Source organism: Bacteroides sp. A1C1, from assembly GCF_004328515.1.
GTDB lineage: Bacteria > Bacteroidota > Bacteroidia > Bacteroidales > Bacteroidaceae > Bacteroides > Bacteroides uniformis.
This window is the reverse complement of record NZ_CP036491.1, coordinates 1,672,472-1,730,142: the sequence shown is the minus strand read 5'-3', so window position 1 is coordinate 1,730,142 and position 57,671 is coordinate 1,672,472. Positions and strand designations below refer to the sequence as shown.

Annotated in this window: 30 protein-coding genes and 1 tRNA gene (2 of these 31 running past the window's edge); 7 read left to right on the top strand and 24 right to left on the bottom strand. The window is 48.5% G+C overall.

Going from position 1 to position 57,671, the window contains the following annotated elements; translation table 11 throughout:
• From bglX to EYA81_RS07015, 22 genes are all read right to left on the bottom strand, one after another.
• Positions 1-1,445, bottom strand: the 5' portion of a protein-coding gene (gene bglX / locus EYA81_RS07125) for a beta-glucosidase BglX (RefSeq protein WP_131225569.1). It extends 847 nt beyond the left edge of the window; the window shows 1,445 of its 2,292 coding nt (coding positions 1-1,445); its start codon is at positions 1,443-1,445; its stop codon lies beyond the left edge, outside the window.
• 134 nt (positions 1,446-1,579) lie between these two features.
• Positions 1,580-2,971: a glucoamylase family protein gene (locus tag EYA81_RS07120; RefSeq protein ID WP_057256304.1), complete on the bottom strand. Its 1,392-nt coding sequence runs from the start codon at positions 2,969-2,971 to the stop codon at positions 1,580-1,582.
• A gap of 17 nt (positions 2,972-2,988) precedes the next feature.
• Positions 2,989-5,088, bottom strand: coding sequence for a family 43 glycosylhydrolase (locus tag EYA81_RS07115; RefSeq protein WP_131225568.1), 2,100 nt, complete (start codon positions 5,086-5,088; stop codon positions 2,989-2,991).
• A gap of 12 nt (positions 5,089-5,100) precedes the next feature.
• Positions 5,101-6,651, bottom strand: a complete 1,551-nt coding sequence (locus EYA81_RS07110) for a RagB/SusD family nutrient uptake outer membrane protein (RefSeq protein ID WP_005830324.1) — start codon at positions 6,649-6,651, stop codon at positions 5,101-5,103.
• Between the two features lie 18 nt (positions 6,652-6,669).
• Positions 6,670-9,693, bottom strand: a complete 3,024-nt coding sequence (locus EYA81_RS07105) for a TonB-dependent receptor (protein WP_131225567.1) — start codon at positions 9,691-9,693, stop codon at positions 6,670-6,672.
• 179 nt (positions 9,694-9,872) lie between these two features.
• Entirely contained in the window at positions 9,873-12,737 is a 2,865-nt protein-coding gene (locus EYA81_RS07100) for a hypothetical protein (RefSeq protein WP_005830320.1), read from the bottom strand.
• Positions 12,738-12,905: 168 nt separating this feature from the next.
• A tRNA-Leu gene (locus EYA81_RS07095) sits at positions 12,906-12,987 on the bottom strand.
• 76 nt (positions 12,988-13,063) lie between these two features.
• Positions 13,064-14,080: a S41 family peptidase gene (locus tag EYA81_RS07090; protein ID WP_117990841.1), complete on the bottom strand. Its 1,017-nt coding sequence runs from the start codon at positions 14,078-14,080 to the stop codon at positions 13,064-13,066.
• Positions 14,081-14,124: 44 nt separating this feature from the next.
• Positions 14,125-14,979 carry a DUF3316 domain-containing protein gene (locus EYA81_RS07085; protein WP_131225566.1) on the bottom strand — a complete coding sequence of 285 codons (855 nt, stop codon included), beginning with the start codon at positions 14,977-14,979 and terminating at the stop codon, positions 14,125-14,127.
• A gap of 65 nt (positions 14,980-15,044) precedes the next feature.
• Positions 15,045-17,726: a DNA gyrase/topoisomerase IV subunit A gene (locus EYA81_RS07080; RefSeq protein WP_131225565.1), complete on the bottom strand. Its 2,682-nt coding sequence runs from the start codon at positions 17,724-17,726 to the stop codon at positions 15,045-15,047.
• 399 nt (positions 17,727-18,125) lie between these two features.
• On the bottom strand, positions 18,126-20,966 hold the full coding sequence (locus tag EYA81_RS07070; protein WP_227186678.1) for a family 43 glycosylhydrolase: 2,841 nt from the start codon (positions 20,964-20,966) through the stop codon (positions 18,126-18,128).
• 49 nt (positions 20,967-21,015) lie between these two features.
• A complete protein-coding gene (locus EYA81_RS07065; protein ID WP_008662737.1) occupies positions 21,016-23,406 on the bottom strand; it encodes a TIM-barrel domain-containing protein in 2,391 nt (796 codons plus the stop codon).
• A gap of 14 nt (positions 23,407-23,420) precedes the next feature.
• Positions 23,421-25,037, bottom strand: coding sequence for an alpha-L-fucosidase (locus tag EYA81_RS07060; protein WP_035447050.1), 1,617 nt, complete (start codon positions 25,035-25,037; stop codon positions 23,421-23,423).
• Between the two features lie 57 nt (positions 25,038-25,094).
• A complete protein-coding gene (locus EYA81_RS07055) occupies positions 25,095-28,202 on the bottom strand; it encodes a glycoside hydrolase family 2 TIM barrel-domain containing protein (protein ID WP_131225564.1) in 3,108 nt (1,035 codons plus the stop codon).
• 22 nt (positions 28,203-28,224) lie between these two features.
• Positions 28,225-30,285, bottom strand: a complete 2,061-nt coding sequence (locus tag EYA81_RS07050) for a beta-galactosidase (protein WP_008662743.1) — start codon at positions 30,283-30,285, stop codon at positions 28,225-28,227.
• A gap of 26 nt (positions 30,286-30,311) precedes the next feature.
• Positions 30,312-34,037 (bottom strand): glycoside hydrolase family 2 TIM barrel-domain containing protein, encoded by a 3,726-nt coding sequence (locus EYA81_RS07045; RefSeq protein WP_227186681.1) that lies wholly within the window; start codon positions 34,035-34,037, stop codon positions 30,312-30,314.
• On the bottom strand, positions 34,034-36,106 hold the full coding sequence (locus tag EYA81_RS07040) for a glycoside hydrolase family 97 protein (RefSeq protein ID WP_131225562.1): 2,073 nt from the start codon (positions 36,104-36,106) through the stop codon (positions 34,034-34,036). Before EYA81_RS07040 ends, EYA81_RS07045 begins: the two co-directional genes overlap by 4 nt.
• Before the next feature lie 32 nt (positions 36,107-36,138).
• Positions 36,139-37,572 (bottom strand): cellulase family glycosylhydrolase, encoded by a 1,434-nt coding sequence (locus tag EYA81_RS07035; protein WP_131225561.1) that lies wholly within the window; start codon positions 37,570-37,572, stop codon positions 36,139-36,141.
• Positions 37,573-37,710: 138 nt separating this feature from the next.
• A complete protein-coding gene (locus EYA81_RS07030; protein ID WP_131225560.1) occupies positions 37,711-39,168 on the bottom strand; it encodes a glycan-binding surface protein in 1,458 nt (485 codons plus the stop codon).
• A 40-nt stretch (positions 39,169-39,208) separates the two neighbouring features.
• Positions 39,209-40,831 carry a RagB/SusD family nutrient uptake outer membrane protein gene (locus tag EYA81_RS07025; RefSeq protein ID WP_131225559.1) on the bottom strand — a complete coding sequence of 541 codons (1,623 nt, stop codon included), beginning with the start codon at positions 40,829-40,831 and terminating at the stop codon, positions 39,209-39,211.
• 43 nt (positions 40,832-40,874) lie between these two features.
• A complete protein-coding gene (locus EYA81_RS07020; protein ID WP_131225558.1) occupies positions 40,875-44,051 on the bottom strand; it encodes a TonB-dependent receptor in 3,177 nt (1,058 codons plus the stop codon).
• A 118-nt stretch (positions 44,052-44,169) separates the two neighbouring features.
• Positions 44,170-48,078, bottom strand: coding sequence for a hybrid sensor histidine kinase/response regulator transcription factor (locus EYA81_RS07015; protein WP_227201689.1), 3,909 nt, complete (start codon positions 48,076-48,078; stop codon positions 44,170-44,172).
• 346 nt (positions 48,079-48,424) lie between these two features.
• Here EYA81_RS07015 and EYA81_RS19535 point away from each other — a divergent pair, with 346 nt between their 5' ends.
• Genes EYA81_RS19535 through EYA81_RS19520 form a run of 4 tightly spaced genes read left to right on the top strand, consistent with a single transcriptional unit; the run spans position 48,425 to position 50,424 of the window.
• A complete protein-coding gene (locus EYA81_RS19535) occupies positions 48,425-49,015 on the top strand; it encodes a sugar-binding domain-containing protein (protein WP_227186685.1) in 591 nt (196 codons plus the stop codon).
• Positions 48,955-49,776 (top strand): glycoside hydrolase family 2 TIM barrel-domain containing protein, encoded by an 822-nt coding sequence (locus EYA81_RS19530; RefSeq protein ID WP_237938952.1) that lies wholly within the window; start codon positions 48,955-48,957, stop codon positions 49,774-49,776. The genes EYA81_RS19535 and EYA81_RS19530 overlap by 61 nt, the downstream gene beginning before the upstream one ends.
• Complete coding sequence (locus EYA81_RS19525) at positions 49,728-50,159, top strand: hypothetical protein (RefSeq protein ID WP_227201688.1); 432 nt, start codon at positions 49,728-49,730, stop codon at positions 50,157-50,159. Before EYA81_RS19530 ends, EYA81_RS19525 begins: the two co-directional genes overlap by 49 nt.
• Complete coding sequence (locus tag EYA81_RS19520) at positions 50,140-50,424, top strand: DUF4982 domain-containing protein (RefSeq protein ID WP_227201687.1); 285 nt, start codon at positions 50,140-50,142, stop codon at positions 50,422-50,424. Before EYA81_RS19525 ends, EYA81_RS19520 begins: the two co-directional genes overlap by 20 nt.
• A gap of 82 nt (positions 50,425-50,506) precedes the next feature.
• On the opposite strand, the gene EYA81_RS07005 is transcribed toward EYA81_RS19520, so the two are convergent.
• Positions 50,507-51,607: a glycoside hydrolase family 43 protein gene (locus EYA81_RS07005; protein ID WP_131225556.1), complete on the bottom strand. Its 1,101-nt coding sequence runs from the start codon at positions 51,605-51,607 to the stop codon at positions 50,507-50,509.
• A gap of 138 nt (positions 51,608-51,745) precedes the next feature.
• Here EYA81_RS07005 and EYA81_RS07000 point away from each other — a divergent pair, with 138 nt between their 5' ends.
• From EYA81_RS07000 to EYA81_RS06990, 3 genes are all read left to right on the top strand, one after another.
• Positions 51,746-53,272 (top strand): hypothetical protein, encoded by a 1,527-nt coding sequence (locus EYA81_RS07000; RefSeq protein WP_131225555.1) that lies wholly within the window; start codon positions 51,746-51,748, stop codon positions 53,270-53,272.
• Between the two features lie 244 nt (positions 53,273-53,516).
• Complete coding sequence (locus EYA81_RS06995) at positions 53,517-55,058, top strand: glycine--tRNA ligase (RefSeq protein WP_117600237.1); 1,542 nt, start codon at positions 53,517-53,519, stop codon at positions 55,056-55,058.
• 67 nt (positions 55,059-55,125) lie between these two features.
• Positions 55,126-55,758 carry an FKBP-type peptidyl-prolyl cis-trans isomerase gene (locus tag EYA81_RS06990; protein WP_117600238.1) on the top strand — a complete coding sequence of 211 codons (633 nt, stop codon included), beginning with the start codon at positions 55,126-55,128 and terminating at the stop codon, positions 55,756-55,758.
• A 70-nt stretch (positions 55,759-55,828) separates the two neighbouring features.
• On the opposite strand, the gene EYA81_RS06985 is transcribed toward EYA81_RS06990, so the two are convergent.
• Positions 55,829-57,671 carry the 3' portion of a serine hydrolase gene (locus EYA81_RS06985; protein ID WP_131225554.1) on the bottom strand. Its footprint extends 14 nt past the window's final position, so 1,843 of the gene's 1,857 nt are visible here — the last part of the coding sequence; its start codon lies beyond the right edge, outside the window; its stop codon occupies positions 55,829-55,831.

The window sequence follows — 57,671 nt, the reverse complement described above, 5'->3', positions numbered from 1 at the left end:
CGGGGCAGTTCACGGCCGAACATCGTGGCGCGTGTCTGGTAGTCGGCATCGTACATCAGGTTGCTACCTTGTGCATAGAGAATGTTGGCCTTGGAGCCGACAGAATTCTTGAAACCTTCCAGCAGGGTGCTGTATTTGTCTGCTGTGGCTGCCACACTCCAAGTGCCCGGCATGTTGGCACGGGTGTTGGCAAGCGGGCCAATCAAGGCGATGTTGCCTTTGCGTTGCAAGGGCAGTAGGTTGTCCTGGTTCTTCAGCAGCACGAATGTCTCTGTGGCAATCTGGCGGGCGATGGAACGGTGTTCGGGAGTGAACACTTCTTTTTCGGCACGCTTCACGTCGCAGTATTTATACGGATTGGCAAACAGTCCCAGCTTGTATTTGGCTTCTAGGATGCGTCGGCAGGCTTTGTCAATGTCGGCCTCAGTCACTTTGCCTTCTTTCAGGGATTTTTCCAGTGTGCCGATAAATCCGTCGGCTACCATGTCCATGTCTGTTCCGGCGGTCAAGGCACGTGCGGATACTTCCTGCAGGTCGCCGATTCCGTGGTCTATCATTTCGGAGATGGCTGTATAGTCTGTCACCACGAAGCCGTCGAAGCCCCATTGGTTGCGCAGTACGTCGGTCAGCAGCCAGTGGTTGGCAGTGGCGGGTACGCCGTCAATTTCATTGAAGGAGGTCATTGCGCTACCCACACCGGCTTCTACGGCAGCCTTGTAGGGAGGGAAGTATTCGTTGAACATACGGTTGCGGCTCATATCCACCGTGTTGTAGTCGCGGCCGGCTTCTCCGGCGCCATACAGTGCGAAGTGCTTTACGCAAGCCATTATCTCGTTGTTGGCACTCATATCCTTGCCCTGATAACCGCGAATCATGGCTTGTGCAATGGCTGAACCCAGGAAGGGGTCTTCACCGTTGCCTTCTGATACACGTCCCCAACGGGCATCGCGGCAGATGTCCACCATCGGGCTGAACGTCCAGCAGATACCGTCTGCACTCGACTCAATGGCGGCGATACGGGCCGATTTCTCTATAGCCTCCATGTCCCAACTGCACGAGAGTGCCAAGGGGATGGGGAATACCGTTTCGTAACCGTGAATCACGTCCATACCGAACAGCAAGGGGATGCCCAGGCGGCTGTTCTCTACGGCAAGTTTCTGCACTTCGCGGATGTTCTTCACGCCTTTCAGGTTGAACAGACCTCCGACTTCACCGTTGCGGATTTTACCGGCAACGTCGCTGCTCTTGGCTTGTCCGGTGACGATGTTTCCCGTTACCGGCAGGTTGAGCTGACCGATTTTCTCGTGCAGCGTCATTTTGCCCATCAGCTCCGTAATGAATTTATCCATCTCCTGCGGATTGCCTTGGGATGTGTTTTCTTTGGGCGTTGCCGTCACGGTGAGGGCAGAGAAAGCCAAGGCTGCTAATAATGTGTATTTCTTCATATGATATAATTTTGATTATCCCCTCCGGCCCCCTGAAGGGGGAGGGGAATAGTGATATAGAAATTCAACTTAAGCTTAGCTGCTCCATCATGTCGCATACTAACTTCAATCGTAAATCGTCAAATCGTAAATCCCTAAGCCTTAAATCCCAGCTTCTGCAATCCTTCTTGAACCTCGGGACAGCTCATGAAGAGTTTCCACAACAAGCCGGAACGATAGTTCTCAATCATCGGGGCAATGGTGCATTGGTCGATGGCAAGATAGCGAGGCACCGTCCAGTCACTTCCCTCGGAGAAGGCATCGTAGAATCCGTACTTGCCCCAAATCCAGTCGCCTTTGGAATAGAAATACTTCAGTGCACGCATGGATTCCTCCGGTGTGTAGGGAAAACTGGACAAGGCTGCTGTCGGTGTGATGACACCATGGTCGTTGTCGCCCGGGCAGTGGGCTGCATAGCCTTTGGTAGAGTAGCTGGCGGTCAGTCCCCAGCAGTCCTCGCCGTAACCTTTGTATTGTTTGGGATTCTCCACGCAGTAGCGGTAGTTGGAGAGGGCATGGTTGCGCACCACGTTCCAGTAGTTGGCATAGCGGTCGCTCAGGTTGCGCGGGTCCAGACCGATGTGCGAGTATTGTGCCCAGAACAAGGGACCGCCCAGTTTCTCGGCTCCGTTGTGTTTCAATTCCAAAGGCAGGCCGTAGGGGGCAGAGTCGGACTTGATGCCGCCGCCGCGTGCCCAGCCGTTGTGGTAGGCTGAAGCCGGAACGGGATAAGTGGGGGAGGAGGCTGCGAGCACATACACAATCAATGCTTCGTTGTAGCCTTCCAGCGGGAAGTTCATTTCCCAGTTGTATTCGGGAGACCAGTGCCAGTAGATGACATCCTTGCCATTCTGATACCAGCTGAACTCCATCTCTTTCCACAATTGGTCAATCTTCTCTACCAGCGCCTTTTCCTGCTCGTTGCCGTCGCGGAAGTATTGGCGTACGCAAAGCAAGCTTTGCATCAGGAAGCAGCTTTCCACCAAGTCTCCGCCGTTATCTTTTTGTCCGAAAGGTTTCACCTTACCGGTAGGGCCGTACAACCAATGGGGCCATACGCCGTGGAAGCGGTCGGCGCGTTTCAGGTAATCGGCAATATTGGTCAGGCGCTTCACGCCTTCTTCCCTGGGGATGAAGCCGCGTTCGATGCCTACCAGCAGTCCGGCTATACCAAATCCGCTGCCGCCGGTGGTGACAACATTCTGGTCCTTTTCGGGATAATCCCCATCCAGGTGGATGCGTTCGCGTGCCAGTCCGGAGGTCGGTTCCGCACCGTCCCACATGTAGTTCAAATGTACCTTCTGGATGTAATCAAGCATTTCGTCATCCGAAGCGAATGATTCGGGACGTACTTCCTCTGTGTCGGGCTTTTCCTCTTTTCCGTTCTCTTTCCCGTTTTCCTTCAAGTCGGAAGAGCAGGATGCACAGCCCGCCAATGTGGAAATCAGGAACAAAGCCAGCACATGTATCATTATTGGTTTTTTCATATCTTTATTTCTTGTGTTTAATTTTTTGTCGTCTTGCACAATGGCGAGCGGCCGTTTTCGTTCAGCGCCTCGATAGTGAAGTAATAGTCCGTGTCCGCATCCAGTCCGCGGAAGTCATATTCCGTCTGTCCCAGTACCGTGATGGCATTGTACATCTTGCCTTCGGCGGTGCCGTAGTAGATGTTGTAGCCATAGGCGCTTGCTTCGGGTTGCCAGGAGATAAGGGCATTCCGGCGGTCTTTCCTGTCACGTTTCACAGTCAGTCCTTTCACGGCTTGCGGGACATCGCCGTCACCGTTCCCGAAGACGCGGAAGCCGGACAAGGCGACATTTCCCGTAGGCATGTGCACATTCTCGTATTTCAGATAACGGGCACGCAACGGCTCGTTGAGCTCGATGTAGTCGTGCGGACAATCCTTGTCACTGTCGCTCTTGTCTATGACCAATGTCCATTCTTTTCCGTCTTCGGAAGCAAAAATACGGTATTGGTGATAAATATCCATGGCACGGTTGTATTGAACCGCTTTATGGTCGTAGAAGTTCAACTGCACGGCACGTACATTCTTTGTGCTGCCCAGGTCTATCCCCGCCCATTCGCCGGGGTTGCCGGAACGGGCTGCCCAGTAGGTGCGCATACTTTCGTCCGTCAGGTTGGAAGCTGCATGGATGCTATCCGTAGATGATACCTCCACCGGTTTGCCGTAGGACAGAAGCATCCATCCCGTGAAACGCTCTGCAGGGTTCTTTACGTCCATCGGTTCTGCCCAGTTGGGATAATCGCCGAAGGCAGTGGACGAATACATGACACCATCCTTGTCGAAAGCCACCGGATAAAGACCGATGCGGCGTTCGAACTTGTACTTCAGGGAGAGCATGCAGGTGGCCACGTGCCAGTAATTGCCTTTCACGTCGCAGAACGTGCCTCCATGACCGGCACCTTGCACATAACCGCCCGGCTTGTAGCACATCGGGTTATGCTTCTGGTAGACAAACGGGCCCAGCGGGGAATCCGAAACATATACGCCATCGGCATAGACTTTGAATTCAGTGCCCGGAGCACCATATTGGAAATAATATTTGCCATTGTGTTTGGTCATGTAAGCGCCCTCTGTGAATGGGCGGAGTGTCACTTCATCGTCATTGTTCATGCCGAAACGTTCCCAGCCGTGTTCTTCGGGGCGGAGCATCATCACGTCGTGAATCTTGCTGATGGGATAGAAATCATTCCGGTCCAGTTCCACCGCCTTTAGCGGATATTCATTGCTGGAGCCATAATACATATACAGTCTGCCGTCATCGTCCAGAAACATGCAGGGGTCCCATGTGGGAAGCACATTCTTTTCGATGGCACGTTTGAAACGTCCCGTTTTGGGGTGTGTGCTGTACCACACGGCAAGGCCTTCGTAGGTGGAGCCGGTATAGAACAGCGTGTCACCGCTTACATAGGCTGCCGGTGCGCACTGGTCGTCGTCCGTAGGCTTGCGTTGGAAGCCGGCAGGAACGAAATCCCAATCCACCAGGTTCTTGGAATAGTGAAAACCGCCCTGGTTGGTGGAGAACAGAAAGTATTCTCCCTTGTATTCCACCGCCATCGGGTCGGCAGAGGAACGGAACGAACCGTTGGGACGCACATTGTTGTTGAAAGGCTCGAAATTGTAACTGATGTTCATCGGATTGCAGAAGGTGCGCGACAGAGGCGCCTGTGGGTCATACCACCGGGTCGCCTGGGCGGGACGGCGGATTGCGGTTGCCTTGTGTACCTCTTCTTCCATCACTACCTCAATATCGGTTTCATCCAGTGCCAGGATTCTGTTCACTATCTTTTTCCCGGGATAGTAGACATACAGGTGCACGTCGTTCTTCGCTCCTTTGATGGCAAAGCTGCCGTCGTGGGCAGTGGTATTGTGCATGGGACTTGCGAAGAACATGACTGTGGCGCCTGTGAGTGGCTGGCGGTTGGTGTCCAGTACGTGTCCTTTTACGATACGGTCTTGGGTTACAGTGATATAATAGTCACTGACTTGCCCCTTCACCACTTTGATGGAATCGTCAGGGGTTGCCTTTGCCGTCAGAGCGGCAAAGGCTATTCCACAACTGATTAGGAATCTTTTTACCATATTGGAGCGGATTTATTCGGCAATTCCGTCAATGGGTTCCAGCTTCAGGTCGGGAAGGTCGTCCAACTGGTTGGCTGGTATGGGCCAATAAGTCTTTTCTGCTGTCCATCCTTTGGGACCGAGTACGGTGGCGGCATCGCCGGTACGCACCAAGTCCACATAACGGGCACACCATTCGCCGCAAAGCTCCATCCGGCGTTCGTCCATCACGTCTTTCAGGGTAACACCGGTTTTGGTGCTCATGCCTGCACGCCGGCGCACTTCGTTGTAGCCTGCGTCTCCATCCTTGCCCAGTCTGACTTTGGCTTCGGAGTTCATCAGCAGCACTTCGGCATAGCGGATGATACGCACATTGTTGTTGGCTCCGTAGGTCGTACGTGGAAGAGTCATCTGATTGTAGGGAAGGTAACCTTTGCCGTTCCAACAGTCGGTCTTGGTGGCCGATGTGGGACCTACCTGCCAACCCTCGCGCGTCTTGCTCAGGGCTTTCAGGAAAGAAGTTTCGGCACGCACACCTTCGCCACGGGCTTCGGCCCATGCCACGAACTCGGGTTCATAGCCTATGAAATTCCAGCCGCCTATGGACTTGGTGCCTTCGGCTTGCTTGTAGCTGATGGTACCGTCTGCGTTCACTACTTCATCATACCTCTCTGCCATGTTCGGACCCTGGAAATTGAACCATTGGTCTACGCCCAGGTAATCGCCAGAACCATTGCCGTAGTCTGTTACCTGGCATTCGAACAAAGATTCGTCACACAACTTTCCGGGAATTTTGAACAGCTGGTAGAAGTCGTCGTAGAGACGGAATCCACCGTTCTTGATGATGTCATCGGTCAGTGTCTCCACTTGTGCATAGTCTCCTTTCAGCAGATAGATGCGGGCGGCCAATGCTTGGGCGGTGAAGGCTGTCACGGCTCCCTTGTGTTCCATCTGGTTGGGACGCATGCGGGGCAGTTTGTCGATGGCGTAGTTCAAATCTTCCAGCATATAATTATATACGGCCTCTACGGTAGAACGGCGAAAATCGGTCTGCAGGTTGTCACGGTAGATGACGGTGGGACCGAAATTGGTCACCAGACAATAGTAAGCCCATGCACGGATGGTACGTACTTCGCCGCAATAGGATTCGTAGGTTTTGTAATCTTCGCTTCCTGCAGCAAGATATTCGGCATAACCGTCGAGGCTTTGCAGGGCGGCATTGGTGATGCGGATGATGTCGTAGAAGTTCATCCATACCTGGTTCAGTGCCCAGAATGAGTTGTTGTAGTTGAACTTGCGTCCGAAGGCCACGGCATCGCCCTGGTCATCGGTACGGCCCGACCACACGTCACCGTCGCGGGTGAACATCAATAGTGCGTTGCACCAGTGCATGCCCTGTGTGCGTACTTTGGAGTAGGCACCCACTACGGGTTGGTACATATTGTTCTTGTTGGTAAAGTCCACGCCTTGTTCGGGAACTTTGTTCTCCGGATCGATTTCTATGAAATCGGTGCAAGCGGTAGCTCCTCCCAGTACCATCATGGCCGGAAGTATATATGCGAATGTTTTCTTTAAGAATTTCATTGTTTTACGTTTTAGGGTTTAGAAATCTATTTGCACTCCGAAAGTATAGGTTGAAGTCAGAGGGTATACTTCGGTATCCCAACCTTCGGCATCCGACACTTCAGGTGTGAAGCTGTTGGCCTTGAAGGTAGTGAAGGGGCGGTCGGCCGTCAATGAGAGGCGGAGTCCCGGCATCACGTAGCTGCCTATCTTCAAGTTCTTGAACGAGTAGCCCAGCGTGATGTTCTGGATGCGGAAGTAATCGGAGCTTTCTACGAAATAGGAAGCGTTGTTACTGTCTGATTTGTTCCAGGTTTTGAGAAGAGCCTTGGCCGACGGATGTTCGTTGGTAGAGCCTGCACCCGTCCAGCGGTTCTCATACTGTGCACGGTCAAAGTTATAGTAGTCGGCTGCATAGCGCAGGGCACGCTTACGGTTCCACAGTTCGCCGCCTGTTTGTCCGTAGGTAGTGAGGCTGAAGTCGAAGTTCTTATAAGAGAATCCGGCATTGAAGCCATAAGTAAAGCTGGGCACGTATGAGCCCAACACCTGCTTGTCGTTTCCGTCTATCACATGGTCGCCGTTCACGTCCTCGTAGATGAAGTCGCCGGGTTCCAGTCCGTTGGCCACGGCGATGGGGTCGGCAGCACATTGTTCAGGAGTCTGGTAGATGCCGATGACCTTGTAGCCATAGAATGAGTTCATCGTCTCGCCCACCATATTCACGGTCTTTCCGCCTTTGATGATTTTCATGTTTCCTTTTAGGCTTTTCACTTCGTTATGCAGATAAGAGAGATTGACGCCGATGTTGTAATTGAAGTCCTGGCCAATCTTGTCGTTCCAGTTCAAGGAGAGGTCGATACCGGTATTCAGAATCTGTCCGTTGTTGCCGGCCAGCAGCTCGCCACTCATCGGGAGCTTGGGTGAAATCACGGCGTTGTCAGTCAGACGGTAGTACCAGTCGATGTCGGCGTTCAAGCGGTTCTTCAGTGTACTGAAGTTGACGCCCACGTTGGTTTCGTTCACTACTTCCCAACCCAGCCAGCTGAAGTTGGTGGTGTTGATGAATCCGTCGATGGCGGTATTGGGACCGAATACGGACTGTACGTTCTGTATGCTTGCGAAGCCTGCACTGGCAGCAATCTTGTCGTTACCCAGCTTACCCCAGCTGGCACGCAGCTTCATGTAGTCGAAGATATTCTGGTTCTTCATAAACGGTTCTTGGGAGATGACCCATGCGGCACCGATGGAGGGGAAGTAGCCCCATTTGTCGTTGTACTTGGACGAGCCGTCGGCACGGAAGGTGAACATCAACATGTACTTGTCGTTGTAGTTGTAATTCAGTCGGGTGAAATAGGAGAGACCGCGGTATTTCCAGCCGTCGTCTTTCACCGTAGCGCCTTCCTTGTTGCCCAGTGCGATGTATTTCCACACGTCCTCACCTTCGGGCACGTTGGTGGCGGTACCTTCGAGCAGGCGGTATTGCTCTTGACGCATGGATGCACCCAGCATACCGGTAAAGGAGTGTTTGCCCCACTTGTCAGTATAAGTGGCCACGTTGTCCCATATATATTTGTAGTAGTTAGTGTTCTTTTTAGTGAGTTCGGTAACCTCTTTCTTCTGGTTGGTGCCTACATAGTAGGTAGGAGTGAACTCAGAACCGCGAATCATTGAGTAGTCGTAGCTGTAGCTACTGCGTATATTCAGCTTGTCGGGGATGAGGTTGAGCTGTGCATAGAAGTTGGTCAGCACTTGGTAGGTCTCGTTCCGGTTGTCGTAATAGTTGGCAGTGGCTACCGGATTGTTGAAGTTGTTGGTCAGGCCCACCTGCTCGGGCGATGTGTACTTCTTAGGGAACACGGCATCGTCGCGGCGGTCATCATACACCGGGATGATAGACGGTGTGTTGTATGCCTGTTGCCATGCGGCATTCTTGGGAAGCTGCTGCTGCGAGTTGCTGAATACGCCGTTGAAGCCTACTTTCAGCCATTTGCGGGCTTCGTAGTCAAGGGCGGCACGGAAGTTCAAGCGGCGGTAGTAGTTTTCCACGTCCATGATACCGTCTTGTGCCAGATAGCTCATGCCGGCAGAGTAGGTCGCTTTTTCCGTACCACCGGAGATATTCAAGCTGTGATTGGTCATCATGGCTGTGCGCAACAGTTCGTCATACCAGTTGGTATCGGCATTGAATTGCAGGTTTTCCATATTGCCTCCGAATTCGGCTACTGACTTTTCGAAAATCGACCGGTAAGCTTCCGGGTTGGCTTCCAACATCATGGTGGCATACTCGTGAGAGTTACACATCTCCAGCAGGTTGGTGGCTTTCTGAATACCTACATAACCGTTATAGGTAATCTTGGCATCCTGGTTGCGGCTTCCTTTCTTGGTGGTGATGATTACAACACCGTTGGCGGCGCGTACACCGTAGATGGCAGATGCGGATGCGTCTTTCAAGATGGTCATGTCCTGAATGTCGGAATTGTTCAGGAAGTTGATGTTGTCGTAGAACATTCCGTCCACTACATAGAGAGGAGAAGTGTCACCGAAGGAACCCATACCACGGATGGTCACTTTAGGACCTTCGCCCGGCGTTCCCGAATTGATGATGTTAACACCCGGTACCTTTCCCTGCAATGCTGCCATCGGGGAGGAGGTAGGAACATTGATAAGTTCTTTCTCTTTGACAACGTCAATCGGGGCCGTCAGGTCTTTCGCCTTGGCCGAACCGTAACCGATAACAACAACTTCTTCCAGTAGTTGTGCATCTTCACGTAGCTTTACATTAATGACGGATTGTCCGGCAGCGCTTATTTCCTGCGGCAACATGCCCAAATAGTTGAATACGAGAGTTGCGTCTTCGGGGACGCCGTTCAGTACATAGTTACCGTCGAGGTCGGTAGCTGCTCCAATAGTAGAGCCTTTTACTACAACCGTGGCTCCAATAATCGGTTCGTTGTTCTGATCAACAACAGTTCCTTTAACTGTCTTTGTTCCTTGTGCCAAAACTGTCAGTGGCAATGAGAACAAAATCATGAATAGAAGAAATAAAGTTTGCCTTCTCATAAACTAAATTTAAGAGTTAATAATTCTGCCGGCAAAGGAAGTAATTACGGTAAGTAAGGCAAAAAAAAAACACTACCACGATAATACGTTTAGGGTAAAAATGGGTACCGTTTTACTACGTTTTCGTGTTACTTGTTTCTAATAATCAGTTTGTTATGATTGAATGATTTGTAGCCGCTTTATTTCAAGTCGATGAGAAAATCCACTAATCCCGTTCCGTCGGGGATATCCAGTTTCTTGCGCAAACGGTAGCGTGCTGCCTCTACTCCCCGGATAGTGAGGTTGGTCATTTGCGCAATGTCTTTCGTAGAAAGATTCAGGCGCAGCAGCGCACAAAAACGGAGGTCGGTAGCGGTAAGACTGGGATAACGTTCGCGCAAATTACGGAAGAATTTCTCATGAATCAGGTCGAAATTGTTCTGGAATACATCCCAAAATTCCTGTGTCTCGATGTTTTCGTTGATGAGCTTCAGCAGAGATTCGAGGTTCTTGCGTCCATATTGCCCTTTCACCAGGGACTCTTGTACGACAGTACGAAGTTTCTCCAGGACCTCGTTCTTGGCAAATACACCCAGTGCCATGCTGGCAAGGTCTTTACTCTTTGCCGACAACTCGGCTTCCAGCAATTGCTGTTGCTGCAGAGTTATCAGATGCTCCTGCTCGCGCATCTTGATGTTCTGCTGCACCTGCTCTGCCTCATACTCCTTCCGTTTCTTTTCCATGGCACGGTTGGCGCGCCACTTGGAGAAAAAGTAGACAAGCGCTGTGAGAACTATGAGATAGAGCGCAAAGGCATAATAGGAGAGGTAGAAAGGGCGGGCTATGGCAAAATGATATTCCACCTCACCGATTTTCTGTCCCAAATCATTATAGGCTTCTGCCTGGAATGTGTATTCTCCGTAATCCAGGCTACCGTAGCGGATTTCGGGCTCTTTCAGGTCCGATGTCAGCGCCATGCCTTGTCCTCCTTGCAGGACATAATGGAAATGTACGGACAATTTATTGTAATGCGGCAGGCTTACTGAGAACAGCAAATCCCGGTAATTGCTTTCCAGTTCGACATTTCCAGACAGAGGCAGGCGTTTCTCCTTTTTATCGGAAGAGGAAGCAGTGACCGAGCTCAGTGAGAGGGCGGACTCCAGAGTAGGACTGAGGCTGTCTGTGTTTTTGCTGTAACTGGCGATTCCGTTGTTCAGATTAAAATAGACAACGTCATTGTCGACGAACACATTGTTGTAGTTCTCTATGCATGGAGAATCAAACAGTTCGATGAGGATGCGCTGCTTCACGATGTACTCTCCTTCTGCGTACTCTACCAGTACGTACTCATGTGAACCGGACAGCCAGAAGCGGTCGTTCGTGACGGATACCACAGAATGAGCATTCCTGATGTAAGGCAGAATGGCATTCAGCTTTTGGAAGGGGATAATCTGCCGGGTGATGTCGTCATAGGTATAGAAGCCGTTGGGACTGGAAAAGACGATACGTCCTCGCATTTTCATTACTTGGATAGGGCCGATGATATATTCCGAGCCTAAATGGGAGATGTGCCGTACGCTTTTTACAGCCGACAAGTCATCGCTCAAGACTATTTTATAGACTCCCTGATACATGTGTGAAGCCCAGATGACACCGCTTTGGTCCACCTCCAAGTGCATGACCGGTGCAATGAAGCCGTCTATGACATGCGAAAAGGTCCATTGCCCGTTCTTCTTTTTATAGATACGCAAATTGGCGTAGGATGATTCCAACAGTATCTCTTCGCCATAGAGGGTGCACTTTATCAGACACGTACTGCTGTTGGTATTGCTTATGACGGAAACATTCCCTTTTTCGCCTATTAATAAGGTATGGGCATTGTTGCCTGCAAAGAGTTGCCCGTCAATGTCCTTCACATACCAGTTCTGTCCTTCAGTATGGGGAAGCAGGCGCAGATTCTCGGTAACCTGGTGGTATTCGTACAAGCCCTGGTTGGTGGCCAGATAGAAACAGTCGCCCCGGTGGGCTATGTCGTACACCATGCCCAGTTTGGTTTCATGGTTGGCAGGAGTCAGCAGCATGACGGGTGAGTTGTGGTGGATGTATGCGATGCCGTCGTCCAATGCTGCCCATACGTTGTTGTCTTTGTCACAGAACAAGCCCAGGACTGTGTTGTTGTCCAGACGGTTATCCAGATTGAAGTGCCAGAGGCAATGTCCTTTGCGGTCGATGGCGTATATGCCATTCAAGACTGTACCTATCATGAATATGGAATCATTGGTCATGACGGCGCGGTTCACCCGCTGTTTCTTCAGCTCTGCATCAATGTCTGTTTTCCAGGGGGTGATGTCACCGTTGTAGCGGAACAATCCGTTATTCTCTGTGACCATCAGGAAGCTGTCGTCCCCGTCGGGCAGTAATGCCACTACATTGTCATCGTTCACTTGGCTGCGGGGGAAGAGATGAAGGAAATCCTTGCCGTCGAATTCATAGAAGTCCTCATCAATCATCTGTGTGTAGATATGTCCGTTTTGGGTGTAGAAGTAGAGCGGCTGTTGCTGTCTGTTGCGGAAAGCGTGTACCATCTTCCCGTCGTAGGAGAACCAGGCGCTGAACGACTGGAAGTAGATGCGACCGTCCAGCTCTACAATGTTCCATATCTCGTTGTTCTCCATGGGGAAATTTTTCAGGAATTTGCTCAAAGAATGGTACCGGAGAGTGCCTGCCTCCGAATACTTGAAATAGCCGAATTCCTCGAATGCCCCCACATAGATACGGTCTTCTTTCACATACACCGAACGGACAATATGGTTCCCCGGCACTTTGTGGAGAGTCCAGCGATAACCGTCATATACCAGGAGCCCCTGGCTGTTGCCGAAATACATTTCGCCGTTGCTGCCTTGCGCACATGCCCAGTTCTGATAACCGGCTTCATAGTCTTTGGCAAGATAGTTGGTGACGGCGGGCATGAAGGAAGAAGCCCTGGCCTGGATGAAGAGGATGAACAATAGAAGGCACACTACCCAATACTTGAAAAGCATCGGTCTTATCGTATTTTGTTTCATTTTTTCAGGTTAATCGAAGTGTTTCTTGGAAGCAAAGATACAATAAGTATTCTAAATATTGTGTTTTGATGAGATAAAAAAGGTACTTGAAGCGGTTAGGGAGGATGCTTCTTAATGAATATCCTCCCCTCTTAGTTGTTTGTCTTTTGAAATTTATTATAGGGATTGTGCGGATGATAGGACTCGAACCTACACGCCTCACGGCACCAGATCCTAAGTCTGGCGCGGCTGCCAATTACGCCACATCCGCGGAATAATTCCGATTAGCGGGAGCAAAGATAGAAAGAATTTTCGTTTTGGCAAATTGTTTTGTAGATAAAGTCGTTTTAGAAAGTCACTTTCAGTATTTTTCTTGCTTCCTCAATGATGGTGTCCAAGTCATTGTTCTCATCTTCTTTGCTCATATCCACTTTCTTGTCCGGGTCGATGCCGAACTCGATATGCTGTTTTTGGGCATCGAGGTGCGGGCTGGCAGAAAAGCGTACCCCCCATCCGTTGGGCAGTTCCGAAGAGAATGGCAGGCCCGACCCGCCGCCGGTTTTGTCACCAACCAGGGTGACATTGGGAAAACAGCGCATGGAGTTGACAAAATCATTGGTTGCACTATAGGAATGACGGTTGGTCAGGACAATTACCTTTTTTTGCCAGCGGATACTGTTGGAAGGTTCCACATAAATGGGAGTCGGATCTGAAAAATCGCTATGGCCTTTGCCGGTCTTGTGCTGAATATATCCCGTCAGTACTTTTTCATTCGTGAAGCGTTGTGCCATTCGGGTGGCGTTTGTCAGGTTGCCGCCACCATTGTTGCGCACGTCGATAATCAGGCCGTTACAAGCGGAAAGGTATAACAGAATCTCATCCAGGTTGCCGTTTCCGATGCCGCTGGAGAAATCACCGTAATAGATATATCCTATGTTGTCCTCCAATATGGTATATTTGGCGCCTCCAGCAATGCGGTAGTCTCTTCCCAGGTACTTTTCAATGATACTTTCGTTGAAGTTACGAGGATAATCCAGATACCAGTCCCAGTAGCGCGCCATGTTGGAAGAAGAGTACAAGTTGACATGTCCGTCTTTTAACTCGGCAAGCATGTTACCTAATATTTCAAATAGACCGTCGTAACTCATTCCCGGGGTAATGAGTGGCTGGTACTTGTCATGGATGGCATCCCAGTCTATTTGCTTGTAGTCCAGGAAGCAGTACTGTTCGTTTATTATTTTCCACAAGGCTTCGAAATTGCCTTGTGGGGTATTGTCGAACTCTTCCTCACGAATACATCCGTTCAATAGGGGCAATAACGTGAGTAGGATACTCCAAATTATTAAAATATATCTTCTTTTCATGCACATTATCCTTATCATCTTATCGTTTATCACCTTGTCACTTTTTACTTTCTCTTGTTAGGAAACAGATAGAGTTCCTTTACGAACCCCACCATGAATACGTGCGAGTAAGTATGTGTCTTTATTTCATTTACTTTGGACTGTTGTGCGTCCCATATGTAAGCGAAACGCATCCGGGCACGTCCCACCGGAAAGTCTGCGGTCAGCATTTGTCTCAGAGAGGGCTGGTTGTGCAGGGAGGTGAAGTTCACTACTCCGTCCCAATGTCCTAACGTAAATATCTCGTAGTAGGACTGTCCATAGTTGGGCATGAACATGATACCTGCCAAGGGAAGATTTACCTGATAGCGTAGTGTGATGGGACGGTTCTTGATGCGCAAGTCCCAAATAGCCATTCCCGATGCGGCAAGGTTGATATAGGCACGTGCTTGGGCGGGGTTGTTTCCGTTGCGCAGATTATAGACAAAGCCACCGTTGAAGTCGCCGACTCCTCCGGCAAGCAGTTTGAAATTGCCCGTGATTGGAAAATTATAATGCAGGCCGTAGTTCCAGTTGGCCAGTCCGGAGAATGTATTGTTATTGTCTACTTTGTTGTGTGTATATCCCAAGTCTGCCTGGAAGAAAGTTTGCAGAGACACGTTGCCGTCCATCAACCGTGTCATCCGCATGCTTTCGCGGGAGATACGGAAATCGATTCCCTTATACTCCTGAGGTGAAAGATAAGTGTCGAACACGTTGGTGAAGCCGACACCATACATGGTGGCACGGGTGATAATACGGTTACGGTTGGTGGAGTCAGCCCGTAGCTTCCGGTCGATGCTGCATTGTGCTTCTTGTGCTTTCAGTCCGACACTTCCCAAGAGCAGTCCGCATAGGATTATTATCTTGTATACGTACATATTAAATTCTCAATTACAAATTAGTAATCGTCAGCCAATCCCTAATCCTTCATTCTCATTCTTCATCAAAACAGCTTCATCTGTCCTGTCAGCTCGTCCAGTATGTCCCCTTCACTTTTACCGTGGTCGGGGTCCAGAATTTCCGGTTCTTCATCCGTTTCCTGCTCTTCGGTTTCCTGCGAGGGTTCCGGTTGACGGGTAGGCTCCAGTTCGTTGATGGTTTCTATAGTATAGGTGGTTAGGCGCTTGCCTTTTGCTTTGAAGCCTTTCACGGCGATGAATTCGTCGGCTTCCACCACCATCGGCTCTCGGAAATTGTCGTGACCGCCAAACACCACTTCTAAACGTGGGTAGCACTCGTCTGTCAGCAGAATGAGGCTGCTGTTCTTGTTTTCTCCTAAATAGTTTTGCTTGCGGGCGGTTGCTTCGAAGCAGAAACGCTTGATGTAAGGATAGTTCTGCTGGTCGGCATCGTAGAGTACGGCGGTCCATACTTTGTTCGGATCGTATTTCTCCAATACGCGTATGCCGTCGTCATAGTGATTGTTCAGGTCGAAGTTGGTGGCATAGAACTCTCCGCTGTTCTGTACGACAAGGATGGTGTCTTCGCTCTGGAATTCTCCGAGATATTCTCCGCGACCGTCGTAGTTGAGGCGCAGCACGTCACGGTCGAACCAGACTTTCCGTCCGCCCAGGGTGGAGCCTCCGCGCTGTTTCAAGGCTATCTTGTGTACGGGGAGTTTCGTGAGTATATTTCCCATGGCCTGCCGTCCCTTGATATTGATATTGCTGAAATCCTCCTCGAAGATGATGCGGCGTACGCGGGGATTGGGTTTCAGGGTTACCTTGATGATTTCGGCTTCGCCGTTGGGGTTGGCGGTGAAGTAGGTGATACGGGAGTCGGGGGTGCCCTGCGTCACATCGTATTCGCGGTCACGCACCACGGAAGTGACGGCAAAACGCTTGATATAGCTTGTCCCCTCCTTGCCGTCACGGTAGCAGACATTGTAGATGGTACGTTTGTCGTTCTTCTTGAAAATGTTGGCATAAAGTATATTCTTGCCTACGAACTTCTTGTCGGCCACTGGGGTAATGATATATTTTCCATCGCGGAAGAAGATAATCACGTCATCTATGGGCGAGCAGTTGCCTATGAATTCGTCTTTCTTCAATCCAGTTCCGATGAACCCCTCTTCGCGGTTGATGTACAGCTTTTCGTTGGCTTCGATGACTTTGGTTGCCTCGATGGTGTCGAAGTTACGCAGTTCCGTGTGGCGGGGGAAGTCTTTGCCGTACTTGTCCTTCAGCATACGGAACCAGTCGACGGTATATTCCACGATGTTTGCCAGATGGCGGTCTATCTCCTCTATGTCCTTCTTCATACGTGCTATCAGTTCCTCTGCCTTGTCGGAGTTGAACTTGAGGATACGTGCCATCTTTATCTCCATCAGCCGGAGGATGTCTTCCTTGGTCACTTCGCGGATGAAAGTCGGGTAGTAGGGAGTTAGGCGCTCATCGATATGCTCGCAGGCGGCATCCATATTCTTGGCTTGTTCAAACTCCTTATCCTTGTAGATGCGTTCTTCGATGAATATCTTTTCGAGTGAAGCAAAATGCAGGCTTTCCAGTATCTCGCCCTTACGGATTTCCAGTTCCTGGCGTAGCAGTGCCAATGTGTTGTCGACTGATTTGCGCAATACATCACTCACGGTGAGGAAGTGGGGCTTTTGGTCGTCGATGACACAGCAGTTGGGAGAGATGCTCACTTCACAGTCGGTGAAGGCATAGAGGGCATCGATGGTCTTGTCGGATGATACACCCGGGGCTAGATGCACTAATATTTCCACACTGCCGGATGTCAGGTCCTCTACCTTACGTATCTTGATTTTTCCTTTTTCGCTGGCCTTTACGATGGAGTCGCATACACTGGCCACCGTTTTCCCGTAAGGAATTTCCTTAATGGCAAGTGTCTTGTTGTCTATCTTTTCTATTTTGGAGCGCACGCGTATCGCACCGCCACGTTCACCGTCGTTGTATTTGGATACATCGATACTGCCTCCCGTCTGGAAGTCGGGGTACAGCTTGAATTCTTCGTTGTGCAGATAGCTGATGGAAGCATCGCACAGCTCATTGAAGTTATGTGGTAATATTTTGGATGACAGGCCTACGGCAATACCTTCCACACCTTGTGCAAGCAGCAGTGGGAATTTTACCGGTAGTGTAACCGGTTCTTTGTTTCGCCCGTCATAAGAGAGTTTCCATTCGGTGGTCTTGGGGTTGAATACCACGTCCAGTGCGAACTTGGAGAGACGTGCTTCGATATAACGGGGGGCAGCGGCGCTGTCACCCGTCAGAATGTTACCCCAGTTTCCCTGGCAATCCACGAGCAAGTCCTTTTGTCCCAGTTGTACCAGAGCATCGCCGATAGAAGCATCACCGTGAGGATGGAACTGCATGGTGTGTCCCACGATGTTCGCCACCTTGTTGTAGCGCCCGTCTTCCATGCGGCGCATGGAGTGGAGGATACGCCGCTGTACGGGTTTCAGACCATCCATGATATGGGGTACGGCACGTTCCAATATAACGTATGAGGCGTAGTCCAGAAACCAATTCTGGTACATGCCGCTCAGTTGGTGCTTTATATTGGCATCCTTTGCGTCCGCAGGTTTGTAATCCGAGTGTTCTTCGCTCCCGGCCGGGAGTTCCTTGTCCAAATCATCTTTCGGTGCTTCAAAATCTTCGCTCATATTTGTTCGGGAATTGTCTATTCTATGATATTACTGATTTTTCAGTCGCAGGCAAAAATACAATTTTTGTTCGATAAATGAGAATTTGCGCAGAACTATTGTGCCAAATCCTTCCCATTTTTTAAAACTTCTGCCCGTTAATGGAACTAATCTGTCTCTTTCCCGTTAGCGGAATTATATTGAGGACGTGCTTCCGCCTCTTTGCGGACAGCGATGTTGCTTTTGTCTTTCTTGCCGACAAGTTGGCAAGGTTTTGCCAAAGGCATGGCAAAACTTTGCCAATATGGTGGCAAAACGCTGGCAAAGTAACTTGCTGGCTTGTTGTGTGTTGGCTCGAATTGTGCAGCGATATCATCACAAGGGTGAAGAGATACTGGGCAGATTCTGCCGACGGATTCATTATTTTGTGAATTTCCATTCGTCAAATAAGAACTTTCCGTTCCCGAATACGAAGTAAATGTCGTGTTTGCCTTTTATCCGTTTGTCCAACGGCTTTGTCAATGTTTGCCACGTATCGGTATCAAAGGTCAAGGTGGATAGGAGCGGACCGTCTGGACTGTCCATGTGTATTTCGATGGAGCCTTTCCCTTTTATCTTCATCTGTATGGCTTGAGGTGATTGCGGGAATTCCGCACCGCGGACACAGATGGCCTGTCCGCTCTTGTTTCCTACGGCAGACATGTTGCCTGTCTGTCCGGTCGGTTCAAAGGCAACGCCGCGTGTGGCGGCTGTGGTCTCGGCCTGTTGCTGCGCAAACGGGTCGAGAGGCTTGATTTGTGAAACGCCCTTGGCTGTGGCTGTGCCCATGTGGATAGTGAGGTCCTTTTCGTCCACCTCTATTTCTTCCACGCAGATACTGCGGACGCCCACTTTGAGGTCGCGGCTGTCCTGCAAGCTCAGTGAGTGGTAGAAGAGATAGTACTTCCCTTGAAATTTTACCAGATGTGTATGGTTGTTGCTGTCGGACATGCCATAGTCGCCGGGATTTTTGAAGTAGTTGTCCCGATAGGTCCAGCTGTCTGTCTCAAGTGGCGTGCGACTCGTCATGTAGCTCATGCAGCACCGGCTCGGCTTGTCTATATCCTTGTGGGGCCATGCATCCCGGTTCTTCCAGTTGGTGTTGTAGGTGTAAATCCAAGTGCCGTTCAGATAGTTCAGTTCGTTTGCTTCAAAGTGGTATGGCGCTTTTATTTCAACTATTTCGCTGTCCAGCGTCTTCATGTCATTTGCCAGCCGCACGATGCGTGCGTCTCCGGGAATGTAGTCGTCGCTGTCGCCCCCGCCAAAGGAGAGCCAGCCGATGCCCTTGTCGTCGATGACTACTCCCGGATCGAAAGGAGCTTTACACTTGCCGAGTCCTGGAGTATTGCCGTCTACCACGCATTTGCCCAATGGGTCTGTCCAGGGCCCCACGGGGGAAGTGGCGGTCAGCATACCTACACCGGAACCGCTGTTGGAGTAGTACAGATAGAAGTGTGTTTTGCCGTCGGCCTCCTTGCGCGAAGCGATGGAAGGTGCCCACGAAGCCATTCCCCAGGGAGCCAGAGCCTTTACATTGATTACTCCGTGATAAGTCCAGTTCACCATGTCGTCAGAAGAGACCATCGTCAGCGAATGGATGTGCTGATAGGTGTTTTTCCCGTTACGGCCCACTACATCATATTGCTGGTGGTCGTTAGTGCCGTACACATAAATGCGGCCGTCGTGCACCACTGCTGTGGGGTCGGCCATGTATTGGAAGTCGAGAAGGGGATTGGCATTGCCGGTAGAGAACTTGGGCGAGAATTCAAAAGATTCTTCCAAAGCGCTGTCTGTAGAAACCGGAATGTTTTCAGAAGAGGCAATGCTGTCTGTCCGGAAGGGGGCTAAGGGGATGCCTTCCGTTGAAAAAAGGTTGCCTTGAGCAGCGTCACTGAAGCAGTAGCGAATGGAAACCGGGCTTTCGATTCCTTTTACCGGGACAATCAGCTTTCCCCCGTCTATCCTGGCCCGGGCCTCTTGCCATTCCTGGCCGGCTGCGGCCATCATCAGCCCCTCTATCCTTTTCCCGTGTACGGCCAGTCCGTTCTTTATGTCTTTGAAAGAGATTGTCACATGGTTGCCTTTGCGGCAGGCGCTTTCAAAGACCGGGCTTTTATAGGGGCCTGCATATATATGGTATGTATCGTCCAGTGCAAGATTGGCGAGACGTTTGCCTACGCTTCTTTTGTCACGTGGATGGATGTCCTGCACATTGTCCACCAAATCTGACACGGTAATCATCTTGACCTTGTCCAGCATTTCGGGCAACATGGCCTGCTGCTCGCGTAGCAGTGCCGGTCCGTTGTCTTTGGAGTGGTATTGGAAGGGGGCTATCTGGACCAGATAGAATGGGAATTCCTTGTTAAATCCGGTACGCCACGAGCCTATCAGCCGCTGCATCACCCGGGCGTAGGAGCTGGCACGGCCTTGGTTGGCTTCTCCCTGATACCAGATGCATCCGGCAATGCCGTAGGGCATCACGGGATAAATCATGCTGTTGTACAACGTGCCTGTTTCAGCCGGAAACCAAGGATTGGATTCATACGGATAGTCGCACAAGACCGGGTCGCTCATTACGCATTCGCGGGGCGTCCATGTCTCGGCGGTGGTTCCGCCCCATGCGGCTACGATGATTCCTACCGGCACGTCCAGCTCTTCCTGGATGTTGCGGCCGAAGAAGTAGGCCAGGGCACTCGTGCTGCGCATCGTTTCGGGCGTGCACTGTGTCCATTGCGAGAAACAGTTTTCTTGAGGGAACGGGGCGGCTATTCTGGCCACGTGAAAAATTCGGAGATTGGGACAATGGGCATTTGCCGTTTCCTCGTCTCCGTTCTTTATGCCGTGGTTGGCGCTCCATTCCATATTGGATTGTCCGCTGCACAGCCAAACTTCGCCTAGCATGACATCGGTCAAGGTTACTTCTGACGAGCCGCTGAAACGAATCTCATAAGGTCCGCCGGCTTCGCCGGAAGGTACACGGGCTGACCATTTCCCCGTATTATTGACTTGGGTTTTGATTATTTCTCCTTTCATCCATTCGGGGGCGATGGAAATTGTTTCTCCCGGAATACCCCATCCCCAGAAAGTAAGTTCTGAGTTACGTTGTAGCACCATATGGTTGGAAAATATGGCAGGGAGTTGTATCGCTGCTTGCAATTTCAGGATGCCGAGCAGCATAAATAAACTTAAAAGGGTAAGATAATGATGATATTTTTTCATACGAGTATTTATTTCCATAATGCAAATTAATAGCTGTTTTTAGAAACCATTACATTTTAACCGTTACTTTTTTCCCATTATAAGCCACTGCCTTTTTTGCGCCATCAGCAGTTACTATGTTGAATTTCCGTTCTTTCAACATACCGGAAAACTCTCCTTTCCGATTTTCAATAGTGAGCATGCGAGTACGGTCATTCCATTTCATCGTAATGGTGCTGTACATTCCTTTTTCATAATTGTAGTTGTCATTCTCGTCTTCGTAAAGTGTGAATTCGCCGTTACAACCGGGATACACTTTTATCTCCAAGTTGTCCCATGATTTTTCGGTGCTATACTGCACTTCGGGACCTATTGGCAGGATGGAACCTGCTTTCACATAAAGTGGTAAAATGTCAATAGGGGTATCTTTCACGATATATTGTCCGCCGGAGTGTTTCTGATTGGTCCAAAAATCATACCATTCCGTATTTTTAGGCAGATATATTCGCATAGACTTAACGGTACTGAAATCTTCTACACGGATGGTGTCCGAAACTGTTTGGGTATACATGGGTTGGGTTACAGGGCATACCAATAGGGATTTGCCAAACATATACTGATTGTGGATGTTCCACACGTTGCGATCGTGGGCAAAATCCATTGCCAAGGCACGCATGAAGCTGGACTGATTGGCAGTTACCTCCCAGGCAGTTGTGTAGATGTATGGTAACAAACTGTAGCGTAACCGAATGTATTTCTCAATCGCATCGTATATTGGCTCGCCTTTTTTGCCGAATTGATAGATTTCTCTGGGAGCACCTTCCCCATGTGACCGCATCATGGGACAGAATGTACCGAACTGTATCCAACGGGCATAAAGCTCGCGATAATCCGGGTCATCCAGCATCAAGGGATATTGCCATAGGAAGAATCCGCCGATATCGCTGTTCCAATGGGGAATGCCGCATAGTGAGAAGTTTAATCCCGCAGGTATTTGCTTCTCCAAAACTTCCCATGATGCTGTGATATCTCCTGTCCATGTATTGGCACCATAACGTTGCTGGCCGGCAAAGGCTGAGCGGGTAAGGATAAATACGCGTTTATCCGAAGTTACGGCACGCTGGTGGTCGTACACTCCACCTACACTCATTAAAGGGTAGGCATTGCGTACTTTACGGAATGACCCCAAATAGGTGGGCGTGTCAAAATCTTCAGGAATGGGGTGAAAATGGTCGGGTTCGGTAGAGTCCATCCACCAGCCGTCTATACCCACAGAACGTAGGTTCTCGTTCAGGTACTTCCAATAGATGTCGCGTGCTTGCGGATGGTAGGCATCGTACACGCGGGCACCGGATGGATAGTCCATATTGGGAGGCCACTTCTCGGAACCGGATTCGGGCCATGTGCGGAAGTTGAAGAGCATGTTCCCTTTATCCAACTCGTGATAGGGTTTGGTATGTGGTCCGAAAGCTGACCAAATGGAGATGATAATGTGGGCATTCATTCCGTGTATGTCTTCCATCATTTTTTTGGGGTCGGAGAATTCTTCGTTCAAAAAATCCATTGCGTTCCACAGGTAGTTGCTTCCCCAGTATCTCCAATCCTGGATAATTCCATCGAGGGGCACACCCAGTTCGCGGTATTTTTGCACTACGCCAACAATCTCTTTTTGGCTTTTGTAGCGTTCACGGCTTTGCCAGAATCCATATGTCCATAATGGAAACATGGGCACTTGTCCTGTGAGGTAGCGCATCTGGGCAACTACTCCATCGGCATTTTCGCCGTACATGAAATAGTAGTCAATGCAGTCGCCGACTTCAGAAAGGAAGGATGTCTCTTCTTGATTGTCTTTGAAGATGGTTGGCGAATAGTTGTCCCAAAAGAGACCGTAGCCTTTGACGGACTGGAAGAAGGGAATCACATCCTCAAGATTGTCTTGGATAAGGCGTTTGGTCTGGTTACGTTGCGACATTTTGCCGTTTTGCAATTGTCCCAATCCATAAATAGCTTCGTCTTTCTCTAAGGTGAACGATTGATAAACGCTGAAGGTTTTTGTGCCGGCATCGTTGAAATCATCAAAACGTGTGCCTTTATTTTGTTCCTGCAACAGCGATTTTCCATCGGAAGAGGCAAAAGTTATTTGTCCGGTCTCTTCGTTGAGATGGACTGTAAGCTGATGGCTTTTGATAGTCAATATACCCCCTTTCGAAGAGACGGATAGTTTTACTTTTTCCGGTTGCCCGATGACCGACAAGCTTTCTTTGGTATACTTCCAGCCGTCAGGCGATTTTAAGATTCTCACTGTGACAGGAGAGAAGAAGCTAATATCTATATTTATACCTTGCACAGTGCTTTTTATGCCTTGTGAGGTGCGTTGGTAGGTTTGTGCTTTGCCTTGTTCTGCTATGAAAAATGTCAGCATCAGCAGGACAAATAGTCTTAAAAAAAATCCCTTTTTCATACAATATCAGCAGTTTAACGGTTAGTGATTTTCAGTACCAAAGAAATAGGATTGGGTGTCTTGTCTTTGGGAAGGTCAATAAGCAAGCCTTTGGAAGTTCTTCTGAACTTTGCCTTTCCACCTCCTAATAATTCTACTTTTTCGATTTCTCCTTTGCAGTAGGGACTGCCGGTAGCCAGTGATTTTATCTGTATTTTTCCGTCTGAGGGCCATTTCATGATATGGGCATACAAGTATTTCCCTTTTTTCACAAACCGGATGTCGGCAGAAGTGTAGGGTGCGTTCTTGCCTTCGTTGAATCCTGCTCCGTCCAAAGGTATTGCTGTTTCTGTGGAGGGACCTTCACCATAAATACACCAGGGACGTGTGTCGAATATTCCTTCTCCGTTCACCTCCATCCAGGCGGCTATGTCTTCCAGAATTTTTTCTTCCTTGTCGTCGATGGTGCCGTTTCCTTTCATTGGTACGCTTAGTAATAGGTTGCCATTTTTACTGACGATGTCAATGAGCATGTGGATGACGGTCTCGGCTGATTTATACCAGTTGTCTTCGTAAGCAGAGCGGTTATAGTGCCAAGTACCGAGGCAACTACAGGTTTGCCACGCCTTGTCCTGGCATTCCGATGGAACCCCTTTTTCTACATCCCATACGATGGCCTCTTTATGTTTAGCTTCCAGCTTCTTTCCGAAGACTACGGCATTGAGATTGCCCTTGTGAAGCTTCATGTTTTGGTTATAGTAGTGCGACACGACTTTCAGCCCCGTATCGTTGATGGGCCAGAAGGGGAGTACGCTGTCGTCGAAATAGACCAGGTCGGGATGATATTTGTTTATCATGTCCACTGTGCGGTCGAAGAAGTTGTCGTAGTAACTCTGCGGGGGGACAGAGGTTCCTTCGGGCCAGTCCCATGCCACCCAAGCATGTCCGCTCAGGGCATGATTCTGTACGTATAGCTCTTGCGGGTCGTAGCCTTCCCACCATTTTCCCTTGCCGTCTTCCTTAGTCACTACGCGGGCATCGTAGGAGATTCCTGCGTATGGGCCTTTCTTGTCGGCTCCTTGTGCAGTTTCATACCATGTCCAAGCATGGGAGGAGTGGATGCTGACACCGAAGGGCAGTTTGTTTTTGCGGGCCGCTTTCTCCCATTCGCCCAGTACGTTTCGCTTGGGGCCCATGTTGACGGAGTTCCATGATTGGTATTTACTGTCCCACAAGTCCATGTTGTCGTGATGGTTGCCCATGGCAAAGAAATATCGGGCACCGGTTTTCTTGAAAAGGGCTACCAGCCTCTCCGGATTCCATTTTTCGGCTTTCCATTCGTTGATTACATCCTTGAAGCCGAATTCCGAAGGATGTCCGTAATGCTCCAAGTGCCACTTGTAGGCAGCACCACCCTCTTCGTACATGCCACGACCGTACCAGTCGCCGGCTTCGGGTTGGCATTGCGGACCCCAGTGTGCCCATATGCCGAATTTGGCGTTGCGGAACCATTCGGGCACTTCGTATTGGGACAATGACTCCCAGGTGGGTGAGAACTTGCCCGGTTCTGCTTTCTCTTGTTGTGCCAATGCACTGCCCCCTTGTAGGATGCAGGCAGATAGGAGAATTGTTTTAAAGATGTTTCTTTTCATACCTTTATTGTTGTTTACAAAATGTTTATTCCCTTTTTGAATGCATTGATGAACGGATTATTCTGTTTTGTCCATATACTCCATGATAAACCCATACCGGTAAGAGCGATTGCCGTCAATGGTGTATGGCTTCATGGTCTGTGCGCCCCATCCGTCGTTTCCACCTACTCCGTGTATGTTGGAGTCGATATTCAGGTTGATGAAGTCGCGTTCGGGCAGTTCGTGCGCATGCTCTTTCCCTTCCAGGTCTTCTTCCCCGTAGGGCCATATACGGAAACATAGGGGTTGCAGGCCTTTGACTTGTATTTTCCATCGCTCACTGTCTCCCAGCATGAACCAGCGTGTATCGCACCGGTTGGCATTGTCTTGCGGTACGATGTAGTTCGTGATAAATTCGTGTATGCCACACTCGTAGACTCCCAGGAAAGCGGAGCTCTTGCGGTCGGGATAGTTCTCGAACTTGCCGCGTCCGTACCAGGCTATCCGGTTCAGCGCCGAGGGCATTCTCATGCGCATACCGAATTTGGGCATCAGCGGAATATCTTCCTTTTCAGGCTGATAGGTTGCTTCTACTTGTATGCGGCCTTTGCCGTCCACAGTGTAGCGGAGATGGTAACCGGCTCCTATCCGGGGGAGGGAGAGACTGGCATCCACTATCACCATACCATCGTTTACGGTTGCTTGGTATGTCTTTACGATACGTTTTTGCTCTGCATTTTCCCAAGCGCTCAAACGTTCATTGTAGCCGTTGCGGACCTGAATGTCATTTGCCGGTTTCCAAAAATAGGGTTCCAAGGCACTGTGCAACAACTCTTCTCCCTTGACTCGCCAACTCACCAAAGCACCGGTACCTTTTTCTATGGTGAACAAGGCATCGGCGGCTATAATTTCCACCGCTTCGGGTGTCTCCTTAAACGTGGCCTTCCCGCCGTCATCCTTCAATTGTGGGAATTCATAGTCATGATACGTAAGTTGTTCCTTGGCAACTTTGAAGCCCTTCTCTGCCCACGTCGTGGATTCCTTCAACGTGGCATATACATTGAGGCAAAGTTCCCCACACTTATCCGGTCTTGAAAGTACCTCCAGCAGATTCCCTTCGGACAAGTGGAGGTCGCCGTTGCGTACAGCCTTTCCGTTGCATATCCACTCATAGCTGTAATCGAATTCATCCAAATCGGAAAACGCATACCCGTTGGTCAATTTGATTTGCTGTGTTCCCTTCTTTTCAAACTTGATGTATTGATATACTTTTTGTACTTCATAGTAATGGGGGTGAGGCACCCGGTCGGGAGATACCAACCCGTTAATGCCGGTGGGACCGTCGTTGGGATAGTCCCCGAAATCTCCTCCATACGCCCAGAATTCATCGGGCAGTAATGGGAGTGACGAGGGGCTCTCGCCGAAACTTAACGGTGCACCGTTAAGCTTTTTAGGAATGCCTTGGTCTACCCAGCACCAAATGGCAGCTCCGATAATACTTTCGTCCTTTTCAATCACATCCCAATACTCCTTGAGGTTGCCGATGGAATTTCCCATGGCGTAGGCATACTCTCTCATGAATACGGGGCGGTCGGTTATTTTCTCGCCAAGTTCCTTCAAAGCGTCGGGATGCAGATAGGCTTCGTCATAGACATCGGATACGGTGCGGTCTGTGTCGTCGTATATCGGTCTGGTGGGGTCTAAGGCACGGATTGTGTCTGCCATAGCTCGCAAATTGGCACCGCTTCCACCCTCGTTGCCCAATGACCAGAATAGGATGCACGGATGGTTCTTGTCCCTTTCCACCACGGCTACTGCCCGGTCCACATGGGCCAGTGTCCATTGAGGGTTGTCTCCTAATACTTTGTTCCCCAAACCGTAGGCATGACTTTCGTGGTTCGCTTCGTCCATTACGTAGATTCCATACTTGTCACATAGCTCGTACAGCAATGGCAGATGTGGGTAGTGGGACGTGCGTATCATGTTGATGTTGGCTTGTTTAATCAACCGGATATCTCTCTCCATCGTCCGGCTGTCGACAAAGAATCCCATACGGGGATGAAAGTCGTGACGGTTCACTCCTTTCAGCTTGACGGCTTTCCCGTTGACTTTGAAGACGTCTCCCGCGATTTCTATTTTCCGTATGCCCCAATGGTATTCGAACGATTCCAAAAGTTCATTCTTTCTGCGAAGCTTGATGTGGATGTCATATAGATGCGGTTTCTCGGCAGACCATAGTTGAGGCTCCCGGAGCATTTCGGACAGCGTGACGCTCGTTTCAGAAAAGGCCTGAATAGTACCTACGGGAGCCACCATTTTTTTGTCGAGTTTATTTCCTCTGTTGTCTTTCCCCACCAGGTTTATTTCTACGGTCAGGTCTTTTACTTTGCGGTCGGTCTGGTTTCTTATCCAAATTTCGGTTCCGAATGTAGCTGAACGCATGTCGTCCGACAAGTCGCTGCTGAACCTATAGTCCCGGATATTTGTCCGGGGACGTACCCATAGCTCTACCGGCCTGAGTATTCCACTAAGCCGCCACATGTCCTGGTCTTCCAGATAACTGCCGTCCGACCACCGATACACTTCCACTGCCAGACGATTGGTTCCGTTCTTCACAAATTCGGTTATGTCAAACTCGGCAGGCGACATCGAATTCTGGCTGTAGCCTACCCGCTCTCCGTTTACCCAGACATACATGGCCGATTTTACTCCTTCAAAGTGAAGGTATAGGCACTTGTCTTTCATATCGGGCGTCACTTCGAACGTGGTGACATAAGAGCCTGTGGGATTTCTGTGCCCGTAGCTGTAATATTCGGCGGGAGGCTCGCTTGTCACTTTGGGTGCATCCTTCTGGAAGGGATAGTTTACGTTGGAATAGATAGGTTTCCCATAACCTTGCAATTGCCATGCTCCCGGTACTGTGATGGTATCCCATGTGTCGGTATTGAAATCATTCTTGTAGAAGTCGGCCGGGCGCTTTCCCGGGTCGGCAGACCATTGGAATCGCCACTTGCCGTTCAGGGATCTGATTTCTTTGCAATCGGCTTTTTGCGAAGGCAATGTCAGTGTGGCATGATACGGCTCTTTGTTGATGCCGACTACAATAGGATTCTCCCAGTCCGGAACTTCTTGGGCGCCGGCATATAGGGCACTTAGCAATAGAAAGGCAAATATCTTTTTTCTCATTTTTTCTCATTTTTTCTGATGGTCAATAAACTTCCATGATGAGAACTCCCCAGGGGGGCAATGTTACATGGTCTCCTTCTTTTACAGTCTTGCCGGAAATCAGCTCTTTGGACGTCGGATAGTTATGAGTGATTTCTTTGCTCTCGCTGCTGTAATTGAAGAAGTAACGGATGGCTTTTCCGGCTTTGTTTATTCCCGAACGCTGTATGATGGGGAACACGTCGCTCTCTGAAGAGATGATACCGGCATGGATGGCTGCCTTTCGCACGATGGCATTCAGCAATTCCTGCGAAGGGTAGGCTCCTATGTAGGTCAGTTTGCCTTTGCCATACTTGTTTTCGGTGACAACGGGCCATTTGCCGAAGAACGGATGCTCTGCATAAGCCAACGGGGTGGCTGTCTCGGGAATCAGGAATTCATACCAGTCGCTTATCTGGTTCTTTCCCTCTAATTGAAAGGGGTTATCCTTTAATGATAAGTCACCGATAGTGGAGAATTCCTGGTAATGGAAGCCGCAGGCTTTGCGTAGCGGCCCGGGAGCCAAGGTGGCCCGAACTGCGGAGTGCTCATTGCAGTAACTGCTTTTGTGCATCATTACCACGTGTCCGCCGGACTGTACGAATTCATCAATGGCTAATAGCAATTGGTCGGTAGCCACATACAAAGGGGGAATGACAAGCATGTCATATCCGCTGAAATCGGTTGTCTTGTCACAAGGGATGATGTCCGTTTCTATGTTTTGGAAATAGAGGGCTTTATGCACCATATCAATGGGATAATTGCTCTTGTAAGTGTAGGGCATGAAGCCGAGAGCATGATAAGAATCATGACTGTAGAGGATAGCCGCCCGGTTTTTCTTTTTCAGGTTCGCGATGTGGCTGCCTATTCTTTCCAACTCTTTGGCGGTGGTGGTGAATTCCTTGTATATGCGGTTGGGCTGGAGGTCATGGCCCAGCACGCCTCGCCAGTATGTCTCCTGCCCGTAGTGCAGGGTAGACCAGTGCCAGTATTCCACCATATTGGCTCCGGAAGCATAATGTGCGTACACATTCTGCCGCAACTGGTTGTCGTAGGGAGGAAACTGGGTGCGGGCATCCCAGCCAATGCCTTGTGCGTTGGTTTCCATGACGATGTAATTGTTGTCGGCCACGGTGCGCACGAAGTCACCGGCATAAGCGATGCGCTGGCCGTCTTGTTTATCCTGTACATCGTGATAGACATTGATGGCAGGATATTGCATCTGCCTGAAACTTTCCACTTGGTCTATATTATGGAAGTCGGGCATAAAGCAGTGGGTGACAAATTGGTCTTTACGCTTGTATTCATTTACAAGGTCGCACTGCCAATTCAGGAAATCGGCCACTTCTTTCCGGTTATAGCGTTCCCATTCATTCTTGTACGAGGGGCTTGTCACTCCATCGCGCCGATAGAATTCTTCCCAGGTATTGATGTTCATTCCCCAGTAGTTCAGCCCCCATTCCTTGGCAAGCAGGTTCAGGTCATTGTTGAATTTCTGTTTGATGTAGTTCCTGAATCCGAAGAAATAGTCTCTGTTGTTTACTCCGCGCGCTTCTGTTTCGTTGTCCACTTGATACCCGATGACTGCCGGATGCTGTGCATATCTTTCCAGCATCTTGCGGATAATCCGTTCGCAATAGAATTGGTAGGTCGGGTTTGTAAAATCCATGTTCTGTCTGATTCCATAATAGGCTTTGTTTCCTTTGGTGTGTTCTGCCAGCACTTCCGGGTGTTTGTATGCCAGCCATGCAGGAATGGAATAGGTGGGAGTTCCCAAGATGACTTTGATTCCTGCTGCATGCATCTTGTCCAGAATGTGGTCCATCCATTCAAATTCAAAATTTCCTTCTTGCGGCTCAAATACTCCCCAGGCAGATTCTCCAACGCGCACTACTGTCAGGCCGGCTCTTTTCATCAGCCGGATATCTTCATCCAGTCGCTCATAGGGCATATATTCATGATAGTAGGCTGCACCATAAAGCACGTTGTCGAATGAATACTGCGCTTTTATTTGTAAAGCGCTTAAAAACAACACTAATAGAATAAAGTAATTTTTGTTTTTCATAATCTTACCAGTCCGATACAATATTTTTATTTCATCATAGGTCTTATGCTGATGGTTCTCCGATATTCCTGCGGCATTGCCTTGTAAGCACCGAATACACCGCGGGCCGTACAGCCGACCCCGGTAGTGGCATAATCGAGATTCAGGGTCATGCCTTTCTGCTTCTGCAATTGGTAGGTATACATCGCTTTCGTCAGATTGTCTGTGCTGTACGGATAAATGTTGAAGTTGAACCATTCGTTCATCTTGAATTGAAGGCCGATGCCTTTGTCCGTGGTCAGTTGCAGCCAGCGTACATCTGTCCGCAATCCGTAATCTTGTGGCATTAGATAGGGCTCGTACATAGCTTGTACGGTAGAGGCATATATCCCCGTCGGATAGCCGGTTTTCCGGTCCGGATAGTTCTCTTGCGGTCCTCGGCCGTACCATTTCACTTGGTCGAGCGCATCGCTTACGGTCAGCGTAAGTCCTATGCGAGGAAACCAAAGCGGCATTTTCCCTTCAGGCTTCAATACATGGCGTATCTCTATCGTCCCTTCACTATTGATAATATACTCATAGTGGTTGATGATGCCGTTGTTCTGTACTCCTTCGATGTAGAGGTCTTTTTTCTCTTTTTCTCCTTTGCCCATCAATTCCGCATCAATGATGTGTATATGTACGCCTTCGGTGGTTTCGGACACCGAAAAAGAGAGGGGCTGATGTGTCAGGCGGTCAATCCCTGCAGAATACATTTCTGTGGCTACCGTGTATTCGTAACCTTCTTTCCAGTTGGAGGAGCGGGCGCTGGAGGCATTCCAGTTGTCCAGCTCATTGGCCAGCGGGGCACGCCAAAGATTCAGCCGGAGCGGTGATTCCAGCAGTTCCATATCTTGAACAACCATCGACGTCAGTTGTCCGTCGGTACGGTTGAATACATATTTGAAGCCATCTCCGGAGACAACCAATTCTTTCTCCGAAAGTGAATAGGAAGGTATGCCTTGAGCCTTTTCTTCCGAAGAGCATGGCAGGCTCCAAGGCAGTTCAAGTTCTTCCCATGCCACCTCATGTCCGGCTTTTGCCCACAATTCATCTTTTTTCAGGACGGCATGAAGCATCAGGCGGTATTCTTTGCCGGGAATCAGGGCTGGCTTCTTATAAGGTATGTGCACCAGCTCTTGGCTAAGCGGCGCTGTTGAGAGTGCCAAGTCGCCCGATTGAATAACCTTGTCATCTTCTTTCAATTCCCATCGTATGGCATATCGGGAAGCATTTGTATAATGATTGCGATTCCATAACTCAACGACTCCCTCTGTCACATCCGACATGGAAAAAGAAAGAGGTTGTCCGGTTTTCTTCATTTGCCACATTTCGGGCTGTACGCTACGGTCGGGCCAGATGCTGCCGTACGTACGTGCACCGATGCCGTAACTGTAGAATGTACCATTTTCCGTCTCTTGCTCAAAATCTAGCCACAGAGCGGCTTCTTCCGGGTGAAAAGAGGAAGTCAGTGCCTTGGCGAAAATGCCGACTTCGTCCATTTGAGCATCGCAGATGTAGACCGAAGTCTCTTGGCCGTGTGTTTCTGCATTCCGACCGATGTTGACGGGGTAGGGGAAGTTCCGGATATTGCCCGATGCTTGTGTGGAGGCCTTTTCTGCTCCGTCTATATAGATGGACATTTTCTGTCCGTCGTAGACGCACGTCACTTGATGCCAGTTGTATTCCCAGTCAGTAGGCAAGGAGGCGCATACGGAATGCTTTTTATCAGTATAGATATAAAATTCCAGTTTGTCTTTACCGCGTTGTTGCAGCCCGAACTGATAATTGCCTTTTGTGATGAATGAGCCGCAACTGCTTACCAGTTTCCGGGGGTAGATTCTGCAAGTGAGTGTCAGTTCATTACTGTTCAACTCCACATTGTCTGCACGATAGACCTCTACCCATTGGTCGTGACCGTTCAAGTCCAGCACCGTGTTCTTTCCTTCCTTCACCAAGCGGGCATTTCCCATCAGATGGGCGGGAGTATGGAAGGGCGAAAGGTCGTCCACTTGCCTTATCCGTTCGGTCAGTCCCGGACTTACAAAATCCCAGATGGCCCCTCCTATCAGGCGGGGATGTCGGTAGATGGCTTCCCAATAATCGTCCAGGGCACCGCCGGCATTGCCTGCAACCGATAAGTATTCATCCATAAACGATGGTCGGGAATCCTCTCCTATGCCTACCTGCATTTCCAGTTCCATAGGAGTAGGGTAACGGGGTCCGATAATATCTTCTGCCGGATGGGAGAATGCATTTCCGCCATACATCCAGAAGCGGGTGGGGTCCAGCGATTTCCCTTCTTCAATGGTGTGGGTAATGTTGATACCTTCACCGCTTTCGTTTCCTGCGCTCCAGAACAAGACGCAGGGATGGTTTCTGTCCCGTAACACCATTCTGCGGCATCGCTCGCGATACATCTCTTCGTATTCCGGGAGACTTGAAATCCATTCCGAGGCATGGGCTTCATCGCCCACCTCGTCTATGATATAAAGCCCGTATTCATTGGCCAGTTCCAAATACTTATTCACCGGAGGATAGTGAGAGGTACGTACGGCATTGAAATTAAACTGTTTCAACAATTCAAAATCCTTGCGTATGGTGGCTTCGTCCATGACATGTCCCTCTTCGGGATGCTGCATGTGCGAATTTTGTGCATTGACTTTCAGTGGGATACCGTTAAGATAAAAAACACCGTCTTTGATTTCCGTCTTTTTGAATCCGATGACCGTTTCTATCTTGTCTTTCTGCAGACCGGCCGGATTGGATAATTCCAGACCGAGCGTATAAAGCTCGGGTGTCTCGGCTGTCCATTTCCGGGGTTCTTGTACCAAGGTATGCAACTGTATTGTCTTTTCCGCAGCGTCCATTTCAAATGGAGCTGCGGAAAAGTTACAGATAATCTTGCCGTTTTTATCCTTTAAGTAAGCTTTCAATCCATAATTCTCATTTGGCTTCTTTTGGTAGTCCTTGATTTTTACCTGAATACTTAACTGCGAATCGGTATACGTATTATCAAACTCTGTGATTACTTGCCAGTCGAATATCCTGACAGCAGGTGTGGCGTACAACCATACGTCGTCAAAGATTCCGGCCAGTCGCCAATAATCTTGTCCTTCCAGGTAATAGCCGTCCGAATACTTTAGTACACAGACAGCCAGCGTGTTTTCGCCCGGCTTCAAATAAGGAGTGATGTTGTATTCGGCAGGTTCTTGTGCTCCTTCATTGTAGCCCACTTCATGACCGTTGACCCATACAAAAGAAGCGGATGCCACTTTCTCGAACCTTAAAAATATCTGGTCTTTTGCTGCCCAACTTGCAGGTACCTTGAATGTTCGCCGGTATAGTCCGGTAGGGTTATACTCTTTGGGAGCATGTGGTGGATTCACCCCGAAGGGAGCAGATACATTTCTGAACAGCTTGTCACCATAACCTTGCATTTCCCAGTTTGAGGGAACTTTGATGTCGCCCCATTGCTTATCCGGGAATTCGGGGTTAAAAAAGTGTGCAGGTATCCCTTCCGGTGTATCGCACCAGAAAAACTTCCATGTCCCATTCAGTAGCATGCTCTTTTCGGGCATATGCCAAGCGTGTCCTTCCTCTTGTCCTTTTTCAAATACAGAAGGGTTGTCTATATACCAGAGCATATCCTTAAGGAAGGATTTGTCTTGTGCATAGGATTGCAGGCACAAGGCTACTGAACACAATGGCAGAAACAGTTTTCTCAGATTCATTTTTTTGTAATTCGTGCTGTCCATCCACCGCCGGGTGCCAGTTGTACATTGAGTTTGTCTTTGGCAGTGACGATGCGTACTTCTTTTTTATAGTCGGTAGCTTCACGGTCGGCATTGATGCCGTCGGCAAAGATTTCGGCTTCGTAGTTGCCTTCGCTGAGGAAGGAGAGGTCGATGGTGCAGCTACGCGGAGTCCAGTTGGTCATGCTGCCTACAAACCAAGTGTTTCCTTTGCGGCGTGCTATCGTGATGTATTCGGCTATTTTACCATCAAGAGCAATGGTTTCGTCAAAGGTAGTGGGAACCTTGGCGATGAAGTCGGTGCATTCCTGTTCCTTCATGTATTTGCTGGGACTGTCGGCAAGCATCTGCAAGGGTGCTTCGAAGACGGTGTACATAGCCATCTGGTGTACACGTGTACCTTGACTCATGGGGTGGTCGTTGACGGAGCGGAACAGGGAACGGGTGGCATTTACCATAGCTCCCGGCGTATAGTCCATCGGACCGGCGAGTTGGCGCAGATAGGGGGCGGTAACGTCGTAGCGCGGGAAGTCATGCAAGGGTGCACCGTTCACGATGGGCTCCCACTTGCTGTTTTCCAGTCCTTTCACACCTTCAAAGTTGAGGATGTTGGGATAGGCGCGCTGGATGCCGAAGGGTTTCAGTCCGTGTAGGTCAAGCAACATGTGATGCTTGGCGGCACATGCTGCGAGTTGTTCGGTAGAAGAGATGGCGAGTTGGTCGTCGCGGTCGAAGAAGTCAATTTTGAAACCTTTGATTCCCATTTGTGCGTAGTGGCTGATAACTTGTTCCACGGCAGGGGAGATGTCGCCTCCTCCCGTAAGATTGCGCCAGCTTGCCCAGAGGATGATGCCTATGCCCTTTTGGTTGCCGTATGCCACCAGTTCTTCGAGATTGATTTCGGGACTGATGTCTTCCATTAATGATTCCTTTCCGCTCCAACCTTCGTCGATGATGATATACTCCAGCTGGTTTTCGGCGGCAAAGTCGATGTATTTCTTATAGGTGGGCGTATTCATGCCTGCCTTGAAGTCCACGCCGGTCAGGTTACAAGTATTCCACCAGTCCCATGCCACTTTTCCGGGTTTAATCCAGGATGTGTCAGCGATGCGGCATTCGGGTGCGAGGCGTTGCATCATGTCGTTGTTGGCGAGTTGTGTGTCGTGGGTAACAACAAGCACGGCACGCCAAGGATAGGTCTGTTTCCCTGTGGGACGCCCGTTGGGGCAGAAGTAGGGGGCATTGTTGGGCTTGCTGATAACGTCGGCACGTTTGGTAGGGACGAGGTTCAAGCGGTCATAGCCTCCGATGACTGTTTCCAGTGGATAGGGGGCGAATTCTGCCTTCACTCCGTGGGGCATCTGTGGGTTGGCAGTGAGGAACATGCCGGGATAGTTGGACAATCCGGCTTCCATAATGACGGCTTTCTTTCCGTTCTCCAGTTCTACCATCAGCGGAGTAATGGCAAGCGAGTCTTTGTACATGCGAGAGAGGGGGGCCTCATCGTAGTAGGACTCGAAGGAGTAGCAGTAACGCTCGCCGGCGCGATTGTCGTTAATATAGGGCACGAAAGCGTGGTAATCGCGGTCGAAGTTGAACTCGGCAATCTCGTCCTTCACGCAGAAAGGTTTGCGCAGTTCGGAAACAAAACGATAGGCGGCTCCGTCGTCGTAGGCGCGGAACTGTATGCTATAGCCGTTACGGCATTTCAGAGTGAGTTGGTTATAAGTGTCCTTCACACTCGCCTTTTTGTAGAAAGGAGTGGGGAAGGAAGTGTCGACGGAAGTGCGGGTAGCTTTGGTCACCTTCACATCTTTGCCGAAGGTGAAAGCAATGGGCTTTCCCTCAGCTTCCGTGCATTGCATAGCAATATCCGAAGGCAAGAGAACGGTAGTACCGTCGTGGGCAATCGCCCAGTTGAGGCTTTTTCCGGCTTCGATGTTGACAATTAGTTTCCCGTCCGGTGAATTCAGTTGATATTGCTGTGCTTGTGCAGTCAACGCACAAGAAAGCAATAGGCTAGCGAAACAACTGCTGATTCTTTTCATTTTTTATTTTATTATTGATTATCAATCTTTACTTAATTCCGTTGATATTTAGCAGGAATAGCCATCATCTCTTCTAAGAAGAGAGGATCGTCAAACTGGCAAGTCTGTCGGTTGTATTGTCCCCCCGGAGTGTCCCAGAGCATCGGGCACATACCGCGCGAGTAGATGGCCTCGGTTACAGAAACACAGAAGAGCCTTATCACTTCCTTTGTTCTGTTTTTGGACTCGGCGCAATATTCGCCTACGATGACGGGGATTCCTTTGTCTACGCAATTCTTCTTTAGTAGGTCCATATTGTCGTTCAGTTCCTTGAAGTCAGCTTCCGTTCCCCAGCTTTCTCGGCCTACACCCCAGTCGACAACCTCACCTCCACCCAGTATGGCAAAGTCTGCGGGAGTATAGTAATGCACAGTAAGAGCAAGTCGATTGGCGGGATCGTTCGGCATCTTGAACAAGGGATCGTAGGCATACTCCAAGTTGGTGTTGTAGATTTCCACCAACAGATGACGTTTGGCGTTGTTACCGCCGCTGTTTCTTACTATGTCGACAAAGAGCTGGTTGAGGTCGTTCACGTATCCCAGTGCCTTTGCCTTGTCGGCTTCACTACCGCTCCACGGGGTCCAAATTTCATCGTACCCGATTTCATTCATTGGCTCGAACAATAAATGGTCGCCGTACTTCTCGAAGCGTTCGCATATCTGTTTCCAGATGGAAGTGAATTTTTCTTTTGCTTTGCTGTCGGTGGGTACTTGTTTAATCCATTCGTTTTCGTGGTGGATATTGATGATAGCCACCATACCACAGTCGAGGGTCCAGTTCAGGATTTTCTCTACGCGGTCCATCAGGTCGGGATGCACCTTGAAGTCGTCGGACAGCAGATTGCCCCAGCTGACCGGTATACGCAGGGATGAGTAGCCCGCTTTGGCATATCCTTCAATGATTTCTTGTGTGATAACGGGACTTCCCCATGCTTGTTCGTAATTGAGAATGCTGCTTGGGTCTATCCAGTCGCCTACAGCATCCAGCGTGTTGCCCAGGTTGATGCCCAGTCCCATTTCGTTAATCAGTTGGTGAGTCGTGAGGTTCTCGCGTACAGTGTATTTTTCCGGTTCATCGCTTTGGATATAGGCTGCCTGCTCCACGTTGATTTCTTGTACGTGCTCCTTTACGCTGACGGTGATGGTGGCGTTGCGCACGTCGGGCGTGGTGTTGGGTTCTACGGTTATGTTATAGATTGCTTGTACGGGAGTGCTGCTTTCCGAGGTTACTTTGCACCATGCTTCCGAACTTTGGAAAGTGGCTGGTTTATTGGGTGTGATACCGAATTTCCTGCTACCTCCCGTTTGTTCAAAATGGAAGGAGGTAGGTTCTACGATGATTTTCAGTTCTTTTTTATCGTCAGAGCAAGCTGTCATCAGAAATAGAACCAGACTGGTTAATAAGGTTTTCTTGAAGATTTGTGTCATGGTATCGGTGAATTTTCGTTTTAATAATTTCGGTGTATTTATTTTTAGACGCTGATTCAATTGAATCAGCGTCTAAGAGTTTAAAAGAAGGTGTCACTTTGTGTAATCCCGTGCCCGATTTTAATTCAAATTATTGAATTATTGTATCTTGACAACTCGGAAATTATCAAAATACATTTCGATGTTGTACGGACCATTTTCGCTAGGGTTTGTCATCTGGAGTGCCAACTCGTCACCGTCACGTTTTTGGAACTCGCTCCAAGTGGCTTCGTCTACCAGTTCGGAAAGTGGAATGCTGCACTGCATCCATTGACCTACTTCGGTTTTCCCGGTGAAATCACTCACCGGACGATAGTTCGTGTAGTTGTGAGCCTCATTCCCTTTTAGGTAGATGCGGAAGACAGGACCTTCACCATATTCTACTGCTACGAAACATTCGAATTGCAAAGCCAGTTCGGAAGTCGGTGTATTAGTAGGCAGGAAGGCTGCGTCGATGCCCCATACGGCACCGTTCTGCAATTGGCCCCACCAGTAGTTCCATGCTGAAAGTTCGCCTGATATGCTGTAGCATTTACCATCCGAGAAGAAAGGAGCTGCCGTGCCGTCGGCTGTGATGGGTGCAGCTTGTCCGCCCCAGGAGAACCAACCGATGTTGTCATAGTTCAATACAACATTCTCCAAAGGATAAAAGCCCGGAACTTCGGCAGTGCCGCCCATGGTGGTGATGGCGAGTGAGCAAGTGCCTTGAGGTGCACGCGGCATGGTGAAGGTAAGCATATCATTGGCTTCGCTTACGGTTACAGTAGAGAGGTCTACCGAGCGGTTACCCATTGTGATGGAGGCGATATCCATGAAATTCTGTCCCAGTACGGTAACTGTAGTACCCGTGATAGGCATCATGGAGCTTACCTTGCTGATACTCGGCGGGAGGGCTGTGCGACGGAAGGGAGTGAATGCGGATGCGGTATAGCACTCCACTACCAGGCTGCCTTCATCAATCAGGCCTGCGGGAGCATTGAATGAAATCTCGGTGAAGTCTCTATTAACTGTGTAGTCAGTCACTTCTACTGAAACAGGTGCATCGGTGATGTCGTCCACGGCAGTGGTGAAATAGACACGCTGAATTTCGTAGAAGTTACCGCCCACGATGCGCAGAGGCGTACCCGCCTCCACGGGGAAGGTTGTGGCTACACGGGTGATGTAGGGTGCGGGCGAGAGCACATGCATGGAGTACGTGGCAATGCCGTGCGAGGTCTCGATACGCAGTTCGCCTTTCAGTTCCGGATTGGCACCTGTCAGTTGCAATTCGCTGGGAATGGTAAGTATCAGGTTAGTGGAAGTTCCGTAGTTGCTGTTGAACGAAATTTCTTGTTCGTTGATAAATACTTTCTTCACATCGTTCAGATTCTCTCCGATGACTACAATCATGGTGCCCGGATTTACATCGGTAAACGTACTGTCAGCTTTCTCGGGATCGATAAGACGGATGTGGTGGATTACGGGAACACCACCGCCCTCATCATCGTTGCAGGCAGTGAAAAGATTGCATGCCAATAGGATGGTGAGCAACACAAAAGGAAAATGTATATATTTCATATTAAAGTCGTTATTTGAGATAATGAATGTATAACTTGGTTTATTCACTGAATTCGTATGCTACCGGTTCTTCGTTCAGTAGCGGATTCTGGATGACATCGCTTTCCGGATAAGGCATCAGGATGTTGCCGTGGTGGATTTCGATATTCTCGCCCGGTTCCTGCCAATTTTCTATGCCTTCGAGGAAAGTGTCGCCTTCTTTCTTGCCGAAGTGAAGGTAACCGTCTTCGTCCTTCACGATGAGGTCTACTGTATAGCCGCGGTGTTGGTTCTGGAAGTAATTCAGCATGTAGTCGGGTTTCCAGTGATACCACGATACCATGTCATACCAGTTACAATACTCCATCGAGAACTCTACGCGGCGTTCGCGAATGATGTCTTCGAAGGTTACGCGTTCCTTGCGAGGGATACGTGCACGGTCGCGTACCTGGTTCAATGCTTCCAGGCCGGGGCCTCCAGTCAGTTCTTCGCTGTTGCCCAGACAAGCTTCGGCATAGGTCAGGTAAACATCGGCAAGGCGTAGGATGTAGGTGTTGAGAGGAGAGTTCATGGACTGGACATAACCGTCGTTGTCGTCGTCCGGACCGCCCGGTACACCTTTTTTAATGCAAGAGGTGTTGCCATCGTATGTATAGCCTCCGTCGGCAATGCAGATGTATGAATAGTATGTACCCGGTGTGCAGAAGGTGGCATTGCGGCGGATAGTGTCGCCCAACTCATATTGCTGGAGCATATCGATACTTGCCTGATAGCTGCTCCATACGTTTACACCGCCGGTCATCTCGCTGTTGCCGGCGAGGTCGGCAAGTAGAGTGTTGCATACGCCCCAATCACCCAGTGGCACCCACTGCATGGCAATGAGCGATTCAGGATTGTTGTTGTGCTTATACTTGAAGAGGTCTTCATAGTTTTCGTAAAGGCTGATGCCGCTATTGTTTATCACGTCGGCGGCCAGTTCCTTGGCTTTCTCCAGGTCAGCGTTGTCGCGTGCGCCTCCTTTCCAGCCTGAGCGGGCGAGGTAGACTTTGGCAAGCATGCCTTTTGCCCCCCATGCGCTGGCACGTCCTTTGGCGGTTGCCACTTCAGGAAGATTTTCGGTTGCATAAGTGAGGTCACGAATAACGAGTTCCAGTACATCTTCTTCGCGGTGGAGTGGTTGCATGGGATTGGCAACCACTTTGTCGTTGTCTTCGATGATGATAACCGGTCCCCAGAGGCGGACCATGTAGAAGTAGGCACAAGCACGCATCAGGCGGGCTTCGGCAATGGCTGTACGCTTGGCACGTTCGCTTACGCTGTTGCTACATTTGGTCTGCACATCACTGATAACGGCATTGGCCATTGTAATGACCGAGTAGAAACCTGTCCATGCGTTGGCAAGGTTTTCACTTAAGGCTGTTACCTTGAAGTTGGTGAACTCGGGAGCTCCCCAGCGACTGAAGTTGTCGTTGGCACGGTTACTGCCCAGCGGTACGATAGCGCGGGAGTTGAGGTCGAACCATGCACGGTTGTAAAGTGGTGCAGTGGCTTGTTCGAGTGCATTGTCGGAAGTGTAGTATGTCACATCTACATAGTTTCCTTCGGGAGCACGTTCCAGAAATGAGTCGCTACATGCTGTGAGCAGAAGGAGCGATGATATAAGGGTTAAAAATCTGTGTTTCATAACTATATTGAGATTTTAAATGATAAATGATTTGTTAGGCCCATTAGAAATTGAAGTTAAGACCAAATGTATAGATACGTTGCGAAGGATAGCGCGCATCGTCCACACCACGTAGCAATACATTGTAGTTCAAGGCGCCTATTTCGGGATCGTAGCCTTTGTAGCCTGTGATGGTACAGAGGTTCTGGATGTTGACGTAGAGGCGCAGATGGTCTATCTGCAAATGGCGCAACCATTTCTGTGGGAAGGTGTATCCCAGCGAGATGTTCTTTATGCGGAGATAGGAAGCGTCTTCCACAAAGCGGTCGGAGATACGGTTGTTGTCGTTGGCGCTACTGGTAGTGATGCGTTGTACTTTGGCTGCATCGGCGTTGGCCACGTAAACATTGGAAAGTACCTCGTCGCCGACTTCGGGGTCGTACATGGCGATTAGGGCAATGTCGGTAGCTTCTTTCAGCAGGTTACTGTTACGCATGGGGTCGGTGAAGGTGCGGCGAATCAGGTTGATGGCCTTGTTGCCCACCGAGCCGTTCAGGAAGATGTTGAGGTCAAATCCCTTATAAGAAAGGTAGTTGTTGAAGCCGAACGTGAATTTGGGTGCCGGATTGCCGAGGAATGTGCGGTCTTTCTCATCAATTACACCGTTGTTGTCGCGGTCTTCATAGATGTAGTCACCTACCCAGATGCCCGATTTGCCGATGGTCTGGTCCTTCGGGATGGCTACTTGGATGCGGTTGCCCGTTTCGTCGAGCAGGAAGTTGCCGTCGGCACCTTTCTTGTAGAAATCTCCTTCTTCCTTGAACATACCGATTACTTTATAGCCGTAGAACTGCCCGACCGGTTCGCCCACCATGGTGTAGGTCAGTGTTTCCGAACCGTTGATTCCCGAAATAGCGGATGATTCGGAGTAGAGTTTCGTCACTTCGTTGCGGTTGATGGAGAAGGTGAGTCCTGAGGTCCAGGTGAAATCACGTGTCTGGATGTTGTGCGTGTTTAGGGTAAATTCCACACCTTTATTGGTCATAGCACCGGCATTGACCCATGGTGCACGAATCAGACCGCTTACGTAGGTAGGAAGAGAAGCTTGCATCAGCAGATTGTCCGTTTTCTTGTAATAAGCATCGGCAATGAACTCTATGCGGTTGTTGAAGAGGGCGAGGTCGAGTCCTACATTGAAGGAGTTTGTTTCTTCCCACTTCAGTTCACGATTAGGATAGTTGCCTGCATAGAAGCCAGTGCCCCAGATGGAGGCTGCCGAAGCCATGGTGACGCCATAGGCATAGGAACCTGCCCATTGGTTGCCTACCACACCCCAACCCAAGCGGAGTTTCAGTGAGTTGATGGCTTCCACATCTTTGAGGAAAGCTTCGTTATTGACTTTCCAAGCCAATGCTACCGAAGGGAACCAACCCCAACGACTTTCTTTGGCAAACGAAGACGAACCGTCGGCACGGAGCGTAGCGGTCAGCAAGTAGCGGTCGTTGTAGTTGTAGTTCAGACGGCCGAAGTATGATTCGATGGCGGATGAACCACGGGAACTGTTGGCTTTTGCTGTTGTGGCATCGCCCGCATCCAGTTCGTGTACGGAGTTGAAGAGGAAGTTGGTACGACTGCCGCTCAGCGACTCGTACTTATTTTCTTGCGCTTCGTGTCCCAGCATGGCAGAGAGGCCGTGTTTGCCGAAGGTATTATTATAAGTAAAGTAAGTTTTCAATGTCCAGTTGCTTCCGTTGCCGGCTCCACGGCTTGCTGACGACTGCTGCTTGAAGTGCTCGTAGTCGTAGGAGGGGGTAAACTTATAGTCGTTGCTGTAATTGAAGTTGGCGGCATATTCCGTACGGAATACGAGTCCTTTCCACAGCTTGATGTCGGCAAAGGCGTTGACATAGACTTGTGTGCTGCGACTATAGTTTTCGTTTTGGATAAGGTCGGAGAGGGGGTTGGAGAAGTAAGTTCCATACATGTTCTCCGTCTGCATACCGAAACTGCCGTCTGGGTTGCGGGCAGGCACTTCGGGGAGCTGGTTCAGGGCATTGTAGATGGCACCCGAACCGTCCACGTTGTTGGTCTGCTGTGTACGGGCTACGGAGGCACGCAAGCCAGTGGTGAGCCACTTGTTGATGTCGTTGTCCATGTTGACACGGAAAGAGAAACGCTCGAAGTCCGAACCGAATACAATACCGTCTTGCTTCATGTAGCCGCCTGATAGCGAGTATTTCATGCTCTTCGAGCCTCCGGAGATGTTTATCTGATGGTTGTGCATCGGGGCAGTGCGGAAGATTTCATTCTGCCAGTCGGTACCGCGGCTGAGGAGTGAGGGGTCTTTGAACTCTTCGCGTGCGCCGAAGCCGATGGTGGCGGCGCGGAGGTTCTGGTAAACGGCATATTCGGGGAGTGTCAGTGTTTCCAGTTTCTTGGGAAGCTGTTGCAAGGCATAGTAACCTTCGTAGGAGACCTTTGTTTTGCCCTCTTCGCCCTGACGGGTGGTGATGAGTACTACACCGTTGGAGGCGCGGCTACCATAGATGGCTGTGGCCGATGCATCTTTCAATACTTCCATGGAAACGATGTCTGCAGGGTTGATGGAACTGAGCACGCTGTTGTTGCTGGTGTTGTTGCCTGAGATGGCTACACCGTCGATAACGTAGAGCGGTTCGTTGCCGTTCAAGGAGTTGATACCACGGATGCTGACCGAGATACCGCCACCCGGAGTTCCGGAATTCTGGGTCACCTGCACACCGGCGGCACGTCCTTGCAAAGCTTGGTCGAGCGAGGTGACTACGGACTTTTTCAGTTCGTCACCCGTCACGCTGACTACGGAACCGGTCAGGTCACTGCGTTTCATCGTACCGTATCCCACTACTACTACTTCGTCCAGCATCTCATTGTCTTCTTGCAGCAGTATGTCGATGCGGGTGGTGCGCTCTACTTTCACCTCTTTGGTGCGGTAGCCGATGTAAGAGACTATCAATGTTTGTCCCAGATTTGCCTGGATGGTGTAACGGCCGTCGATGTCGGTAATGCCGCCCGTATTGGTTTCTTTCACTTTGACGGTGGCTCCTACAAGTGGCTCACCGCCCGATTCTGATTTAACGATACCGGATACTGTTTTGGTTTGTCCATACGTGGAAACAATACCCAAACCTAGTAACACGATAACAAGCAATTGTCTCAATTTTGTCCATTCCCATTGAGAGCATACATTTGCGTGTAACTTCATAAACTTTAATTTAAGATTTAAAAATAACTGTTATCAAAAGCTACTGCAAATATGGAAAGTTATCATAATAGCATAGGTCTATCATGTCTCAAATAACATACCTTTATGTTTCAAGTTATCATTTTAGACTGCGGATGTAATCAGATGGTGATATTCCAAATTCATTCTTGAAGTTTACAGTGAACCTTTTTGGAGAACTGAATCCTACCTCATAGGCAATTTCTGCAATTTGTTTCTGGCTTTCTTTTAGAAGTTGCTTACTGCGCTTCAAACGGATAATCCGGATGAATTCTGCCGGACCTTTACCGGTGATACACATCAGCTTTTTGTAGAGATGGCTACGACTCAACCCCAATTCTGCTCCTAACATTTCCACAGAGAAGTCGGAATCACTCATGCGCTCTTCTACTATTTTGATAGCTTTTTCAATAAATTGTTCGTCTAGTGGAGTGATTGTTATTTCATTAGGTGTCACTTCTATTTTCTGACTGAATTTACGATGGCTTTTTTCTGTCCATTCAATAAATTTCCTGATGCGCAGCTTTAGTAATTTGAAGTCAAAAGGCTTTACGATATAGTCATCGGCTCCTTGCTCAAATCCTTCACTTTTGTATTCTTCTGCCATACGGGCTGTAAGCAATATAACGGGAATGTGGGACCATTGCATGTTTGTTTTGATTTGCCGACATAGCTCTGTTCCATTCATCACTGGCATCATGATGTCGCTTATTACAATATTGACGCTGTTTTTTTCTAATATCTTCAATGCCTCTGCTCCATTGTAGGCAACCTGTATGGCGTATTCATCGGACAGGTATTCAGACATGAAACTACAGAAATCCTTGTTGTCGTCCACCAACAAGATGGTATACCGCAATTCTTCCGCATTTGGAACGGGAAGTTCATTCGGAGCTTTGTCATTGTTTAGCAGTTCCGGAAGTAATTCCTCCTTTTCACTGGCATATGTGACGATAGGCAATTTAACGGTAAATACGGAACCTTTAGGAAAATTGTCCGTGACGGAGATTGTTCCTTTGTGTAGATGTACATATTCGTTTGCAATATGCAGGCCGATTCCACTGCCGGTTTTTTCCGAAGTTTGTTGCACCTGATAAAAACGTTCGAAGATATGTTTCTTGTCTTTGTCTATGATACCTTGTCCGTTGTCTGCCACACAGATGCATACATTGTCATCTTCGCGATAAAGATGTACATTGATTTCTCCTTTATCAGGAGTGTATTTGAAGGCATTGGACAACAAGTTGTTCATTACTTTTTTTATTTTAACCGGATCGAAGGACATGTTCAGGTTTTCTACTTCGCACATGAAACAGAAGCTGATGGTATGGTCAAGAGCATACTCTTGAAAAGTACTGCAAATCTCGCGGATAAAGTTGACAATATCTCCCGATTTGTAATGAGCTGTCTCGGCTCCTACATCCAGTTTCCGGAAATCAAGCAGAGAGTTTATCGATGTAAGTAATTGTTGTGCATTTTTATTGATTGTATTTAGCTTTTTGCGTATTCCGTTATCCAGGGGTTCTGATAATAACATTTGTAACGGGCTGATGATAAGTGTCAGTGGTGTACGTAAATCATGGCTTATATTTGTAAAGAACTTTAGCTTCATCTCATTCAGAAGCAACTTTTGTTCTTGCTCCAGTTTTGCTCGTTGTTGTTCCAGTCTTATGTAATGATGCTTTTTTAATCGGTATATTACATAGGATATTATGCCAATGGCAAACAATATGTACAAGATGATGGCAACATTACATAAATATATTGGAGATGAAACGGTTATATTCAACTCGCTAGCTTCGTCATTCCATATACCGTCACTGTTACAGGCTTTGATTAATAGTTTGTAATTACCAGGAGGAAGGGTGGTGAAAGCCACCTTGTTTTCGTTTGTATAGTACCATTGGGTATTTAATCCTTCCAGTTTATAGGCATATCTTATTTTATCAGCATTCAACAGATCGCCTGCAGCAAATTCGATGGAGATTAAATAATCGTCATATTTGACAGCCAATGATGGGGTTCTGCCAAGTACAGTTGTTAATAGTTTGCGTCCTTCATATATTGAGTCTACTTCTATATGTTGATTGCCAATGGTCAGATTCGTAAAATACACCTTTGCCAGCGGTCGGCTCTTTTCGGTCAGTTTGTTCGGATTTATGGATGTATAGCCACTGGTGCCTCCCAGCAGCAAATCTCCGCTGGACAATTTACAAGAGGAATGGGAGTTGAAATGATTTTCTGACAGTCCGTCTCTGGTAGAAAGATTCTTGAAAGAAAAGTCTAATCCTTTCTGGGTGTCCGGCGTTACTTCCAGTATAGACAATCCGTTACTTGTTGCAAGCCACATGTTACCGTGATTGTCTTGAGTTATACTATTAATGAGATTGTCGCACAATCCGTTGGTTACGTTGAACCAGTACAGTGAATCATTTTTTAAGTCCCAGGCGGTCAATCCTTGTTTATGGGCTAACCACAATATATCTCTGTCGTCCTTGAATACGGAGGAGATGAAGAATTGCTTGAATGGCTGTGTCTCTTTTCGATTGGCATAAATCATTTCGGGCTTTCTCGTCACGATGTCCATTACACAGAGTCCGTATGTAGTCCCGATATACATTTTGTCTCCATAGTCATAATAGATATTGAGTACATTGATGTTATTCCCGTCAGGCAGTAGATAACTTGTCGCAGTATTCGCGTCCGGATTAAAACAAGTCAAAGTTCCCAGTACGTAGCCTATCCATAAGTTTCCATATCGGTCTTCCTTCATGCTCCATACGCCACTGTATGGCAGTTGGCTGTTCTCTGGAGTAAAATGGCGAATACTGTTGTTCTCATAGCAGAACAATCCGTCTTGATAGCTTCCTGCCCAAATACGTCCTTTATTGTCTTCGAGAAGACTGATGATGGCTATGTCGGGGATGGATAGTTTGCGAATGGCAAATCCTTTTTGTTTTTCTTTCACATAAAGTCCGTTTCCATCTGTTCCTAGCCAAATGTTTCCGGCCTTATCCTCTAAAATGGAGGCTATGTCACCGCATTCTTTATGCTGGGTATCAATAAATTCATAGAAGCTTTCGTGATAATAAGAAACTCCTTTTTTGAAATTTCCTAACCAAATGACACCTGAATCATCACGGTAGATTGCATTTATTCTGTTGGAAGCAAGGGATGTGGAAGACATAGGGTTGTTCAGAAGGTTGACAAGGTTGTCATTTACGTAGTCGTAAATGAATACTCCTTTATGGTCCGTTCCTATCCAGACATGTCCGTTTGAGTCATCCAGTATGCTCCTTACTGCATTACTTTTTGTCTCTATTTTAGAATGGAGATTGATTTGGTTCCATTCCGATTTTATGTTTTTCTTATAGAATATTTGTTCATCGGTATATGAATACAGCCAGATGCCTCCATGATAATCAATGTATATATGCTTTTCGATAATAGAGTTGGAGGGTAAGCTGATACTATCTACCCGTTTATATTTTTTTGCGTTGTTTCCTACTTTCAATAAGGTTGAATTCCAAAGAAGATACAGGTTTTCACCATCATCACTGATACTCAGTTCCGGAGTTTCTTCTGGAAAGTTTTCTATTTTGAATGTTTGAAGGACTTTATGAGAAAAATTGAAGTAAAAAGCATTTTGGCCTTGCAGTACCCATAAATTGTGTTTTTTGTCAACATGTACTTTGTAGGTACCATTTATCTGGATGCCTATTTTAAGGAGGTATGAGGGAATATCGGTAATGAAGTTGTCTTTGTCCCGGTCGTATATACAATATCTTGCCTCGCTTCCAATCCACAAATTGCCCCAACCGTCTTCCTGTAAGTTCCAGATGTCGTTAGACAATAAAGAATGGATGTCTTTTTCTTTGGGCTGATACACTTTAAAGCTATATCCGTCGTATCGGTTCAATCCATTGGCGGTTCCTATCCATAAAAAGCCTTCACTGTCTTTCAATATGGTTTTTACGTTATTGTTTGAAAGCCCGTTTTCTACTTTCAAATGGCGAAATACATACGGAGTTTGTCCTGCTAACGGTAGATAAGCCAGTAACAGAAGAATGAGGGGGAACGCTAATTTGTGTAAATAGTTTGTAAAAGACATACTATATAATCTGAAATTGAATTCTCAAAGATAGCAATATCTTATTTAAATAAACGTAAATATGTTGCATTAATAGGTCTGTAATGTTGCATCGCGGTCGTATAAGTCTTAAACATGCCATCCGTTTGTTGTCTTGCGTGTCTTGAAGTGTTTTTCTCATTTATTATTCAATATTTATTTCATTCCTTTGCAAGGAAGGAATGGCTCCTGCCAATATGATTAACCTTCTAATACTTTATCGAAAATGAACAGATTCATCATTTTATTTTTATTTTCTTTAGGAATATTGTCAACATGTGTGTTTGCCGTAGAGGTGATTCCACAGAATGAAGGATGGAATTTTCACCGGGGTTTTCAGGCACCTGCTTCGGAAACAGTGAAGGTGGCTTTACCTCACACTTGGAATGCGGCCGATGGCATGTTTGGTAATACCGATTATTACCGGGGATTATGCAATTACAGTCGTAAGTTGTCTGTTCCTGCCCATTATCGGGGGAAACGTTTTTTCTTGAAAGTGATGGCCGCACAGACAGTTGCCGACATCTTTGTCGACCGTCATTTTGTGATGCAGCATAAAGGAGGTTATACAGCATTTGTGGCAGAATTGACCGATTTCCTGGTTCCGGGCACAGAAAGTGTGTTGGAAATTCGTGTCGGCAATGCTCAGACCATGGATGTCGCTCCCATTTGCGGCGACTTCAATATGTTTGGTGGGTTGTATTGGGGGGGGTGGACTGCTGGTGACGGAGGATGTCTGCATAGAACCTGCCTATTATGCTTCTTCAGGTGTATTCTTCACTCAGTCCGATGGTATCGGAGAAAAAGGCCCGTTTGAAAATTGAAACACTGCTTTCGGCAAAGGAAACTGCTGTGACCGGTTGCGAGGTGGAGTTTCAACTATATGACAAGGAGAAGTTGCTTCGCCGTGTTGCCAGTACGGAGGTGGATGCGGATAAAAAGGTGATGATGGACATAGTGCTTGAAAGGCCTCATTTGTGGGATGGAGTGAAGGGTCCCTATTTATATAAAGGCGTGGTGATATTGCGTAAGGATGGGGAAGAGATAGACCGCCGCGAAAAAGAGATAGGTTTCCGCTACTTTCATGCCGATGCGGAGAAAGGTTTCTTTCTGAATGGAAGGCCTTATCGCTTGAATGGCGTGAACCGGCATCAGGACAGGGCGGAACGCGCTTCGGCATTTTATCCGCAGGACCATGATGAAGATTTGGACTTGATGCAGGAAATGGGATGCAATGCCGTGCGGCTTTGCCACTATCTGCAAGCAAAATACATGCATCGACAGATGGACAAGCGAGGACTGGTGGCATGGGTTGAGATTCCTTTTACCAATGTTTATGTGAATAATCCTGCTTATGATGAAAACTTGCGCTTGCAATTGAAGGAACTGATTTTACAGAACTACAATCACCCCTGCATTTTGTTCTGGGGGCTGTTCAATGAGATAAATTCCGGTAGGCTGGACCGTCCTTCGCGCATGGTGGCGGAGCTTCATGCTTTGGCCCGTCGGCTGGCCCGAGCCGTCCCACTATGGGAGCCAGCAATCAGGACGACGACTTCAACGGATTCACTGACTTGATTGCTTTCAACAAGTATTTCGGCTGGTATGGCAACAACATGGATGACATGGGGCGCTGGATAGACCGCGAGCATGTGGCGCATCCGGAGCGGAAGATGGGCATCAGCGAGTATGGTGCCGGGGCATGTGTATTTCAGCAGGCAGACTCGCTGAAGCATCCGGAACCGTGGGGACAATGGCATCCCGAGAACTGGCAGACTTATTATCATGTGGAGAATTGGAAACAGCTTCAGGAACGCGAATTCTTGTGGTGCAACTTCATCTGGTGCATGTTCGACTTTTCGGCGGCAGACCGTAGGGAGGGCTCCATTATGGGACGCAACGACAAGGGACTGGTGACTTACGACCGGAGAATAAAGAAAGATGCCTTTTACTTTATATAAGGCAAACTGGAATCAAGAAGATAAGTTTGTATATATCGCAGGAAAACGATTGGTAAACAGAACCCGCAAAATCGTTGATGTGCAAGTATTCAGCAATGGCGGGGCTGCCGAGTTGTACGTCAATGGCAAAGCGTATGGGGCTGCAAAGCCGGATTCCGTAAATGTACTGGAATGGAAAGGCATTGTATTGGATACCGGTGAGAATAGAATTGAGGTCAGGAACAAATATGGAACGGACTATTGTGTATGGATATGTCCTTTTTGATTTTCATCAGGCGCGGAATGCATAGGAAGAACCACGGAGAATAATGAACCGTGAAATGCTGTGCAGTCTGCGCCTGATGGCTTTAATATGTGATTTCCTGTAAATCCGTATTCGGTCCGTGGACCACCAGTTTTCTATCCGGTTGGATTTCTGCCGGGTCAATGAATACCATTCGTTCATCACCAGTGGTTTCGGTGCGTCCATGATAAACGCAATAGAGTCGGTTGTGAATATCAATGAGCATACAATGCCCGGTTCCGGTCACGATGCCGCCTTGCTCTGTGTTCTTTTGTAGCACCGGATTGTTGGCAGCTTTTGTGAATGGTCCTAAGGGGTTCTGGGAGGTAGCATAACCCACCGCGTAATTTTTTCCTCCGAAAAAGTTTGCAGAGTACAGCATATAATAGAGATTTTTGTGCTTCACGATATACGAGCCTTCTGTCCAGCGTCTGTTGACTTCATGTGAAGTCACCGAGCGGTTTTCCCATTCCGCTTGAGGGTCGTCCATTGTCTGGGGTGGGCAAAGCAGTGCTACCGGTTCTCCGATGATACCGGAGAAATCTGGTTTCAGTTCCACGCCGTAAATCCAACTTTCCTCAATCTCGTCAAACCAGCCCTTTTCTTTAGCCCATGCTGAAACTTCGCTTTCAACGGCATGTTTGTAGCAGCAGCGGGAGTAGTAGAGGTAGGTCTTTCCGGTAGCATCGTCAAAGAGTATGTTTGCGTCGATGATAGGATAGCCGGGGTCGAATACCGGTTGGTTGAACAGGTCTTTGAAAGGGCCCGTAGGCTTATCGGCTACGGCTACACCGATACGGAAGTTCTCTTGCTCTTTAGTGGGATTTTCTTTCCAGTTGGCGCTGAACCATAGGTAGTATTTGCCGTTCCGTTCATACACTTCGGGTGCCCAGAAACAGTCGGTGGCCCATGAGTCGGAGGTGCCGCCTTGATAGATGGGACCCTCGTCTGTCCATGTCACCAGGTCATCGGAGGAGTATACTTTAAAACCGTTCGATACTCCGCCCGTTCCGTACATATAGTATTTGCCGTCGGAAGCTTTCAGCAGGAATGGGTCTCCGAAGGCCATGGGCAGGGGATTCTGATATGCTACTTTTTTGTTTCCGCATGATGGTGACAGCAAGGCCAGTAAAAACAGTGTCAATGTGAAAAAAATGTGTTTCATCTTGTTATAATTTTAATGGTGAAGTAATGAAAAGTGTTTGTATCCGCAAAGTAAACATAATATAGGGAAAGCAGCAAGGAAATTAGATAGAATGCAATTTTTTCATTATTTTTGTGTATCATTCCAAATAATTCTTTGATGGGACAGTCATTTTCGGATATATCGTTATACCACGAGTACCGGTCGGCGAGGGAGATAGAACATTTGGTGTCACAGAAAACCTGGGACGACCTCAATCTGGATGATTTTTTCGAATGGGCTGACCGTACTTCTTCTTGTGTGGGCCGACAGTACCTTTACGACGTGTTGCATTACAACCGTCTTTCGGAGATTTCGGAACAAGAGGAGGTGATTCGCAAGCTTTCTGCCGACAAGGAGTTGCGTGCAGGAATCCGGTCGGAGTTGCGGAAGCTGGATACGCCGGATGCTTATACCATTGCATCGTTGTTCTCCATTTCCCATCCCGTGTATTCCCGCCGCTTTTACCGTTTGCTGACTATCTTGCAATTCGTGCCTTTTGTTTTGTTGGGAATGGTTTACATTACGTCTTCGCTTTATGTTCTGGGGATTTTGTGCACATCGGTATTGGTGAACATGGTACTGCACTATCACAGCAAGGCTCGGATTCAGGGCTATTTCTTTTCCATTCCTCAGTTATGGCAGTTGCTCAGGCAAGCGGAGAAGTTGGCACAGATTCCGTTGTGTGCATCCGTGCATCGGGATATCCAAAAGACTTTGCAGGCATTGCATCCGTTGCGAAAGAAACTTTCCACTTTCCGTTTCAGTATCAGACTGGAGAGCGACATCGCCATTTTCGCTTATTTCTTCACCGAGATAGTGAATGTGTTTTTTCTGCGGGAAGTTATTCCGGTTTCCAAGGCTTTCTTTCTATTGCAGGGTAGACAGGAACAGATTGAAGAGGTTTTCCGCTATTTCGGACTGGTGGATGTGCTTTGCTCTGTTTCCGAGCTCCGGGATGGGCTGCCCTATTATGTTTTACCGGAAGCTTGCGGTGAGGGTGAAACATTTCATGCAGAGGGGCTTTATCATCCGCTTATAGAACGTTGTATCCCTAATGACATTACACTCTGTGGCAAATCTGTCCTTGTTACCGGTTCCAATATGTCCGGTAAGACAACTTTTATTCGTGCCATTGGACTTAACCTGTTTTCCGCACAAGTGCTCCATACTTGTTTTGCCCACAGTTTCCGTTTTCCTATGGATGCTGCATTATATTCTGCTATCCATCTGGAGGATAGTCTGATGGAAGGAAAAAGTTTCTTTCTGCAGGAGGTGCAAATTGTTCGAGAGATGCTGGAAGCCGGAAAGGAGTGTTGGCGGTTTTTCCTGCTGGACGAGTTGTTCAAGGGAACGAATACGGTGGAACGGATAGCTATAGCCAAAGCTGTGCTGTCTGCTTTGGCGCACAAGAACAGTATTGTGTTTGCTTCCACTCACGATGTCGAACTGGCTTCCTTACTTGAGGACGAATATGAATTGTTTCATTTTTGTGAGTGTGTTGCCGACAATGCATTGTCTTTTGATTATAAGTTGAAACCGGGACCGGTGACGGAACGTAATGCCATCCGGATTATCGAGATGTGCGGCTATCCGCAGGAAGTGGTCAGGGAAGCATATCGGCTGGTTGGAAAGGGTGAAATGTAATATTTAATGTCTTCTTGTAGGTGGAAGTAATGAGGGTAAGTATTTTGCTTGTATCTATTTTCAAGTGTAGAAACGCTCGTATCCTACCAATAGGGAATTGTAATTTTATGCTTCGGTGCGTCCGTTCAAAAGGTGGAATAAGATAAATTAATACCCTCTGTGTCCTACTTACGATATAAATCCCTATCTTTGTGGCGCTTTTTAGCTGAAAATAAGATTCAAATTAATTTAGATACAACAGAAAATGGCACAAGAAGACGTTTTTAAGAAACTCGTATCACACTGTAAGGAATATGGTTTTGTGTTCCCTTCCAGCGAGATTTATGATGGACTGGGAGCTGTGTATGACTATGGTCAGATGGGTGTGGAACTAAAAAATAACATCAAGCAATACTGGTGGCAGAGTATGGTACTGCTGCACGAAAATATTGTCGGTATCGACTCAGCAATCTTTATGCACCCCACCATCTGGAAAGCCAGCGGACACGTAGATGCTTTCAATGACCCTTTGATTGACAACCGCGATTCCAAGAAACGTTATCGTGCCGATGTGTTGATAGAGGACCAGCTTGCTAAGTACGATGACAAGATAAACAAAGAAGTGGCCAAAGCTGCCAAGCGTTTTGGTGAGGCTTTCGATGAGGCTCAGTTCCGCAGTACCAACGGTCGTGTGCTGGAACACCAGGCCAAGCGTGATGCCTTGCATGAACGCTTTTCCAAGGCTTTGAACGATAATAATCTGGACGAACTCCGTCAGATTATCCTTGACGAAGAAATCGTTTGCCCTATCAGTGGCACAAAGAACTGGACAGAGGTGCGTCAGTTCAATCTGATGTTCTCAACAGAAATGGGTTCTACCGCCGATGGTGCCATGAAGATATACCTTCGTCCGGAAACGGCACAAGGTATCTTCGTAAATTACCTGAATGTACAGAAAACCGGTCGCATGAAGATTCCTTTCGGTATCGCCCAGATTGGTAAGGCTTTCCGTAACGAAATCGTAGCCCGCCAGTTCATCTTCCGCATGCGCGAGTTCGAGCAGATGGAAATGCAGTTCTTCGTGAAGCCGGGTACGGAGCTTGACTGGTTCAAGACCTGGAAGGCTACTCGTCTGAAATGGCACAAGGCGCTGGGCTTCGGCGACGACCATTACCGTTTCCACGACCACGACAAACTGGCACACTACGCCAATGCTGCTACAGACATCGAGTTCCTGATGCCTTTCGGTTTTAAGGAAGTGGAAGGTATTCACAGCCGTACTAATTTTGACTTGTCCCAGCATGAGAAATTCTCCGGTAAGAACATCAAGTATTTCGACCCTGAAACCAACGAAAGCTATACTCCGTATGTCATCGAAACCTCGATAGGTGTAGACCGTATGTTCCTCAGCATCATGTCTGCTTCCTACTGTGAAGAGAAGCTGGAGAACGGTGAAACGCGCGTAGTATTGAAACTTCCCGCTGCTCTGGCTCCGGTGAAGTTGGCTGTGATGCCGTTGGTAAAGAAAGACGGACTGCCCGAAAAGGCACGCGAAATCATTGACAACTTGAAGTTCCACTTCCATTGCCAGTATGACGAGAAAGACTCCATCGGCAAGCGTTACCGCCGTCAGGATGCCATCGGTACTCCGTACTGTGTAACTGTGGACCACCAGACATTGGAGGACAATTGCGTGACCTTGCGTAACCGTGACACCATGAAGCAAGAACGTGTGGCTATCTCCGAACTAAACAATATCATTGCAGACCGTGTAAGCATTACATCACTGCTGAAAACGTTGCAATAAACCGGTTACGGAATAGACTGATGCGTGAACAAACTGAAATAGTAAATAGTAAATAGTAAAATAGTAAATGAAAAAGTCCCTTTTGTTTTTGCCTTTCCTGCTGTTGCTGGTGGGGGCTTTTATTTCTTGTGAAGAAGTGGAGGAGGCTGGGAAGTATGATAACTGGAGAGAACGCAATGAGGCATTTGCTGACTCGATAAAAAGGCTGACTGGCGAGAACTATGTTGCCACAGCAGAGCAGGCTGATGCTATGGAACTCGGGAAACTGTATGCCATACAGACGACTGCCAGCACTACCGAAGGTGCCCAGTATGTATATTGCAAGAAGCTTGTGAAGAATGAAACAGGGGAACGTCCGTTATATATGGGATACCATTCTACTGTCAGTGCTTTTTATTACGGAACTTTAATTGTCGGTGATCAAATTGACGGAAATTTTGATGGGTATAGTGCTTTGGATACTAATATTCCATTGAATTCGTTGAAAGCACCGACAGCTTTTGATTCCCCAACCACTTTTGGTGTTGCAAATGTAATTCCCGGATGGACAGCAGCCTTGCAGTTAATGCGGGTAGGCGAGCGTTGGATGCTTTATATACCTTGGCAGAGCGCCTATGGATCCAGTGGTAATAGTGATGGAACAATCCCTGGATATACCGCATTGACGTTCGATTTGTTGCTGGAGCGCATCGTAGAATAACCGGTATAAATAATAAAAAAGTGGTGAAGAAAAATCTTCACCACTTTTTTATTATTTATAATAGAGGAGTCTATATTTTCTTCTTGATGGCCTTTACCCAAATCTTGTATCCATCCTCATTCAAATGCAACCCGTCGTTGGTTAGTTCGCTGCGCAGTACATTCGTTCCCTTCTCTGTAAACAAGGGGAAGAGGTTGATATAAGCGATGTTTTTTTCTTTGGCAAGTGCTTCCAAACGAAGGTTGACTTCGGGGATTATATCGGTTTTCCCAGTCAGGCTTTTGTACCGGCCGAAACTTTCATTGAAAGGAAGCAGGCTTTGCAAGTATAGTTTCGTATCGGGAGATTCTTTCTGAATACGTTCCACGGTTGTACGAATCATACTTACAATGCTGTCCGACGTCAAATTGTGGGAAATATCGTTGACTCCGATAAGCAGAAACAGCTTGGCGGGATGTCCGGGGAGTATCTGGTGCAGACGGTCGTAGATACCCATCACTTCGTCACCGATAATGCCACGGTTGCGTACGTTCTTCTTGCCGAGGCGTGCCGACCAGTCACCACCGCCTTCAGTCAGGCTGTTGCCAAGCATGACGATGTCTTTGCTTGTAATGGCAGGCTCATCCATAAACTGTAGGAAGCGTTTGTAGTAATGGTCTGTATAGATGCGCGGAACGGGACAGATGGAAGCGGCTACAGCGTTGGCAACCAATGAACGCAGACGAACCACGCTATGCCCGTCTTCCGGATGCACGGCATTGATAAGCAGTATGACAGAAGTGTCATTGTCTGGATCGATAACGATGGAAGTACCTGTATATCCGGTATGGCTATAGGTGTTCGGGCCGAACAAGTCCCCGTTGTTAGAGGCGTATGCTGTAAAGCAGTCCCAGCCGAGAGTACGTCCCAGACTGGCTGTGGCGCGTGGCACGGTACGCATGGTTTTTACACCCAGCGGGCTCAGGATACGGCGGCCGTTCCATTCGCCTCCGTTCTGCAGGGCTGCGCAGAGCACGGCAATATCTTCGGCACAGGAGAATACTCCGGCGTTGCCGCTGATGCCTCCGTTCATGATACGGGCCAGCGGGTCGTGTACTTGTCCGCAGAGGACTTGCCCGTCAGGTTGTTTTTCGGTTGGCGCGATGGCATTGTGCCAGTTTCCTTCGGTGATACCTGCCCAGTTTGCATCTGTTGTATTTATCCATTTGCCATTCTTGTCACGTTGGCAGGGCAGATAGTCGGTATGCTCCATGCCGAGTACATCAAATATGTTTTCACGGGCAAAATCACGCAGACTTTGGCCGCTTATTGTCTCGATGATATGCTGCAGGGTGATGAAGTTGAGGCAACTGTATTGGAAATCTGTCTGTGGCTTGAAGTCACGTTTGCAAGTAGCGATGTATTCCATAATACCATCCGGATTGGGGGAACCGTATTGCTTTTCAAGTTCGCCTACCGGTGCGTATGGGGGCAGTCCGGAAGTATGTGTCATCAGGTCGGCAATGCGGATTACCTTCTTCTCTTTGCCGTCTGCACTCTCCCAATTCTTAAAATTGGGTATGTAGAGGCTGACGGGGTCCAGCATGCGGAGCTTGCCGTGTTCTGCCAGTATCATTGTACATACGGCAGTCGACATGGATTTGCTGCATGATGCCATATCAAAGATGGTATTGGTAGTCATTGGCTCTACACTGGGGTAGATGCGCTTGTTACCATAGGCTTTCAAGTATGCCATTTTCCCATTGCGCACTACGGCAAGTACGGCGCCGGGAATATCCTTGTTGGCGATAGCCGTTTCAATCGCTTCATCGGCATACATCAGTTTGCGGGAGTCCATTCCCACCTGTTCAGGAGCTACACGCTGCAAAGGCTGCGCAGTGGCAACTTGCAGACAAAGAGAAAAAAGAAAAAAA

Excerpts from the sequence above, each read along its gene's own strand:
- EYA81_RS07120 (WP_057256304.1), bottom strand. The coding sequence starts at position 2,971 with ATGAAAAAACCAATAATGATACATGTGCTGGCTTTGTTCCTGATTTCC.
- EYA81_RS07115 (WP_131225568.1), bottom strand. The coding sequence starts at position 5,088 with ATGGTAAAAAGATTCCTAATCAGTTGTGGAATAGCCTTTGCCGCTCTG.
- EYA81_RS07110 (WP_005830324.1), bottom strand. The coding sequence starts at position 6,651 with ATGAAATTCTTAAAGAAAACATTCGCATATATACTTCCGGCCATGATG.
- EYA81_RS07105 (WP_131225567.1), bottom strand. The coding sequence starts at position 9,693 with ATGAGAAGGCAAACTTTATTTCTTCTATTCATGATTTTGTTCTCATTG.
- EYA81_RS07100 (WP_005830320.1), bottom strand. The coding sequence starts at position 12,737 with ATGAAACAAAATACGATAAGACCGATGCTTTTCAAGTATTGGGTAGTG.
- EYA81_RS07090 (WP_117990841.1), bottom strand. The coding sequence starts at position 14,080 with ATGAAAAGAAGATATATTTTAATAATTTGGAGTATCCTACTCACGTTA.
- EYA81_RS07085 (WP_131225566.1), bottom strand. The coding sequence starts at position 14,979 with ATGTACGTATACAAGATAATAATCCTATGCGGACTGCTCTTGGGAAGT.
- EYA81_RS07080 (WP_131225565.1), bottom strand. The coding sequence starts at position 17,726 with ATGAGCGAAGATTTTGAAGCACCGAAAGATGATTTGGACAAGGAACTC.
- EYA81_RS07070 (WP_227186678.1), bottom strand. The coding sequence starts at position 20,966 with ATGAAAAAATATCATCATTATCTTACCCTTTTAAGTTTATTTATGCTG.
- EYA81_RS07065 (WP_008662737.1), bottom strand. The coding sequence starts at position 23,406 with ATGAAAAAGGGATTTTTTTTAAGACTATTTGTCCTGCTGATGCTGACA.
- EYA81_RS07060 (WP_035447050.1), bottom strand. The coding sequence starts at position 25,037 with ATGAAAAGAAACATCTTTAAAACAATTCTCCTATCTGCCTGCATCCTA.
- EYA81_RS07055 (WP_131225564.1), bottom strand. The coding sequence starts at position 28,202 with ATGAGAAAAAAGATATTTGCCTTTCTATTGCTAAGTGCCCTATATGCC.
- EYA81_RS07050 (WP_008662743.1), bottom strand. The coding sequence starts at position 30,285 with ATGAAAAACAAAAATTACTTTATTCTATTAGTGTTGTTTTTAAGCGCT.
- EYA81_RS07045 (WP_227186681.1), bottom strand. The coding sequence starts at position 34,037 with ATGAATCTGAGAAAACTGTTTCTGCCATTGTGTTCAGTAGCCTTGTGC.
- EYA81_RS07040 (WP_131225562.1), bottom strand. The coding sequence starts at position 36,106 with ATGAAAAGAATCAGCAGTTGTTTCGCTAGCCTATTGCTTTCTTGTGCG.
- EYA81_RS07035 (WP_131225561.1), bottom strand. The coding sequence starts at position 37,572 with ATGACACAAATCTTCAAGAAAACCTTATTAACCAGTCTGGTTCTATTT.
- EYA81_RS07030 (WP_131225560.1), bottom strand. The coding sequence starts at position 39,168 with ATGAAATATATACATTTTCCTTTTGTGTTGCTCACCATCCTATTGGCA.
- EYA81_RS07025 (WP_131225559.1), bottom strand. The coding sequence starts at position 40,831 with ATGAAACACAGATTTTTAACCCTTATATCATCGCTCCTTCTGCTCACA.
- EYA81_RS07020 (WP_131225558.1), bottom strand. The coding sequence starts at position 44,051 with ATGAAGTTACACGCAAATGTATGCTCTCAATGGGAATGGACAAAATTG.
- EYA81_RS19535 (WP_227186685.1), top strand. The coding sequence starts at position 48,425 with ATGAACAGATTCATCATTTTATTTTTATTTTCTTTAGGAATATTGTCA.
- EYA81_RS19530 (WP_237938952.1), top strand. The coding sequence starts at position 48,955 with ATGCTTCTTCAGGTGTATTCTTCACTCAGTCCGATGGTATCGGAGAAA.
- EYA81_RS19525 (WP_227201688.1), top strand. The coding sequence starts at position 49,728 with ATGGGAGCCAGCAATCAGGACGACGACTTCAACGGATTCACTGACTTG.
- EYA81_RS19520 (WP_227201687.1), top strand. The coding sequence starts at position 50,140 with ATGCCTTTTACTTTATATAAGGCAAACTGGAATCAAGAAGATAAGTTT.
- EYA81_RS07005 (WP_131225556.1), bottom strand. The coding sequence starts at position 51,607 with ATGAAACACATTTTTTTCACATTGACACTGTTTTTACTGGCCTTGCTG.
- EYA81_RS07000 (WP_131225555.1), top strand. The coding sequence starts at position 51,746 with ATGGGACAGTCATTTTCGGATATATCGTTATACCACGAGTACCGGTCG.
- EYA81_RS06995 (WP_117600237.1), top strand. The coding sequence starts at position 53,517 with ATGGCACAAGAAGACGTTTTTAAGAAACTCGTATCACACTGTAAGGAA.
- EYA81_RS06990 (WP_117600238.1), top strand. The coding sequence starts at position 55,126 with ATGAAAAAGTCCCTTTTGTTTTTGCCTTTCCTGCTGTTGCTGGTGGGG.